This window comes from Chryseobacterium lacus (assembly GCF_003336205.1).
Lineage (GTDB): Bacteria > Bacteroidota > Bacteroidia > Flavobacteriales > Weeksellaceae > Chryseobacterium_A > Chryseobacterium_A lacus.
The window spans coordinates 1-57671 of record NZ_QPIE01000005.1 but is presented as its reverse complement, the minus strand read 5'-3'; the positions used below and the strand labels follow the sequence as shown (position 1 = coordinate 57671).

The window sequence follows — 57671 nt, the reverse complement described above, 5'->3', positions numbered from 1 at the left end:
GAACTTCGCAGAAAAAAGGAACTTCTGAAAAAGGAAATTGCCGATAAAGAAGATCTGCTCACTTTTAATAACGCAAAAAGAAGTTTGAGTGCCTTCACCAATGGTTATACCGACCAGTTCCTGAAAGAAGAACTGGATGAGCAAGGTGAAAAAAAGATCACTCTGAAAAAGAATGAAATTGTTCGCCGCATCACCGGAGAAGTCAAGAATCAAATTATAAGCAAAAGCACTTTCATGAGTATTGCGGATACCGCGATAAAAGGAGGCGTTGTAGACAACGCTTTAAAACTGTGGGCAGTCGCATTTGTAGGGAATTTCGCCAAGAATAATATCAAAAGTTCCAGCTGGAAGAAAAAGCTCATCGGCATTGCGCTGATTTATATTGCGCCATTTGCGCTCCGTTTTATCAGAAAAAAACTTGAAGAATATCAGAAAAATAAAAGTGTTTCCAGTATGGAACAACTTATTTAAAAAGCGAAACCGTTTCTGATTAGCAGAAACGGTTTTCTTATTCTGTTTAATGGTATGTTAATTCGGAATCCATTGGGTGAAGAAAGTTTTCACTTTTTCCAGATCGTAGCCATTTCCGTCTTCCAAAACAGCACTGTCCTGAGTGTGGATTAATTTTCCGTTTTTATCCAAAACAATAAATACAGGATAACCATATTTTTCGCCGGGATTTCCATATCTGTTGAATACTTTTTCGTTTTTATTTTTCGGCGAATAATTCAGATGATAATACAGATAATGATCAGCTGTCAGTTTTTTCAGTTCCGGAGTCTTTTGAACAAAATCATTAAATCGAAGACACCAGATACACCAATTTCCTCCAGCTTGTAAAATGATGTTTTTATTCTCTGCCTGCGCCTGTTTGATGAGTGATTCTATTTTTTCCTCAGCATTTTCATCTTCCCGGTAAGGTTTGTCCAATTTGGCTTTTTCCTGTTCCTGAACCTTTTTTCGCTCCGCTTTTACCGCTGCACTATCCGATTCAGATATCACAGAATCTTTGGAAACATACTGATCTGCACTGTTTTCTGTTTTTTGTGAACAGGAAATTAAAAGACTGGAGATCATTAGCGAAAACGCAAGGTGAATTTTTTTCATAATAATGCAAATTACAATAAGATTTTATGCCTGCAAAAAGTTTTCCAATCTTTTTAATATCGCTACATTTGCAACAGTTTATGGAACTCTTTTTTAGGATTATACTGTTGTTTTCGAGACTTTCGCTGAGGGTACTCTATTTATTTTCTGATATTATTTTCTTTTTCTTATTCTATATTATTGGCTATCGTAAAACTGTGGTAATGAATAATTTGAAAAATTCCTTCCCAGAAAAGACCAATTCAGAATTAAAAAAAATCAAGAAAAAATTTTATATTAATTTCTCCGATTATTTAGTGGAGACGCTTAAATCTTTCACCGTTTCCAGTACGGAACTTAAAGTAAGAGTTCAACACCTGAATCAGGATGTTTTCCGGAATGCTAAAAAAGAAGGCAAAAATGTCATCATGCTCACCGGACACGTTTTCAATTGGGAATGGTTCACCGCTTTGGCCACCAATCTTCCTCAGGAAAACAGCCATCCTGTTTACCGTAAAATGCAGAGCCAGTTTTGGGAAGAAAAACTGAAAATAATCCGAAATTCTCACGGGAATCAAGCTTTAGAAGCGAAAGAAGTGGTGAAACACATGCTGCGGTCTCCTAATGATGGCAACTCGATTTATATGTTTGTGGCAGACCAGACGCCGCACGTTTCTGAAGTGAGCTACGGACTGAAATTCCTGAACCAGAAAACACCGGTATTTGTGGGATATGATAAGCTGGCGGCCAAGATGGATTTGGTTTTCGTGTATTGCGATGTGAAGAAAGTGAAAAGAGGATACTACCAAGTCAATTATTATCGTGTAGAACCGGAAAATGAAAAGTTTGAAAAAAATGAAATTGTGAAAAAATTTCATCAGCTTCTGGAAAATTCTATCCGCAGAAGACCCGACAATTATCTCTGGAGCCACAGAAAATGGAAATACGCTCACGCTATAAAAAAATACGATGAATAAGAACCGATTGGCTATTGCAATACTGAATTGGAACGGAAAAAAATGGCTGGAGAAATTTCTTCCCATCGTCGTTCAGCATTCTCCGGAAGCAGATACTTATATCATTGACAACGCTTCCGAAGATGATTCTGTCACTTTTGTTGAGAATAATTTCCCTTCAGTAAAGGTTATTCAGAATTCCAAAAATGAAGGTTTTGCTGCGGGTTACAATTCAGGATTAAAAAACATAGATGCAGAAATTTATTGTCTTCTTAATTCTGATGTAGAAGTTACCCAGAATTGGATTCCACCGATGATCGCTCTGTTTGATTCAGACCAATCTATTGCCGCTGCACAACCTAAAATCCTCTCCTATCATAATAGAAATTTCTTTGAATACGCAGGTGCTGGAGGAGGTTTTATCGATAATTTAGGATTTCCCTACTGTCGTGGCAGAATTTTTAATTCTATCGAAGAAGATAAAGGACAATATGATGATGAAACGGAAATTTTCTGGGCTTCAGGCTGTTCACTTTTTATCCGGAGTAAAGATTTCCGGGAACAGGGCGGTTTCGATGAACGTTTTTTTGCCCATCAGGAAGAAATAGATTTGTGCTGGCGATTGAAAAATTCGGGAAAAAAAATCATGTACACGGGAAAATCTGCTGTGTATCACGTTGGCGGAGGAACGCTCAGCAATCAGAATCCTGAGAAAACTTTTTTGAATTTTAGAAATAATCTCTCGATGATGCTGAAGAATCTCCCTTTTCCAAATTTGCTTTGGCTACTTTTTTTCAGGCTCAGTTTGGATGGTATCGCAGGAATTCAGTTTGCATTCAGGCATGGTTTTTCGCATCTCTGGGCTGTAGTTCGCTCTCATATTGGGTTTTATGCACAACTTCCCGAAACTTGGCGGCGGAGACAAAAACATCAGATAAGAAAATATTATCAGGAAAAATGGCTGGTTTTTAAACATTTTTTATAAATTTTTATCCTTTGTAAAACGGTTTTAGTATTTTTATATCGTCAGGTATAAAAAATGAAAATTGATCTTTACAATATTGCCGTCATCATTATTCTGGTCACCTTATTTTTAGGATTGATTATTTATTTTTTTCAACAAAAATTTTTCTTTCATCCTGAAAAACTTCCTCCTGATTTTAAATTTGCCTACGACCAACTCACCGTTGAAGAATTGGAGGCTGAGACCGAACCTGGCGTCAAGATCAGCTACCTCCATTTCAAATCTGAGAACACGAAAGGTATTGTTTTTTATCTCAAGGGAAATACGAAAAGTATCAAGGGGTGGGGAAAATTCGCCATTGATTTTACAAGGTTGAACTATGATGTCATTATGTTGGATTACAGAGGTTTTGGGAAAAGTACCGGCAAACGAACTTCAGACGGATTGAAATATGACATTCAGTTTGTTTATAATCTTGTAAAACAGCAAGTTCCGGAGGAAAGAATTATTGTTTACGGGAGGAGTATAGGTACAGGTTTTGCTTCCATGTTGGCTGCCAATAACAATCCAAGGCTTTTGATTCTCAACTCTCCTATTTACAGCCTCGAACGTGCCGTGAACCGCTATTTGCCCTGGATTCCCGCCAAATATTTTGTTCGTTTTAATTTGCCAACCTACAAGTATTTGAGAAAGGTTCACTGTCCGATAAAAATCATCCATGGAAGCGACGACAGGCTGGTTCCCGTAAAAACGGCTATAGAACTTTCGGAAATTCAGCCGGAAAATACAAGGCTTTATATTATTTTAAAGGCCGGACATGTTGATGTTCATAAGTTTAAAGAATATCATAAAGTCTTGGATGAAATATTCGAAGATGTTGAAGAACCTGAACGTGAAATTAATTACCAGCATACGAGTTTAAATATCAACCACAGAAATTAAAAAGTTTACCGAAATAAATGGCCAAAATTTTACATTATCTCCAGGAAAAAATCGTCTTTTTGCCCGTGAAATTACCGGATGATTATGTTTTTGATTTTCCTTTAAATTTCAGGGAACATGTATTCCGGACTCCGCACAATGGAAAGATAAACGCACTACATTTCAAAGTCGAAAATCCCAAAGGTGTAATTCTCTATTATCATGGCAATGCGGATAATTTGGTGCGCTGGGGAAAGATCGCTTCTGAATTCACCAGGTTTAGGTATGATGTTTTCGTGATGGATTACCGACAATACGGAAAAAGCACAGGTCCACGACAGGAAAACTATCTTTTTTCGGATGCACAGTTTTGCTATAATTTCCTGAAAGAAATATACGGCGAAGAAAATATCATTGTTTATGGTAGAAGTTTGGGCGGAAGTTTTGCTGTGAAAATGGCCGCAGATAATGAACCACAACAGCTGATTCTGGAATCTACATTTTACAATCTGCAGGATATCGCCAGTCGTTGGCTTCCCTACTCCACGACGGAAAAAATATCGCCCAAAATGGCGTATCATTTTCTCTCCAATGAAAATATTACAGCCGTCAACTGCCCTGTTTATCAATTTCATGGCAATAAGGATTTAGTAGTTCCATTAAAATCCGGGAAGAAATTATTTGAAGTATTACAGCAAGAAAAACCTGATTTAGAGAAAAAATTTATCGAAATAAAAGGCGGCAGCCATGATGATCTGATGAAATTTAAAGAATTTAACCACGAAATACAAAGAATACTTTAATGATGGATTTTTGTGCTGTTGATTTTGAAACAGCAAATCATGACCGCAGTTCGGCTTGTGAAATGGGCATTTGTGTAGTAGAAAATGGAGAAATTGTTGAAACCAAAACCTGGTTGATAAAACCGCCTCAATTTCCGTATTTCAACAGGCATCACGTCGCTGTACATGGCATTTACCCGGAAGACGTGCAGGATGCTCCCACTTTCGATGAAATCTGGTATGAAGCCGAAAGTTTACTCTATGGTAATCTGATGATTGCTCATAATGCGGGTTTTGATGCCGGTGTTCTTCGGGGTTGTTTAGATTATTACGGACTTTTCAAGCCTAAATTAAAATACTTATGCTCTGTTCAGTTAGCTCGAAAATCGTGGAAAGGACTTCCCAGTTATGGACTGAAAAATCTGGCTACAATTCATCAGATAAATTTCAATCACCACCGGGCCGGGGATGATGCAGAAGCGTGTGCAAAGTTATCCATTCTGGCTTTCAATCAATTGATGCTCACCCGAAACGACGAAATTAATGACGTTCTGAAAAAGAATTTAAAAGAACTTTAAAATTAGTTGGATAAAACGGGAGCCAACAGATTAAATCGCGGTATATCAATTTCAAAACCCACATCATCCCCACTTGTTTTTACAAAATATTTACCGCTCATACTCCCTACACCAGAGCGCAACATGACATTAGAAAAATAGGTAAATTGCTGTCCAGGCTCTATTTCAGGCGTAAGTCCAATAATACCATTTCCACTGACTTCGGTAAACCCAAACCCAACATCGTAAATGAGCCATTTTCTTCTCAGTACGACGATAGATTCCTGGCTGAGATTCTCAATCGTAATATGATATTTAAAAACGAAGCGGTTATCAGACGGAAAACTATTCTTGATGTCGTATTCCGGAATCACTGAAACTTTAATCTGGAATGTAGTTTTCGAGAACATAGTATTTTTTTTACTCTGTATACAAAAATCCCGCCTTTTTGAGACGGGATGCATATTGTGAGTTAAATGAGATTAAAGTTCCAGAGCTTTTCTTTCATCGCCATCCATCAGAATTTCCACTGGATTGTCGATTCCTTCCTTAACTGCTACCAGAAATCCCACACTTTCTCTTCCGTCAATAATTCTGTGATCGTAAGACATGGCAACATACATCATCGGATGAATTACCACTTCACCATTCACGGCAATGGGCCTTTGGATGATATTATGCATTCCAAGGATTGCAGATTGTGGTGGATTAATAATCGGTGTAGAAAGCATGGAACCGAAAACGCCTCCGTTGGTAATGGTAAAGGTTCCGCCGGTCATTTCGTCAACGGTAATGGTTCCTTCTCTTACTTTATCGGCCAGCATTTTGATATTGGCTTCTACTCCTCTGAAAGACATGTTTTCGGCATTTCTCATCACAGGAACCATCAGTCCTTTCGGTCCGGAAACTGCGATAGAAATATCACAAAAATCATAATTTATTTTGAAATCTCCGTCTATAGAAGCATTTACGTCGGGATACATTTGCAACGCTCTCGTCACAGCTTTGGTGAAAAAGGACATAAATCCTAATCCAATACCGTGTTTAGCAGCAAATTCATCTTTGTATTGTTTTCTGATTCTGAAAATTTCAGACATATCTACCTCGTTAAAGGTCGTCAGCATCGCCGTATCGTTTTTCACTGAAACCAAACGTGTTGACAGTTTTCTACGCAGCATCGAAAGCTTAGTGGTCGTTTGTGCTCTGGATCCGCTTGTTCCGGGAGTTCCCATGGCAGGAACTGAAGCCGTTTCCGCATCTGCTTTGGTTATTCTTCCGTCTCTTCCTGTACCGGAAACCTGGGAAGTGTCCATTCCTTTTTCGTCAAGAATTTTTTTCGCAGCCGGAGACGGTGTTCCTGTAGCATAAGTAGCCTGTGTTTTCGGCTCCTCTTTTTTGGGTTCAGGTTTTGGAGTTTCGGCTGGTTTTTCATCAGATTTTGAGGCTGGCTTCTCTTCTGTTGCACCTTCTGGTTTTTTACCTTCTCTGTCGATGAGGCAAACTACCTGGCCTACCTGTACCAGTTCGCCTTCTTCTGCTTTCAGGGTGATGATTCCACTTTCTTCTGCTGGAAGTTCAAGCGTTGCTTTATCTGAATCCACTTCGGCAATCGGCTGATCTTTTTCTACATAATCTCCGTCTTTTACAAGCCAGGTGGCAATTTCGACTTCTGTAATCGATTCTCCCGGCGAAGGGACTTTCATTTCTAATACTGACATATCTGGAATTTTGCTTTTACAATACAGTTTATCGTATCACTTTTGTGAAAAATTGAAAGTGCTAATTTAAACATTTTTCCTGTTCCGTGAAAGAAGAAAGTTGGTAGAATATTAATTGAATTAATGAGTTTAGGTACTTTGTTCGGAAACAGTAATAAATATCTAAGATTATCGTTATATTTGTTACTAAATAATTGTCTGTAATGAATTTAGCCGCAGAAAAAAACGAAATTATTAAATGGATTAATTCTTTGGAAAATCCTGCCATTATTGAGGAAATCAACAAAATTCGAAAAAGGAAAGATTTTGATTTTGAAAAAGAATGGCAAAGAGGTATAACCGGAGAAGAATTGAAGAAAAGGGCGAAAGAGTATCTAAAAACCTTACCGTGGAAAGAATGATTGTTCAGTATTTGCCGGAAGTTGAAAAATATCTCAATGAATTATCTTTGATTCTCTTTGAGAAAAATTATTTCAGTTTCGTAGAAAGTTCTTTTAGATATGTGGATGATTTGATAGATTTCATCGAATACAATCTTCCTATTTTCCCTGCAAAACAAACTCCTGAAAAGCTTTCGAGCCTTGGTTCCGAATACATCTTCTATAAAGCCAATCAAAATACCACCTGGTATATTTTCTTCGAAAGATCCGACAACCGGTTTATGGTTACATTTATCACCAACAGCCATTCGGATCTGGTAAAGTTGCTTTGAAATTTTCTTTTAAATTTCATAGTTCATTCAGTTCTGGCTAATACTTACAATAAGCAGATTTATTTTTAAAAATTTTAAACAAAAAAACACGGCAAATTAAACCGTGTTTTTCTATAATCTACTATTTTTATAAACAGTTACGCTGTTACTGGTCTGCTTTCCGGTTCATCATCACAGTCAAAAACTCTGTTGATGACGCCATTCTGGATTCTTTCAAACATCTTATGGCTTCCCGGCGCCGGAGCACCACTTGGAACTGGTGCTACAACCTGAATTCCTGTGTCGCGGAAGTTTCGGAGGATATAACTCCATGCTCCCATATTTTCCGGTTCTTCCTGAGCCCAGATGATTTCTTTTCGTCCGGAATATTTGGTTAAAATTCCTTCTAAACTTTCAGCATGCAACGGATAAAGTTGTTCTATCCGCACCAAAGCGACATCCTCTGCACCCAATTTTTCTTTTTTAGCCAATAGTTCATAATATATTTTCCCTGAACATAAAACCAGTTTGCTCACTTTGGACGCATCTGCAGTTGCATCATCAATAATAGGTTGAAAACTATTTTCCGCCAAATCTTCAAAAGTAGAAATCACTTTAGGATGCCTCAGCAATGATTTTGGCGACATTACTACGAGCGGTTTTCTGAAACCAAAAGCCAACTGTCTTCTCAAAATATGGAAGAAATTGGCAGGTGTGGTACAGTTGGCCACAATCATATTTTCATTCGCACACAGTCCGAGGAATCTCTCAAGGCGCGCCGAAGAATGTTCAGCACCCTGCCCTTCCGAACCATGCGGAAGCAGCATAACGAGGCCGTTTTGAATTTTCCATTTTTCTTCGGCTGCTGCCAGATATTGATCTACAATAATCTGTGCACCGTTCACGAAATCCCCAAATTGTGCTTCCCAAATGGTAAGCGTATTAGGCGATGCCATAGCATAACCATAATCAAATCCTAAAACCCCGTATTCGGACAGGTGGGAATTGTAAATATCAAATCTGCTTTCAGAAATGTGACGCAACGGAATATATTCTTCTTCGGTATCTTCTGTTTTAACAATCGCATGACGGTGAGAAAAAGTTCCTCTTTCCACATCTTCGCCGGAAATTCTTATATTTTTGCCCTCACTCAGCAAAGACGCATACGCCAACCATTCTCCCAAAGCCCAATCTATTGTATTGGCATCGATCATTTTCAGACGCTGCTCAAAAAGGCGAGAAACTTTATTGATAAATTTCTTATCAGCCGGAAGTGTTGACATTTTCACGGCCAGTTCTTTCAATTTATTAATATCGAAACTGGTGTCCATATTTTCCTGAAGTGCTCCTTTGCTGCACAGCGGGAAATCTTTCCAATCATCGCCCATAAAAACATCCATCGTGTTTTTCTGAATCTCCTTAGAAGCATCAAAATCCTTGTCCAACAATGCTTTAAACTCAGCTTCCATTGCTTTGAGTTTATCATCGGAAACAACATTTTCTTTCTTCAGGAGATCTTTGTAGATTTCTCTTGGATTGGGGTGTTTCGAAATTATTTTATATAAATTCGGTTGGGTAAAACGAGGTTCGTCACCCTCATTATGCCCGTATTTTCTATATCCTAAAAGATCGATATAAACATCTTTGCCAAATTCTGCACGAAATTCTGCAGCAAAACGAATGGCGTGAACCACAGATTCCACATCATCGGCATTCACGTGCATAACCGGCGAACCAGTAACTTTAGCGACATCTGTACAATATACGGATGAACGGGCATCATGGAAATTGGTGGTAAATGAAACCTGATTATTGATCACGATATGAACACTTCCTCCGGTTCTGTAGCCTTCCAGATTCATCATCTGCGCTACTTCATACACAATTCCCTGTCCTGCGATAGCACCATCGCCATGAATGATAATCGGAAGAACTTTTTTGAAATCTTTATATTTATCATCCACTTTAGCCCGGCAAATTCCTTCCACCAAGGCTGCTACGGTTTCCAGATGTGAAGGATTTGGGGTAAGATTGATGGATACCTCTTCTCCGGAAGCGGTTTTTATTTTTTTAGAAGAACCTAAGTGATATTTCACATCACCTGAGAAAACATCTTCTTCAAATTCTTTTCCTTCAAACTCTGAAAAAATGGCTTTATAGGATTTCCCAAAAATATTGGTCAATACGTTCAGCCTTCCTCTGTGCGCCATTCCAAGAACTACCTCGTCCACGCCCAATTGAGAGGAACGTGTAATGAGCTGATCTAACGCCGGAATCAGGGATTCGCCCCCTTCCAGTGAAAACCGCTTCTGCCCTACAAATTTCGTATGAAGGTAATTTTCAAAAGCAACGGCCTGATTGAGTTTATGAAGGATTTCTATTTTTTCTTCTTCTGTCAGCACTGCTTGGTTTTCGCTGCTTTGAAGCCATTTTCTGATCCATATTTTCTCAGAAACATCATGAATGTGCATGTATTCTACACCAATGGATCCACAATAAACTTTTTCGAGACGGGCAATGATCTCCTTCAGAGTCGCAGCAGTTTCAATTCCTATTTCTGTAGCACTGTTGAACGTCTGGTTCAGATCTTCTTCGGTAAGTCCGAAGTTTTCAATATCCAGCGTTGGCTCATAATGTCTTCTTTCGCGAATAGGATTCGTATTGGTAAACATATGTCCTCTCGAGCGATAGGCATCGATTAGATTCAGAACTTTAAATTCTTTTTTAACATTTTCAGATATCTCTTTGCTGTTTTCAGTCTGCGCTGCATACTGAACTACAGATGCTGAAGAAGAATCCTGGTCACCATAATCTTCCTGAGCAAATTCAAATCCCTGAAAAAAAGCCTTCCACGATGGTTCTAAAGAATCCGGATATTTTTTGTATTGTTGGTATAAGTCCTCAATAAGTTGGGAATGCGCGGCATTCAGAAACGAAAATCTGTCCATTATTACAGTAAATTCTGTGTTAGTGTATTTGCTAAAAATTAAATGTCAAATTTAATAAAAAAAAGCGACAGCGACACCGCTTTCACATAAAAATACCGTCACGCTTCATAACATGACAAATATCATCTTCGGACAGGCAAAATGAGTTTCATTAAAACATCTTTTCCTTCTTGTGGAGCTTCCAGAAATACTTGGTAAATATCACCTCCGATGAGGGTGTCTTTTCTGGCTTTTTGAAGAAGCTGGTCTATAGATTTTTTCCGATTGTCGTAACTTCCTTTATAATATAATGAATAAACCTGTGAAGGGGGAATCTGCCTGTAACTGAAGTTATTGTCTGAGATGGTGATTTTTCGGGAAAGTGGCATTCCGATAAAATAGGAAACTTCTTTATCGCGAAAGTTATCCGGATCTGTAATTAAAACCGGAAAACCAAATTCATCTTCATTTCTGTCCAGATCTGTTGTGATGAAATTATACACTTTATTATGGTTCAGGACAATGTTTTTATAAAGCGCATCTTTTCTGTTGGACGCTGAAACATTAATTCCTACTAACAGTTGGGTTTCATGCTGCTCCACCACAATGCTGTCATATTTAATCCCTGTAAGAAACTGGTCTCTTTCCACTTTATTGCTCATCAGATTTTTAAGGCTTGCCATGCTTTTGTCAATATCTTCTGCAAATTTATCTTCGGACCATAAATGAGAAACCCGATTCATAACGCTTTGTTTGGGCGTGTGAATTTTCCACTGAATCTTGGTTCTATCCGGCGAAATGGCTTTGAATTTAACATCAATAAGTGTCGGATGATTGTTATTTCCTTCGAACAATTGATAGCGAATAGAATGGTTTGAGTGGTGATAACGAATCGTCAATTCACCTTGTTTCTCTGTTTTTTCATCACTAAAACTCACGGCTGCACCTTTTCCTTCGTAAGGCCTGTAATACACCAAGGAAAGGGCTTTGGACGAAAAATAATGATTCCACTTGGTGAAATCCTGAAGATTATTAAACTGAGGATATATTTTATCTATTGGATAATTAATCTCCTTTTCAATCGTGAAGGATTTGCTTTCATCCATAACAAAATACATGAAAACGGCATAAATTCCCAACAATAAAATCACGAAAAACAATCCGAACCTGAACCAACGCATTCCGCAAAAATAATGATTTTACCGAAAGAAAAACAATCAGAAAAGAAACCAACAGGATTATTTTGCGAAATGAGAAAGAATCGCACGAAACTCCACTGCAGTAAGAAATCCACTTTGCCTAAAAATCACCTGATCATCTCCGTTAATGATAACAATCGCGGGATAAAAAAGTGGGTTATCGGCAGTTCCTAATGACAGCACCAGTTCATGAACTTCGGTCTGGAATCCGGAAGGCAGAAACCGATATGATTTTCCAGAAAAAAAGATGTTTTTCTTTTCTTCCGCATTCAGAAATATGGTATAGAAATTCTGATTCAATACGTTGATAATTTCCTTTTGTTTAAAGGTAGTTTGTTTCATGTTTTCGCAATATCGGCACCAATCTGTATAAATGAAAATCACGGTATTTTTTGGTTTTTCAAGTTGTAAAACATGGCGTTCACTAAAATCATAAAGTTGTAATTGACCGAAGAAAAAGACAGGCAAAAACAATATCGAGGAAATTATAAATCTGAAACCCAATTTTCTCATTTTAATTTAATTTAAACCGAAGTCCCAAAAAAGCCCTAATTCCCTGATTGGGTGCGTACATATAAGAAGGATCAAACGTTAGCGCATAAGGATTTTCCGGCGTAGAAACTGCATTTCCTGTGGGATCGAAAATTACATTTTCATTAAAAGGATCATGGGTTCTGGCAATCAAGAAAGGAATTCGTTTTGCTGGCGTCCAGTTCAGGATGTTTTTCACACCGCCATACAGTTCAAAACTTCTGAACCCTGTGAAAGTGAACTGAATGTTCTGAATGCTCCACCAAGGCGAAAGCGGCGGCCTCGGGTCTAAATCTCCTGCCAAAGGCAAACGCATTGGCCCATAAAGATTTCCGGTATAATCGATATTGAGATTCAACGGTTTTATGGAATACGAAACCACCCAAGTTGCCGCTACTTTTTCAGTCAGCATTTGCTGTTCTGTGATTCCGTTTTCAGTAATCGTATTTTCCATGAAAGTAGCTCCTAAAATCAGTTTCAGTCCGCTCCTGAAATCCAGGTCCGCATTCAGGCTGATTCCTTTGCTGATCGCATTTCCGTGAATATTATCATACACAATACTGTTGGGAACGGAAGTATAATCCGGAACTATTCTGTTCCTAAAATACGTGTAAAAACCTGTTGCTTCCAATCCGAAATAACTTCCGGAATCCATATAGAATTTTTTAACAAAATTCAGATTAATATTATAAGATTTTTCAGGTTTCAAATCATTAATAATTTTCACATCTCTGGCTCCGGTAAGCGCAGCGTGATCTTCAGTAAATAAGTTCACTACCCGAAATCCGGTTCCTGCATTCAGCCGGAAAAGTGAAGTTTCACTCAATGGCAATTTATACGCAAATCTTGGAGTAAATATATTTCCGTGAATGTTATGATGATCATACCGAAATCCAAGAAGTAATTGATGCCGATCGAATATCTTAATTTCATCCTGAACAAAAAACCCGGGAAGCCAAACCTTTTCCGGCTGATTTCCTGCCTGCATATTCGCAGTGGCCGGAGTATTATCATCATAAAAAGTGTATCGCAGAGAAGCGCCCGCGAGCAGGTCGTGATTTCCTAATTTTTTGTCCCAAAGCAATTGCCCGAAACCAATTTGCTGCTTTGCAATATAAGATGTAGTTCCATATCGACTGTCCTGCGCATGATGAACAGCTGAAAACCCAAAATGAATTTTCTCCTGAAGCGGAAGCTGATAATTTCCGAAAAGTTCCGCTCTGTTCGTGTAAATGCTTTCGGCATAAATTCGGTTTCCGCCACGTTCTGATCTATTCCAGTTCACATCTCCGCCCCAACGGTCTTCGTATAAATACCTTGTCGCAAAACTAAAAGCACGCTGTTCTGCCCTTTCAAAATTCCACTTCTGAAAAACCGAAATTCTGTCCTGAAGCGTCACATCTGTAAAACCATCTTTATTTTCATCTATTTTATTCTGAAAGTTAAAGTAATTTATTCCGGTCAAGACATCGGTTTTATTACCCAGTTTATTTTTAAAACCAATATCCAAATTATATTCACCCCACGAAGTAGATATGAAATCAGCAGAAAATAACGGAGAATTTTGAGGTTTTCTGGTGATGACATTGATGAGTCCGCCAACGGCTTCGCTTCCATAAAGAGAAGAAGCCGGCCCTTTTACAATTTCAATTCTTTCAATCATTGAATTTGGAATTCCAGACAATCCATAAACAGTTCCCAACGAGCTTACAATCGGCATTCCGTCGATGAGAATCATGGTGTAAGGCCCTTCCAATCCGTTAATGTGAATATCTCCCGTATTGCAGATATTACAGTTCAACTGAGGCCGAACACCGTTAACCGTCTGAAACGCATCAAAAACAGAAGGCGTTGGATTTTTTTTGAAATAATTTTGGCTGTACACTTCCACGGGAACGGGACTGTCCAGCCGTTTCACCGGTTTCATGGTTCCGGAAATAACGACTTCCTCCACTTCGGAAATACGGTTTTGCTGCTGTTGAATCTTTAAAGTATCCTGAACAGGGATCTGCAAACTGTCTGTTACAACAACTTGTGAATATATAAATACTGTGCTTTTCAATAGAAATAGAAAAGCCACTTTCCTCTTAATTTTCTTCATAGGATAGGAATACGATCTGCAAATATATTAAAAAGTTAGACTATACTAACATTTATATTTAGCACTGCTAATCTCATCGACTGATTTATTTCATATTCAATATTTACAATTAAGACTATTTTATCTTAATTAAAATATTTATCTTTGCTTTATAATTATAAATATGTTGTCTAAAACCTGCGAATACGCACTCAGAGCTATGATCTATATTTCCCAGCAATCGAAGGACGGAAATATGGTGAACATCAAACAAATTTCTGAGAACATCCAATCGCCAGAGCTTTTCGTTGCCAAGATTTTACAAAATCTCAGCAGACAAGGGTTTTTGCAATCATCCAAGGGGAGATACGGGGGGTTTTACATCAATAATGAAAAAGCCAAAATTTCGCTTGCCGATATCGTTCGTGCTATAGACGGCAATAAAATGTTCGAAGGTTGTGGACTTGGATTGGCTTCCTGCTCCGAGGATAATCCCTGCCCTATTCACAATGAATACAAAGAGGCCAGAAATAAATTGTATGAGATTTACGGAAAAACGACTTTAGACCAGTTCAAATCTCCTCAGAATGAAAAATTACTCCTGAAAAGAGAATAATTTTTTTTATTTTAAATTAAGACAAATTCATCCTATTATAAACATTCATATCTAAAATTTAATAAAATGGTAACTGTACAAACCCTTAATGTCACCCAAATTGAACCACGTCACAAACATTCTACAATTTTTAAACACTTCGATGAACTGGAACCTGGCGAGAGTTTTATCATCGAAAATGATCACGATCCAAAACCACTGTATTATGAACTGATTGCAGAAAGAGGGCCGATTTTCACCTGGGAATATTTGGAAAAAGGACCGGAATTATATCTTGTTCAGATAGCGAAAAATCCGGCGGAAAATGTTTCAGAAATTAAAAAAGTAGATGTCACAAAAATAGAACCCAGACTGAAACATCCAACGGTTTTTAAACATTTTGACGAACTGAATCCGGGCGATAGTTTTATCATCGAAAACGACCACGATCCTAAACCTTTATACTATGAAATGATCGCCGAAAGAGGCAATATTTTCACTTGGGAATATCTGGAAACAGGACCCGAATGGTTTGTTGTGAAAATTGAAAAAAACCTTACTTCTGAAAGCCAGCAAAAATCAGGTATTGCAGTTCAGGATATTAAAAAAGCGGAACTTTTGAAAGAAAAAGGCATTATTTTCAGTTGTGGAGATGCAAAAGAAGCCAGTTCTGAAACCGGGGAAACACATAAAACTGCATTGGAGGAAAGCAAAAAAATCACTGCGCCTGCTTTGGATCCTGACAAATGGGAACTGAATTTTCTTCTGGATTATATCCTGAATACCCATCATCAGTACATCAAAGACAACGCTGAAATGCTGAATGATCTCGTGCAAAAAGTAGCGGAACATCACGGAGACAGCAACCCGGAACTACACCGACTGAGTACCAGCACCCATCATTTTCTTCAGGATTTGCTGGATCATATCGTGAAAGAAGAAGATGCACTGTTTCCGGCGATCAGACAAGCGATTGCTAAGAAAAATGATGCTTCCTTTGAAACGAATTATAAAGTCGGAACTTTGAATGATCCTATTTTGATTTTGAAAAAAGAACACGAAATTGCAGGAGAAGATCTGAGTTTTTTCAGAAGAATAACCAACAACTACGCTATTCCTGAAAATGCCTGCAATTCTTATCAGTATCTGTTCTCCAAAATGCAGGAATTTGAAAATGATCTTTTGACTCATTTACATCTGGAAAACAACATTCTTTTCCCGAAAGCGGTGAAACTGGATGCCGAACTCGCCAATCTGTAAAAGTTGGTTGGAGTCGAATTTAAAAAACAAAAGAAAATGAACAAACCCATCAAACGAAATGAAAACCTGATGCCTGTTTCCCGCGAGCATCACGCAACATTATTGTTCTGCTGGAAACTGAAACAAGGAGTAAAAAAAGAAGTTTCTGCGGCCAGAATGAAAAATTATATTCACTGGTTTTGGAAAAATCACATGCTGCCCCATTTTAAAACTGAAGAAGAACTGCTTTTTGTGGAAACATCGGATCCAATGGTGGCAAGAGCCCTGACTGAACATCAGCGTATTCTTTCAAAAATAAATGAAATCAGTCTTCGGAATGAGGAAAAAGTGAATGAGGCTATTCTTCAACTTTCAGATCTGGTAAATCAACATACGCGTTACGAGGAACGTGAGCTTTTTCCATATCTTGAGGAGCATTTATCTGAAGAATATTTAGCAGAAATCGGACGACAGCTTCACGGAGAAGAACATAATGCTGAGGAAAATTATCATGATGAATTTTGGGCAAAAGAAAATACACCATAATGAAAACCATTACTGAAAAAACAAAAATTTCAGAGCTTATCAAAGAAAATCCTGAAAGCATCAATGCGATTGCTTCGATTGCCAAACCACTGGAAAAGCTGAAAAACCCGATTCTCAGGAAAATCATGGCGTCAAGGGTAACGATCGCGGAAGCTGCAAAAATGGGAGGCGCAACCGTGGAAGATTTTATAAGGGTATTGTTGCCGCTCGATTTTCATTTTGAAGAAACGATTTCTGAAAAGGAAATTGCTTCAGTTGAAAACAAACCGGAATGGTTACAAAAAACGACAGAATCGGAAATTGATTTTTATGATGTTCGCCCTATCATCGATAACGGAGCGGATCCTTTGAAAGAAATTCTGCACCGTTTCAAAGAAACACCTTCGGGAAAAATCCTTTGTATTATCAATAGTTTTATTCCCACCCCTTTAATTCATCTTTTGAAGCAGGAAAAAGCCGAAGATACTTTCACAGAAAATAAAAGTGAGAAACTGTTTTACACTTATTTTTTGAAGAAAGAAAAACAGGAGAAAGTTGTGCCAACATCATCAGAAGAAAAACTACTGATGCACAATGAAGAAAGTTTTGGCGAAATTTATTCCCGATTTTCTCCGGAACAGCTGTGCGAAATTGATGTAAGAGCTTTAGAAATGCCCGGCCCGATGGAAGCCATCTTGTCGGAACTGGAACATCTTCCGGAGGATCATGCGTTGTACATTCATCACAAAAGAGTACCTGTTTATCTTTTGGAAGAACTGGCCGACAAGGAGTTTGAGGTTCATATTTATTCTGTGGACGAAGGAAATGTCAAAATGCTGATATTCAAAAAATAAATGGCAGACATCAGTATCGGAAAAGCTCCGGCCAACAGTGCCATACTCCCGTTTTACGCAACAGGAGCAGTGGTTTTCGTGATTCTCTGCACGGTGATGGTACTGAATCCTGAGGTTTTCACCGGGCATTATTTCAGTCCGCATTTGCTCACAATCGTACATTTGGCTGCCCTGGGATGGGGAACGATGATTATTTTCGGCGCAGCATATCAGCTTTTGCCGGTCATTTGCGAACAAGATCTGTACAGTGAAAGATGGGCAAGTTTCAGTTGGTACACACTCACTGCCGGAGTTGCATTGCTCACTACCACTTTCTGGAATCTCAATACCGGGTGGATAATGATTTCGGGTGGTATTTTGATCGTTTTTTCTGTACTACTGTTTATTACTAATGTTCTAAAAACAAGCAATATATGCAGCAAATATTCAATCCAAAAATTATTTATTTCCAGCTCTGCAATATGGCTTCTGATCACGGTGGTTATCGGTTTATTACTCGCCATCAATCTCAGCTTTCCTTTTTTTGAAAAAGAACATTTGCAGATTCTGAAACTTCATGCTCACGCCGGATTGGGAGGATGGTTTCTACAGTTGATAACAGGCGTAAGCACCAAACTGGTTCCGATGTTTCTTCTGGGAAAATCGACGAAAGAAAAACTACTGAAATCCGCTTTTATTTTCCAAAATTTGGGATTAATCCTTTTCCTTCTGGACGGCTATTTTTTCGGAATTTCCTACAGAAGTTTGCTGTATGCGGCATTGGTTTTCACGGGAATTCTGAGTTGGCTTTTGTATCTTTACGATGCTTTTAAAAACCGGTTGAGAAAGAAAATAGAGTTGCTGATGAAGCATTCTTTTCTGTCTTTCTTATGTCTCATTATTTCCTTGTTGATGATTCCGATGGTTTATTATTCACAAGGTTATCAATGGACGATGCTGTATGGAACGCTGCTTTTTATGGGATGGATCACCAGTATTATTTTAGGAAAAACTTTTAAAACTTTGCCTTTCATCATTTGGAACGGACATTACAAACATCTTTCCGGAAAAGTGAAGGTACCGTTGCCCAAACACCTTTACAGTGAAAAACTAACCATTTGGCAATTCCGTATTTTCATTGCAGCACTTTTGATTCTGGCCACAGGAATTATCGCGCAATATTTGCCGGTCATCCGAATCGGTTTGCTGTTGTGGCTGGCCGTTTCAGTGCTGTATTGTGTGAATGTGTTCAAATTATTATTACATAAAACAAAATAAAATGACAATAGATCCTAACGACCGAGATAACGAAAGAAAAAAAAGAGCCCGAAACGCACTGTACGAAGTATTGGATCCTGAACTGATGGTGAATGTGGTGGATTTGGGATTAATTTATGAAGTGGAATTCAATGATGAGGAAAATAAAACCGAAGTTTTGATGACGCTCACAACGCGGTTTTGTCCCATGGGAGAAGCCATACAAACGGGTGTGAAAAATGCGCTAGAAAAGGAATTCCCTGAACTGGAAACCCGAATTGAACTTACTTTCGATCCCGCATGGAATTACGATATGGTGACACCGGAAGGCATGGAACAACTTGAAAACCGAATATAAACAGAAAGGTTTTTGGAGAATTCAGGAAACTTTTTTTAGTTTAAAACCGATTGTTTTCGAATGGCTTTCAGGCTGAGTGTCGCAAAAAAACCACCCAAAAGAAAGCCTACCGCAGCTCCCATCAACACATCTGCGGGAAAGTGAACACCCAGATAAATGCGACTATAGGAAACTATTGCAGCCCAGAAAAAGAGGAAAAAAGGAAACCATCCGTACCGGCCTTTCAGCATCATCGTCATAAAAGAAGCGATAAAAAACGTATTGGATGCGTGTGCGGAATAAAAACCGAATTGTCCGCCACATTCTACAATTCGCATGGCCGGAGTTAAATCCGCATCGTGGCAAGGACGAAGCCTGGCGATACCGTATTTGAAAATTCCCGAAAGCTGGTCTGAAACCGTCACTCCCAAGGCAATGAAAATCACAATATACAGGAGTCCTTTCCAATTATAATTTTTGAAAAGCAAATAAAGAAAAATAATATACAGCGGAATCCAGATCCATTTTCCCGAAATCAACGACCAAAACGGGTCAAATTCCGGACTTCCCAAGGTATTAAGGTAAAGGAAAATTTCTCTGTCTTTTTCAATAAATTCCTGCATGATTATCGGCTTACCGGACCGGTGTGAGAATCTTTCAGTTGCTCTTCCTGTGCCTGTTTCTGTATTTTAACTTCAGCTTCGGAATTCTTTATCGTCTGTGAAAGGTCATATTCCTGAGCAGCTTCTTTTACTTTTTCGATTTCTCTTTTAATTTCGGAAACAGGATTATCCGTTTCTTTCAGAATTTCTGTTTTGATATCTTCCACGGCTCCTTTCATTTTTCGGACTCCTGAACCTAAATCTCTCGCAATCTGCGGAATTTTATCCGGTCCGAAGAGCACCACGATCACCAGCATAATGACTAAAATCTCACTAAATCCTAATTCCATAGCGCAAAATTACTCTTTTTGATCAGAAAAATAAAACTATTTCAAAACCTTCTCATGATCACACTTCAAATGTAATCTTTGAAAGAGATAATTTTAAAATAAACCTAAAAGGTTTTCGAAATATTGCGCGGAAAAGTAATTTTAATTCATCACGATTTAGTAGCTTTGATTCGTAAACTCACTCATTTTGAACTCACTGTATTTTTTAGTTTGAATGAAAAATGATAAACATTAAAACCTCATAAAGAATTAAAATATGAAAACTTTATTTTTAGTATTGTTTTGGGGGATTTTCATTCAGGCGCAACAATCCGATTTAGTGAACAACACTTGGTATTTAGAAAAATTAACCCTCAATAATGTGGACTATCCACATCCCAACACCATTGCCGGTGCCAATACCACAGCGCAATTTTCTTCCAGTACTTTGGTGACCAGTTTGTGTAATTATCTCAATGCGACTATTTCTTTTGACAACAGTATTATTACTTTTTCAAACGCCGGAACTACCTTAGGAAATTGTCCGAATACTCCACCTTATGATGATTATAATACTTTCGAAAGTAAATATTTTGGAATATTTTTTGGCACTGATACCACATCAGGGTTCTACCCAACGTATTCTTATCTTATCGAAAACATCAACACTATTTTAAGATTGACAGTTACCAATCCCAACGGTGACAAAGCCTATTTCTGGAGCAGCAATCTTTCGACAGCAGATTTTTCACTTTCAGATCTTCAAATCGTACCCAATCCTATTTCAGATTACTTCATCATAAAAACAAAAAGTTCCAACGATAAACTTTCTTTATTCATCACAGATTCTTCAGGGAAAAAAATTATGGAAGAAAGCCTTAAAAACAATCGGGAATATTCTATTGATATTTCCCATTTCTCTACAGGAATTTATTTTGTGACTATTAAAAATGACCGGCAATTCTTAATAAAAAAGATATTAAAAAAGTAAACTTAATGATGCTTTTTACCAAATATTCATTTATAGTCTGAATTATATTAAAAATAATCTTAAATCTTTCTTCGGGAATTTCTCCTAAATACCATATATACAAAGAAAGCACTCGCTGCCATCATCAGAAATCCGAGAAAGAACGGCGCTCCTGGAAAACGAAAAGGCGCCGAACCGTGGGTAAAATAATAAAAACTGTTGGTCATCAACGGTGGCCCGATGATGGAAGTAATGCTCACCACTGACGTGAGCGCACCCTGAAGATCGCCTTGTTCATTGGCCGGAACTTTGGCTGTAATCACCGATTGTAATGCTGGGCCGGCGATACCTCCAAGACAGTAAATCAGTAAGATGGCAAACATCATCCATCCCTGATTTGCAAAAGCAAAAAGCAGCATCCCGATTCCATACATTATAATTCCGTACAAAATACTGCGTTCGGCGCCAAATCTGGGGTGTACTTTTCTTATCAAATAACCCTGAACCAAAGCTGTGGCAGCACCCATCACGCCTAAGGAAATCCCTACCATTTTTTCATCCCAATTGAAAACATACATCGTGAAATACGGCCAGTTGGTCTGCACTGCATGCGCCGCAATATACACGAGAAACCAGGCAACCATCAAATAAATAATAGACGGATATTTCCTGATATTCAACAAAGTTCCGATGGGATTGGCTCTTTTAAAACTGAACTTGCGACGATGTTCCGTATCCAGACTTTCAGGAAGAACGAAAACTCCGTAAATAAAATTGACAAGACATAAAATTCCGGCTGCAATAAAGGGAACTCTGGCTCCGTACTGTCCCAAAATCCCACCGATAACGGGGCCAAGAATAAAACCGAGGCCAAATGCGGCACCGATCATTCCGAAGTTCTTTGAACGATTGCTGTCATCAGAAATATCCGCAATATAAGCACTGGCTGCAGTAATGCTCGCACCGGTAATCCCGGAGAAAATACGGCCTATGAAAAGCCACATAATAGTGGGCGCCCAGGCTTGCAGGAAAAAGTTAAGCGAGAATCCAAATAAAGAAAATAAAATAACAGGCCTTCTCCCAAACCGATCGCTGAGGTTTCCCAAAACCGGCGCAAACAGAAATTGCATGAAAGCATATAAAAACCCAAGCCAGCCGCCGTATTGTGCCGCAACAGAAAGATCGGCATTACCGATGAGCTCCTGAATAAGCTTCGGAGCTACCGGAATTACGATTCCCCATCCGGTGATATCAATAAGCAGCGTAATGAATATAAAACCAATTGCTGCCGGCTTTTGCTTTTTTTTCATGATGCAAAAATAAATAATTGCACAACTGAATCTGATTTAAAATTAAAAAATGCCCTCAAATTAGAGGACATTTCTTGTATTCATATCAACAGTGTATTACTGTTCTTCTTTTGTTTTTTCAAACTTTTGGGCAAGTTTCTTTGTCGCTTCTTCGCCGCCTTTTTTCTTGAGCAAATCATAAGTGACTGCTGAAGCAATAAACCAAGTGGAATAGGTACCAAATCCGACTCCGATGAGAAGTGCAAACATAAATCCTCTCAGGTTCTCGCCTCCTACAATGAAGATGGCAAGGATTACTAAGAAGGTTGCAAATGCCGTGTTGAAGGTTCTTCCCAATGTGCTGGAAATAGAATCATTGAAGAGACTTTCCAGAGTAAGCGATTTTTTCTCTCTCAGATATTCCCGGATTCTGTCGAAGATAATTACGGTATCATTAATGGAATATCCTAAAACTGTCAATATCGCTGCAATAAAATCCTGATTGATTTCCATACTGAAAGGCATCACATTTCTCAGGATAGAATATGCTCCCAAAATCACGATGGCATCATGCAACAGTGAGGCCACAGCACCCGTGGAAAACTGCCATCTCTTAAACCTCAATAGAATATACAGGAAAATCCCGACAAGCGAAATGATAAGGGCAAAAGCTCCACCTGTTTTAATATCGTCTGCGACGGTAGGCCCAACTTTCACAGAACTGATAATTCCATACGCTTCATCGCCAGAACTTTTGAAAGAATCAATGGTGGCATCTTTTGGCAGGAATGGTTTCAGGCCTTCAAAAAGCTTTTGTTCCACCTCCATATCTGCTTCCACACTTTCTTCGTCAATCTTATAATCGGTGGTTACTTTCAGTTGATTGTCAGATCCGAAGGTTTTCACATCCACAGCACTCTGGTCGCCGTCTTTATTCACGAACATTTTCTGCAGGCTCTCATCTGCCTTTGCAGACTGAACGGACTGATCAAAACGCACTACATAACTTCTTCCTCCGTTAAAATCAACCCCAAATTTAAATCCTTGTGTGAAAATAGATCCAAGGCTGACTAGGGTAATTACGGCAGAAATGATATAAGCATATTTTCTTTTTCCGATAAAATCGATCCAGGTATTTCTGAATAAATTCTTGGTTAAAGGTGTCCAGACAGACAGTCCTTTTCCTTTTTCCAAACGACTGAAGATCATCACTCTCGTCAAAAGCACACAAGTAAACATGGACATCACGATACCGATTCCCAAGGTTACGGCAAATCCTTTGATAGGCCCTGTCCCGAACACATAAAGTACAATTGCGGTTAGTAAGGACGTAATATTTCCGTCAATAATCGCCGAAAGCGAGAAATTGAAACCTTCTTTGTAGGCTTCTTTTATATTTTTACCGAGGAACAATTCTTCTTTGGTACGTTCATATACAATAACATTGGCGTCAATGGCCATCGCCATGGACAGTACAACCCCGGCAATACCAGGAAGCGTAAGCGTGGCATCAACAGAATCCATAATTCCCATCAGGAAAAACAGGTTGATGAGCATCGCTATCACCGCATAAATACCGGCTCCACCGTAGTAGAAAATCAAATAAACAACAATGATCAGGAAGGCGATGACGAACGACCACATTCCAGACTCGATCGATTCAGCTCCCAAAGATGGCCCTACTACTTCTGCCTGAACGATTTTTGCACCTGCAGGCAATTTTCCTGCTCCCAGAACATTTACCAGATCCTGTGCTTCTTCCTGAGAGAAATTCCCGGATATTTGTGTTCTTCCGCTTGGGATGGCTTCGTTCACATTCGGAGCAGTATAAACTACATTATCCAATGAAACGGCTACCGGTTTTCCGACATTCTTTTCAGTCATCGTTTTCCAGTCTTTCGCTCCTTTGGAATCCATTTGCATATCCACCACTACCCTTCCCAGCTGGTCATAACTGATGTTTGCTGATTCAACAGCACCATCTACAGGCGCTTTTTGGGAAGCATTTCCTCTGATGGCGTACAATACAAGATTACCCTCGTTTCCGACATCAGGTTTATATCCCCACATGAATTGGGTATGTTTGATATTCGCAGGGCGGGCATTTTTTGCAATAGGATGATTCAGAATTTTATTAACGGTAGCTGTATCTGAAAGTTTCACATTCGCTACACCTGTTGTAGCCAGCGTATTGATCTGAAGAAGCTTGAGAAAATCTGTATTTTTAGCTACACCAATTGAATCTCCTTTCAGGGAAATTACAGTAGAGAGCTGTTCAAAATAAGGGAAAATTTCCGGAGCCTGCTGCACTTCCCAGAACTGAAGTTTTGCAGAGGTCTGCAACATTTTCTTCACCCTGTCGATATCTTTTACACCCGGCATTTCCACGGAAATTCTTCCGGTTCCGGGAACCCGCTGTACATTAGGCTGGGTAACTCCCATTTTATCGATACGGGTTCTGATTACTTCATACGCCGTACCTGTGGATAGTTCTATTCTGTTTTTTACAATTCTTTTTACTTCCTCGTCGCTGGTATTGAAACGGATTTCGGAAAGATTAGGATTTCCGAAGATTTCAGGGTCTGCAAGTTTCAGGTTGGTATTTTTCTCTTTGTTTACTTCATCAAACTGAACAAAGAAATTGTCGATATAAGAACCGGTAGATTTCTTCTGAACTTCATCCGTTCTGTTCAGCGCTTCGATAAGCACCGGGTTTTCGGAATAGTTGGTCAGGTTGTTAATGAGGTCTCTCTGGTTAATTTCCAAAAGCACATTAATTCCTCCTTTCAAATCCAGACCCAGTTTCATCTCCTTTTCTTTGGCTTTGGTGTAATAAAGTTTATTAAAACCCAAATCTAAAGTGTCTTTAGAAAGCCTTTCGATTTCTTTCTGATATTTAACAGGATCCCCTGCTGAAAGTTCTGTCGCCTGTCTTTCTATCTTCCCTGAATACCAGGTAGGCAGCAGTTCATTAATACAGATCAAACCGAGAATAACCGCAATAAGCGTAATAAATCCTTTTCCTTGCATTGTAATACAGCATTTAATTATAGTCGGCAAATATAATAATTTTCCTGAAACATTTTAATAAATTTTTAACATTTCGGGGCGTTGAAACGGGAATTCTCAGAAAATCTGCCCAGGACTTCACAAACCGTGAAAAAGGTTGATTCTGTAACTTCTGCACAAAAAAAACTCCTAAATGATTTAAGAGTTTTATGCTTTCAAAAGAACGGGTATTTTTATTTAATCTTCCTGTTTCTTTTTGTCTTCCGCGTTATACGCATTGATGATTTTTCTCACCACCGGATGCCGAACAACATCTTCTTCGGTCAGGTGTACGAAACCAATTTCCTGCACCTCTTTTAGAATCCTCATGGCTTCCCGCAAACCGGATTTCTGGCGTAATGGAAGATCTACCTGACTCGGATCGCCGGTGATGATGAATTTCGCATTCATTCCCATTCTGGTGAGGAACATTTTCATCTGAGAATGGGTGGTGTTCTGGGCTTCATCCAAAATAACGAAGGCTTCATCCAACGTTCTTCCTCTCATAAAAGCAAGTGGAGCTACTTCGATAACTTTCTTCTCAATAAAATTCTCGAGTTTTTCATGAGGAATCATATCGCGGAGTGCATCGTACAAAGGCTGCAGATAAGGATCCATTTTCTCTTTCAGGTCGCCGGGAAGAAATCCGAGGCTTTCGCCGGCTTCTACAGCTGGGCGTGTCAGGATAATTCGTTTCACCTGTTTATCCCGCAATGCTCTTGCAGCCAAGGCAACCGAAGTATAGGTTTTTCCCGTTCCGGCAGGACCGATAGCAAATACCATATCTTTTTTCTCGGATTCTTTTACCAGTTTCTTCAGATTGGTGGTTTTGGCTTTTATGATTTTCCCGTTGACGCCTTTTACAATAATATCATGATCAAAAACCAACTCTTTTTCTGTTTCATCTTTAATATTAAGAATATTCTCTACGTCTTTCAGCGAAATGGTGTTGTGTCGGGAGATGAAACTCACCACATCATCCATCTTGTTTTCAAACACATCCAAAACCTCCTGATTTCCCATGGCAAAAATCAGATTGTTGCGGCCGGTGATTTTCAGCGTTGGAAAACTTGATTTTATAAGATTAAAAAATTGATTATTAACACCATAAAAAGTTTTGGGATCAATTCCTGCAAGTTCATAGTTCAGTTCAAACATTCAGTATTTTTAATAATTGTAATAATTCTTAAATTTAAAATTAATTTTGGAAACGAGAAAAAAATCTTCTCATAATCCATTTTTAATTCTATTTTTTTTGGGTTAAATTTGCATTTCTTTAAAACAATTCCCATGCCTGTGATTACCCTGACTTCCGATTTCGGAAATACCGACCACCGCATAGCTGCGATGAAAGGCAGGATAATCTCTCTGAATCCGGACATCACCATTCTGGATATCAGCCATGAAATACAGGCTTACAACCTGAAACAGACGGCTTATATCGTAAAGAATGCCTATCATCATTTCCCAAAAGGCAGCATTCATATTATTGCGGTGGACAGTTTTTACCATAAAGACAGAAAATGTATTATTTATAAGGCCGACGGACATTATTTCATCGCGGCAGACAATGGCGTGCTGAGTCTTATTTTTTTTGATATCAAACCGGAAACCGTTTATGAAATTACTTACAATACCCGTTTCGACGATATCGTTAGGTTTGCTGCTGCAGATGTTTTGGTTCCTGCGGCCGTTCATTTGCACAATGGCGGTTTGCCGGAAGTGATCGGAAGGAAATATACAACGCCCAAACAACTTTCCTTTCCCAATGCAGGATTTACAGATCACATGATTTTCGGAGAGGTATTGTATATTGATAATTTTGGCAATATTATTTCCAATATCAGCAAAGCGTATTTTGAAGAACATTACGTGATTTTTGATAGATTCACTATTAAATTCAGGAATCTGGCCCTTTCAAAAATATATTCCGGCTACACAGGACTGGTCACCGAATGGGAAAACGAAACAGAATTTCACGGCAAACCTGCAGCCATTTTCAACGAAGCCGGACTGCTGGAACTCACCATTTACAAAGGAAATATTAAGAACGGAGCCCATACTCTTTTTGGATTAAATATCGGAGAAAGAATCTACGTAGAGTTCCATAAAGACTAAAATTGCAGGATTCCCAAAAATATTGAAGATTTTTTTATCTTTGTAAAAATCAAAAAACCACATGGCAGAATACAAATTATTACTTCCATCTATGGGAGAAGGAGTGATGGAAGCTACCATCATCAGCTGGATGTACAATGAAGGTGATACCGTAAACGAGGACGATTCCGTTGTTGAAATTGCGACAGACAAGGTGGATTCTGATGTTCCGACCCCTGTTTCCGGGAAAATTGTAAAGATCCTGAAACAAAAAGATGAAGTAGCCAAAATTGGCGAAGCCATCGCCATCCTGGAAATTGCCGGCGAAGGCGAAACCGTTGCCGAACAACCTCAGGAGCCTAAATCTCACGAAGAAGTAAAAACAGAAATTCCGGCAGCCCAGGATATTGCAGAACTGGAAAAACCTTTGGAAAGAACACAACCTGCGGCAGTATATTCAGGAGATCTGTACCTGTCGCCACTGGTGAAATCCATTGTTCAGCAGGAAAACATTTCCGAAGCGGAACTCAATACCATTCAGGGGAGCGGGATGGAAGGCCGAATTACTAAAGAAGATATTCTCGCATTTATTGCCGGCAGAAGTACTGACAAAGCAACACCTCAACCATCAACCCCGACACCAATTCCGACACCGGTTGCAGCAACACCGGCTGCTTCTGTAAAAGTGGGAGAAGGAGATGAAATCATACAGATGGATAGGGTGCGTAAAATTATCGCTGATGCCATGGTGAATTCCAAACGCACTTCACCGCACGTTACTTCCTTCATCGAAACCGACGTCACCAACGTGGTGAAATGGAGAGCCAAAAACAAAGCGATTTTTGAAAAACGCGAAGGCGAAAGACTGACGTTCATGCCTATTTTTGTAAAAGCAATCGTTAAGGCCATTCAGGATTATCCGATGATCAATATTTCGGTGGATGGCGATAAAATTATTAAAAAGAAAAACATCAATATCGGAATGGCTACGGCACTTCCGGACGGCAACCTGATTGTTCCGGTCATCAAAAATGCCGACCAACTTTCACTTTCCGGATTGGCAAAAGCCATTAATGACCTTGCCGACCGCGCAAGAAATAAAAAACTGAAACCGGAAGATACTCAGGGTGCCACTTACACTATTTCCAACGTAGGAAGTTTCGGAAACCTGATGGGAACACCGATTATTCCGCAGCCTCAGGTTGCCATTATGGCCATCGGAGCCATCGTAAAAAAACCGGCAGTTCTGGAAACTCCGGACGGCGATATGATCGCCATCCGCCAATTGATGTTCATGTCGCATTCCTACGATCACCGTGTTGTAGACGGCTCTTTAGGTGGTATGTTTCTGAAGCACGTTCACGATTATCTTGAAAACTGGGATCTGAATACAGAGATCTAAAAAGAAGTGATCAACATTACTACAACCTTCGGATTTTTCCGGAGGTTTTTTTGTAACTGTATTCAGGGGGTTATTCAATCTTCCACAATTCAATAAAAAAATAAAAATATTGGTAAAATTGTAAGCCATAAGAGTTCCAAACAAATCATTACATTTGGAGTTGACTAACAGTTCCAGTCCATTGCTTTATGAAAACAGAATTATTTTTTCTATTTTTATTACAGTCATTACTCTGCTTTTCGCAAGAAAGAAGGATTGATGGAATATTTGAAAACAGTTCGAAGAATATTGTTATTTTATTGAACCGGCAATTGACCAAAGACACTCTCAGCAGCGATATTCAACATTATTCGAAATTTGAAATTAAAGTTAATGATAAAAAGTATCTCACCATCAGTTTAATTCATGATATTGATTCCACAAAGATTGAAAGAACCTATAAATACACCGTAGAAAACAATTCATATTTATTAAAAAACAAAAACACCAAGCCACTCTTAATTCCTTATATTTTCGGATCATTAGACACAAAAAAACTCTATCTGTCCATAGATGCAGATAATAATCTTATTATTAATACTGTTGAAAGCCGAAGTGGTGCAGTTTTACTGATTGGGTTTCTGGACTGGAAAACTACTCAAAAAAAATATGTTTATAACCGAATTAAATAGGAATTTCGTTCAAAAAGATAATATTCCTGATAAAGAGATGGAGGTATTTCGTCAGCTTCAATTCATGAATAAGCCCGGAAAATAAAAATGATTCTTAAATAAACAGAATATTGAAAAAATTCATCTTCATTGTGGTAATCCTTACGATCATCTGGAGATGTTCATTTTTGATGTTGTTTCCCGATAGCATTTTTATGGACGAAAAAATAAAGTATTCACATGAAATAGACCAACTCAAATCCAAAAAGTTGTCGGTATTTTATAGCTTTAGAAAAGGAACTGAATCTGCTAATACTGATTTTTATTTGAATGAAAAACCAGATAATAATGATGAGGTATTTTTCACATTTTATTCTCAACTTGCTAAAAGACCAATCCCACTTCAATTTCTGACATTCAATCTATCTACCGGCTACAACGGTGTGAACGTAGAAATTTATAAAATCGGAAACCGTTTCAGAACAGAAGTTAACAATTTTACTGATAATGCATCCGACACAAATTCCACCAAATATAAAATTCTCCATACGAAATTAACCTTGACAAAAGCGATTACAAAACAGGAGACAGTATTTTTGGAAAAATAAAGTTAGAAATTGAGGAAACAGGAACTGATCAATCCGTGAGAAAATATCTATCGCAAGGTGTATTTAAAAGCACAGTTCAATGAACATTGAATGCAGATAATAATTAAGTTTGATAAATGCGAAACCTGTGACCGACTATAATCTCCCCTCCATCCACCCGCTGCGCAAAGTCTGACTTCGTCGAATCTTCGATTTCCTGACTTTGAGCCAATCCATCTGGCTCTCAAACATATAAAAATCATTATCATTGATAAAATTCAACCCATGAAAGCCGGTTATTTGCTGATTGCTGGTTAATCGGTTAATTGTTTAAGGGTTTAATCGTTTAAGGGTTAGTTGTTTATAAAAAGTGAATTTGCGAATTTGCTGATTGATTAATCGTTTACTCGTTTAGAAAAAGTAAATGTTCTCCCTCCGGTACAAAAGTGGCTGAAATATTCCCCTCCTCCGGAGGGGTGGCGTCCGACGACAGGAGGATGACGGGGTGGTTTTTGCAGGTAAAATCGTTTACAAGCCATTTCACAGGAACAAATTTTCTTTTACCCCGGCCCTAAAGGGTGAGAAAATCTGTTCCTTTGCTGCGGTCGGTGCTATGAGGGTTTATAATCGATAACGGGTTAATCGCTAGAGGAGCAGATTTGCTTATTCGCTTATTTGCCCATTAGCTATCTGCAGCAATGAAAAATCCCGGAACAGCTCCTTTTTGGGCGGGGTAAAATGTTTCGGGATTTTGGTGTGGATTTGCGCATTTGCTGATTTGCGAATTCGCTTATATACAAATTTGCTGATCGCTGGTTAATAGGGAGATGCGGGAGTAGCTCAAAATCAGGAGACTTGCGCAGCGGGGGAATTGTTTTAAACCAATTTATGCTTATTTTTGAAAAAAGGCTCAGATTATAAAATCCAAGCCCCAACTTTTCAACTTACACACTTTAAGGGATAGTGTCTCCTACTCCCGCCAGAACGTTTCGCTATCGAAGTATTCTTCTACCTGCTCCAGATTTTTTACGTTTTTCAGGAGGTACAGAAAGGCATTAAGGTATTTTTCCTGACTGTATTTTATGATTTTCTGGTGTTCGTTGTTATGCTCTAGTAACTCTATCTGTGGCTCAGTAAGTACATCCGGCAGTTCAGACAGCTTATTCCCGTACATATTCATGAACAGCCACGCATCCCTGAAAATGATCTGCAGGTTCATATTCAGGTTTTCTCTGGTTTCAGTCGCTTCTTTATTGAGTTCTTCCACAATACCTTCCTCTTTCAATTTCTTTAAGGTCTTCATGGTATGGAGATGGCGTTTGAGCGGATCTATAAAATCTCTTTCCAATTTTTCGGTAATCCTGCGTACTTTTTTGTAAATATTATAGACGTCACCCAGTACCGGATCTTTTTGGTTGTCCGACTCAATTTTTAGAAAAAACTCTATCATTCGGCTCTCCATTATTTCGTTGTACATGATGCCGTAATGCTTGCGATAGAACTCCAGAACTGCCTCTATCTGGCTTGCAGCGATTTCCTTGCGGGTACCCTTCGCGGACGTTTTTCCGGGGAAGAATCTGGAAGGGTTCATGTCAAAATCCTCCGCCAGAATTCTTACGACATCAAAAGAAGGCTTCGTATTCCCCGCTTCCAGCTGTGTCAGTGCACTTCTGCTGATGGAAAGACGTTCCGCAAACTCGTTCTGCGTCAATCCGTGTTTGGTTCTTATTCCTTTAATAATTTCACCTGTATCCATGATTTTTTAAATAACATGTGTTTTTTATAGTACATTTGTTTTTTATTAAAAACAATTTTGTATATTTGTATCGACAAAGATACATAATATAGTTTGGATTAGCAAAAACATTAACATTAAATAAGCAAAAAATGATATAGACATCAACGAACCGACCACCATTCCAGGTTCACTCAAGAGAACAGATCACCCCGGCTGAATGGTAAAGCCCGGACATCACAAAGATTATTTTGATTTAAAAATTAAGTTATGCACAACTTAGGAATTTCACGAACCGACCAACATTACAGGTTCACACAACAAACTGCGCCACCGCTGAATGGTCAAGCCTGGCAGCCACTCAATTTTAATTTTAAATATTTTAAAAAGATTTATTATGATTACTTTTAAAGCCGTCGAAAGACGAAACCCTTTGTTACCGGATGATCCCAAGAAGTATTATCCGCTGGTGAAAAGCACAGGAACCATCGATGTACGAACCATTTCCGACGAGCTGTCGGATGCTTCCACGCTGAACAGTGTGGACATCCGTGCCGTGCTTTTCGGCCTGGAAAAATCACTGCTGAAGTATCTGCAGGAAGGATACATCGTGAAATTCGGAGATCTGGGAACCTTCCGCCCTTCACTGAGCGGAACAGGAACCGATACTGCTGAAGAGCTGACTGCGTCACACGTGACCAAGAAGCGCATTATCTTCTCGCCTTCTCCGTTGTTGAAACGTACGGTGGCCATAGCCCCGGTAAAAAAAGTTCAGGACGTGTAGCCGCACGACCTGAATGCTTGATTGTGAGTCCCGGCTTTTTAAGTCGGGCTCTTTTGTGCCGTAAAGTTACGTTTTTCAGACCAAATTTTGTACATATGGATTTATTTTTCGTCCTTATAGACTTTTTTTTCGTCTTTACATTATTTTTTTTCGTCCTTACGAACCCAAATTTTCTTGCATACAACCATTTTTCACTCTCTTGGCGAACTATTTTCACCCAAAAACACCGTCATTTTTTGTCAGAACCTCTGATTCCCCCACCTTTTATTAAACTTTTTCTGCTTTTTTTGTACCGAATTCCTCCCTAAAAACTTGTTTTTCAACCAAAAAACCTACCATTATTACCTTTTTCTGATGGAAAATCTGTTTTTTTTGATCCATTTTTTGTTCCGATTCAAAGGTGAACAGCATGAAGCCACCTTCCTGAAAGGGTAAGAACTCGGGTATTACTTCACGATTCTGCCGGGATTTCCGACCACGGTGGTGCCATCCGGAACATCGTGGATGATGACCGCTCCGGCACCGATGGTGCACCATTGGCCGATGGTGATGCCCTGAATAACACAGGCTCCGATGCCAATATGGGTGCCTTCGCCTACAGTGACATTTCCTGCCAGTGCTGCATTCGGGGAAATATGAACATAGTCTGCCAGCTCACAGTCGTGCTCTACGACGGCCGCCGTGTTGATGATGCAGTGCTGCCCGATCTGCGCTCCGGGATTGATGACGGCATAGGCCATGACTACGGTACCATCGCCTACCTTTGAAAAGGGCGATACCGTTGCGGCCGGATGAACCGCGCTCATATAGTGCAACGGATACTTCAAAGCGAATTTTTTCCGGGTTGTATTGCTGCCAATGGCAATGACGGCCTCGGATTCTTCAGGGTACACTTCAACACAGCGTTCAACCGGAATGCCGAAAATCTCCTCCACCGGAGGAGCATCATCAACGATTTTCTCTACCTCCCTTTTGTTTGCGAGCAAAATATCCAGGATGACTTTTGCGTGTCCACTGGCTCCAAATATAATCATATCGCATTTCCTTTAAAACGTTCGGTAGTGGCCTGCCCATCCGTGTTGATTCCTTCACTGATGACCACTTTTTTCAGGGTGAGGAAAAGAATGCGCAGATCCAGAGTAAAACTCAGGTGATCTACATACCAGACATCATACTCAAATTTCTGCTGCCAACTGATGGCGTTTCTGCCGTTTACCTGTGCCCAGCCGGTAATCCCGGGACGCACTTCATGCCGGCGGTACTGTTCAGGCGAATAAAGCGGCAGGTATTCCGGAAGCAGCGGCCGGGGACCGATTAATGACATCTCCCCTTTCAGGACATTGATCAGCTGCGGGATTTCATCCAAAGATGTTTTGCGCACAAAATTCCCTATTTTGGTTAATCTCTGCGCATCGGGCAGCAACTGTCCCTGCGCATCCTTTTTATCATTCATGGTTTTGAACTTGATGATGCGGAACAGCCTGGCATTCTTTCCCGGGCGGGTCTGGAAGAAAAAAGGTTTCCCGTTATTAGCGAAATACAAGCCAACCGTTACCAGCACAAATACGGGGCTTAAAATGAGCAAGCCTGTGAAAGCGGCCAAAAAATCGAAGAAGCGTTTTAATCCATTTTTGTACATGGAAGGGAGTTCATGGTTTAGAGGGCTAAAATAAGGAAAAATGGTTAAACATTAATCGGTTAATGGCTTGGATTTGATTGTACTGGAACCGATTTTTCTTTTCCCCCAACCCTAAAGGGTGAGAAAAATCTATTCCCTTACCTGTTGGTGAGATAAAAAATCACGGCACAGCTCCCTTTAGATCCGAAGTAAAATGTGCCGGGATTTAAAGGGTGAGAAGGCTTCGTCAGGCTCAGCCTGAAAGAGGGTACCCGATCATAACCACCAATTATGGAGTGGAATTATTTCTTATGAAACCATTTCATAATAATATCATAAGACCGGCGGGTATGATATTCGCTCTCCAACAGGTTTTTACAGGGCTGTCTGTACTGAGCAAGATCCACATCCATCAACAAGTCCACTACTGTCACCATCCGTTCTCTGTCACCGGCAGGCACTTTGTATCCACATCTGTGTTTTTCAATGATATCGCCTATGTCAGTGTTCGGGTCTGTAGCAGCGATCACGGGCATCTGCATTTCCAGATAAGAGAGTAACCGGGACGGAAAATTCGGGATCGTAAAATTCCTGTCTAAAAAAATCAACCCAATATCGCAGGAAGAAAGCAGCATATCATAATCTTCTTTGGGCAGTTTTCTTAATAGTTTCGCATTGACAGGTCTATTATTCTCCATCCATTGCTGGATGCGGTTGTACTCCGTCCCTTCACCAACAATTAAAAAGAAGGCCTGTTCAAAAGAAACTGCGGTAATGGTTTCCAGTAAAAAATCCAGGCCCTGTGGCCTGCCTAAATTTCCCCCGTAAACCAATAGCCGTTTATCCGTTGGCAGGTCATACTTTTGTCTAATTCGCTTTTTCTCTTCTTCGGTGTAGCTCAGATACAACGGTACAATAGAGTTAGGATTCACTTCAATTTTCGAAGCATCTAAATACGGATGATTCCGTGCAACGAATTCGGCGTTTGCGGGAGACATGGTGCCTATGGCATCTGAAACCTCGTATAACTTTCTCTCTTTCTTCTGAAATTGACGGTGGATCAAACCATTTTCGGCTATCATTTTCATATCCACCGCATTCTGAGGAAAGATATCCTTCAACAACAGGTAGGCGAATGCACCGTCTCTTTTCTTAATATATTCTACCACCTTTACCAAAGTAATCGGAGGCGTGGAGTACAGCACCAAATCAAACTTTTCTTTTATCAGATACTTCTTCACAGCTCTGAGATACTGATACTCCAAAGCCAGCGTACCGATTCCTTTTTCTACAATATTGGTCTTCTGTATATTCAATGTCTGCACCTGAAGCAGGGTAATCCCCTCTTTTACAGTCAGGTTTGTTTTGATGCTTCTCCGCCGTTCGACAGGACTTACAATGGTGATGCTGTGGCCTTCATCCCTGAACTTTCGCAGTAAGTCCTGATAAATTCCACGTTCTTCTACAGAATTAATTTCTACCAATGTCAGAAAAAGTACATTCATCTTATATTTTTTCAGACCAAACAGTTCTTTTCACATAATCCGTGTACGACAGGATAATTCTCACCACTTTTTCCGATACATTCGGCATCGAGTAATCGGCTACCGGCCTGAAGTTGCGGGTGTCACCGACTTCCTGGCACAGCACCTGCACGAGACCCTGAAGGATTCTTTCCGGTGAGAGGCCGACCATCATGACCGATGCTTCTTCCATGGCTTCCGGCCTTTCGTGCGCCTGGCGAATGTTCAAGGCTCTGAAGTTCAGAATTGAGGATTCTTCAGAAATGGTGCCGGAGTCGGACAATACGGCGTAGGAGTGCATTTGCAGTGCATTATAGTCGTGGAAACCGAGGGGTTTCAGCAATTGGATTTCGGGCCGCATTTCGATCTGCATTTTATTGATCATGTTCTGGGTTCGCGGATGCGTGGAAACAATCACCGGATATCCGTACTTTTCAGCGATCGCATTCAGGGAGCCCATCAACCCACGAAAGTTCTTCTCCGAATTGATGTTTTCTTCCCTGTGCGAAGAAATCACAAAATATTTTCCTTTTTCCAGGTTCAGTTTCTTTAACACGTCCGAAGCTTTGATTTGAGGCAAATAATGGTTCAGCACTTCAAACATGGGCGAACCGGTCTTGATGATGCGGTCGGCGGGAAGGCCTTCTCTCAATAGATATTCTCGCGCTATATCGGAATAGGTGAGGTTAATGTCAGAGACGTGATCCACAATTTTGCGGTTGGTTTCCTCAGGAACCCGCTGATCAAAACATCTATTACCTGCTTCCATGTGGAAAATCGGGATGTGACGCTTTTTGGCAGGAATCGCACACAGACACGAATTGGTATCGCCCAAAACCAGAAAAGCATCGGGTTGTAGTTCTTCCAACAGTGGGTCGATTTTAATCAGGATGTTCCCGACGGTTTCTGTGGCAGTTTTCCCTGCGGCTTCCAAAAAATAATCGGGTTTGCGTAGGCCTAAATCTTCAAAGAAGATCTGGTTCAGTTCGTAATCGTAGTTCTGGCCGGTGTGGACTATGGTGTGTTCGATGGCTTCGGATTGGTCGAGCGCCATAAGGACTCTTGATAAACGAATGATCTCGGGTCGGGTACCGACGACGGTCATGACTTTAAGTTTTTTCATAGTGGGTTCTCGCTGATTGTTTTCTTTCAAGGTGTTTTTCACGCAGATTTTCGCAGATTTATTGATGCAAATTTATGATGATTTTGATTTTTGCATATTTTGGTTTCTCCTATGTTTCATGTTTTTTTTCACGCAGATTCACGCAGATTTATTTATCCAAATTTATGCGGATTTCGATTTTCGCAGATTTTAGTTTTCCCAATGATTCATGTTTTTTTTCACGCAGATTTTCGCAGATTTATTGATGCAAATTTATAATGATTTCGATTTTCGCAGATTTTCGTTTCTCCTATGATTCTTGTTTTTTATTTCACGCAGATTTTCGCAGATTTATTGATGCAAATTTATGATGATTCCGATCTTCGCTAATTTTCGTTCCCAATGATTCATGTTTTTTATTTCACGCAGATTTTCGCAGCGTTATTGATGCAAATTAAGCTTATTACATTTACATGATTATAATTTATTGGCCACTCTTTTAATGGACTCATTAATTTCTGCAGTATTAAAATTAACTAAAATTCCTAATTTTAAACCTGACAATTTCAAATAAGTAGTCAATTGCTTAAAATGAACTTCTGCCAGTTCCTCTACCGATTTAACTTCGATGAGCACTTTGTTTTCTACCAGAATATCGACTCTGTAACCTACATCCAAAGATATTGATTCATATTGAAAGGGTAATACTACCTGCGTTTGAACTTGTAAACCTGCCTTTTGTAACTCGTAAGCAAGAGCTGTCTCATAGGCAGATTCTAATAATCCCGGGCCTACTGCATTGTAGACCTTAAATATACATCCTCTGATCAGGTAAGATATATTATTTTCCTCCATAGTGTCTGGATTCTGGTTTTTTATTTTGATGCTTTTGTTTCACGCAGATTTGCGTGAATTATTTATGCTGATTTTTTGCAGATAAAGATTCATTCTGGTTTTTTGTTTCATGCTGGTTTTTTGTTTCTCGGAGATTTTCGTTCTCCTAATGATTCATTTTAGTTTTTTTGTTTCAAGTTAATTTTAATTCACGCACATTCATGCTGATTGTTATTTTAGGCATCTGCATGATGCTTTTAAGATCTGCGGCAATCTGCGCGTTTAAATCTGCGTACATCTGCGTGAAACAAAACATTTCTACTGAGAACCTTTCCAAATCTGCGAGAACCCCTCTACACTTCCAGCAAGTACGTATCCGCATCGGCGGGATCGTAGGGTTCATTGATCCAGAAGATGGTGTACAATTCTTCATCGCCGATGTTTTTAATGTTGTGGGTGTACCAGATGGGCATATCTACATAAGCGGGTTCGTTGCCGTCGAGGTGGAAATTGAGGACTTCATCGGTATCTATTTTACGAAGTTGGATCAGAGCTTTTCCTTTGATGACTGCGAATCTTTCGATTTTCCGGGTATGATAATGATTTCCTCTCGTGATTCCCGGCACTGTGGTCGAGAAAGAGCATTGCCCTCCTATTCCTAATCGAATGACTTCCACAAATGCGCCTCTGGGATCGGTGTGCTGTGTGAACTTCACCGGAAAATGGGTTGCATAATCCATATACGAGCGAAAGGTATTGAACAGGTTGTGTTCGAACGTATTATTGATGACGGGAATTTCGCCTCCGTCAAAATATTTAGTTTTGTATTCCGTTAATAAAGATAATACTTCCGATACCTTTTTGGTGGCTGTCGGTTCTATATATAATTCCGGACTTGAATTTCCATTTCTGATTTCCTCAATGATTCGATCCACCAGTTCTTGCACATAAATGAGCTTTACTTCGCCGTCGTTGGCAATCGTTGGCGTTTCACCATGTGTTAATTGATGACAAAAAGTGGCAATGAAAGAATTATAAAATGGTTTTCCAAAAGCGCCAAAAACATTGGGAATGATGAGGCCTGAGATTTTACCTCCGCTTTGTTTTGCCCACTTCACCAAAGCTTCTCTACACTCACGTTTTGATTTTCCGTAAAGATTATCTCTTTCTTCCTGGGTTGAGGATGAAATGAGCACATGGGCTTTTGATGCTGTTCGTTTCAGTGAATCTACTAATTGATTTGCCAACGCAACGTTGGTATCATAAATCACTTGTTCAGAATCGTGACGGTTCATCGCTGCCAGGTGAACAATCACATCACATTGGGAAACAAAGGCGTCGAGTTTTTCTTCGGATTCAAAGAAGTTGCGTTCAAACGGAATTTGTTCAAATTCTTCAGGATATAATCCAAGGGTGTTGTATAAATGTTTTCCGACAAATCCTTCCTGGCCGGTAATTCCTATTTTTTTCATGGGGTTTGGCTTTTATTCTATTGACAAAGGTAAAAGGTAAAAGGGTTCGCATGGTTAAGTTTATTTTTTTCTTTCACGTGGTTCTAACAGATCGCAAAGAGATATAAGATTCTTTTTACTTTTTACTTTTTACTTTTTACTTTTTACTTTTTCCTTTTACTTTTAACTTTTAACTTCTACCTTTTTCTTTTTCCTGTCAGGCTAAGCCTGTCGAAGCCCTTCTTACTGAAAATAATCCAGCGGGTATCGGTATTCGTCCTGTACTTCGCCGACGCCATAATCTGCCAGTACTAATAATTTGCTGCTTTCCTCCAGAGCACGGATTGCTGTAATGCATCCGCCCGGAATATGTAGGAAATCCAATCGCTCCGCGGTCAGTATATATTTATTCTGAGATAAATCTTTGGAGGGATTATCAAAATCATCCACCTTGATCACCCGAATTTCAAAACTTCCGCTCATGGCGGCGAACCATCGTTGTTCTATTTGATGTCCCTGCCAGCCCCGGATAAAATCCGGAGAATGATTCTCTATGGTGTAAATCCGCTTAATTTGTGAAGCATCGAAATCATTGTTGTAAGTGATAATGCCGCGGTGGTCTTTGTGTTTATTTCCTGGTAAAAGCATTGATGGTTACTGTTTCTGAATGATTATTGACAAAGGTAAAAGGTAAAAGTAAAAAGGCAAAAGTTTCGTGTAGTTAAGCTTATTTTTTATTTCACGCCGATTGAAGGGCAAAAGGCAAGAAAAGGGTTAATGGTTTAATCGGTTAATGGTTTATGAAGCTTTTTTGCTTTTTTGCTTATTTGCTTTTTTGCTTATTTCACGCCGATTTTATTTTCGCAGATCAATTCGGTGATGTTTTTTAATTTAAATCTGCGTTCATCTGCGCTTTTAAATCTGCGTTCATCTGCGTGAAACTACTACTCCGCATACTGTTGCACGTCCTCACCAAAGACTTCCTTACGGATAAGTGGCAAGGTGGAGATGAGTTTTTTCAGGCCTTCCACATCCTGCTGTTCGGTGTTATGGGAATGGTAGTCTTCAATTTTGGAAATATCCCGTTCTCCTTCGGAGAAATATTTGGCGTAATTAAGATCGCGGTTGTCGGCCGGAATTCGGTAGAAATCGCCCATGTCTTCGGCATACAGCATTTCTTCGCGGGTGCAGAGGGTTTCGTAGAGTTTTTCTCCGTGTCGGGTTCCGATAATCTTTACCGGAACTTCCTTGCCGGTAAGTTCTATGAGGGCCTGCGCCAGATCCCCTATTTTTCCAGCCGGTGCTTTATTGACGAACAAGTCTCCCGGATTGGCATTTTCAAACGCAAATAAAACCAAATCTACCGCATCTTCCAGCGACATGAAAAACCGGGACATGTTGGGATCGGTGATGGTGATCTTCTCCCCTTTTTTAATCTGGTTCAGAAACAGAGGGATGACGGAACCTCTGGAAGCCATTACATTCCCATAACGGGTCAGACAAACGACCGTGTCCGTAAGGCTTCGAGACTCAGCTACGGCTACTTTTTCCATCATGGCTTTGGAGATGCCCATCGCATTAATGGGATACGCAGCCTTGTCTGTACTTAAGCAGATGACTTTTTTCACTTTATTGTACGCCGCAGCGCGGATGACATTCTGGGTTCCTTCCACATTGGTTTTCACCGCCTGCATCGGGAAAAACTCGCAGGAGGGCACCTGTTTGAGCGCAGCGGCATGGAATATATAATCCACTCCGCGGGTGGCGGGTTCCACGCTCGAATAATCGCGCACATCGCCGATGTAATATTTGATTTTATCATTTTTATAGAGGACCCGCATATCGTCCTGCTTCTTCTCGTCGCGCGAAAAAATGCGGATTTCTTTGAAATGATCGGTGTGCAGAAACCGATTCAATACGGCTGTACCAAAAGAGCCGGTGCCACCGGTGATGAGAAGGGTTTTATTCTGGATTTTCATATTTACTGTTTTGCGTAATATAACTGTTTATAGGTTTCGGTCCAAACAGATATCTGGGTCTCTATATTAAATTTTTCATTTACCAAGGTTGCAGCATTCTGGCAGTACTCATCATATTCGGCACTGTCTATCGCGATCATGCGGTCAATATACAGAGCCAAATTTTCGGGAACATTGGACGTGTGGAAGCCACAGCGGTAACTTTCCAAAATGGACCAGGGGGTTCCCAAAGAAGCTAAAACAGGCGTCCTTTGATTCAGCGCTTCCACCACCACATTGCCAAAATTTTCACTTTCGCTGGGCAGCACTAAGAACCAAGATTCTGCATATTTGCTTTCTTTTTCATCTCCGGTAATGTGTCCTGAAAACTTCACCTTGTGATCCAGGTTAAGGTCAGTAATAAGTTTTTTCAATTCCTGAAAATAGTCCTCATGTCTTTCTTCGTGTGAACCTGCAATATCGAAAACAAAGTCTGAATTCTTAAACAATTTACTTAAAGCCAACGCTTTAATAAATTTATGAAGGGCTTTTATTTCATGAATTCTGCCCATAAATAAAAACTGCTTTTTTTTGGGTTTATCCACAAAATCGGCAGGATGCATCAGATTGGGAACCTGCAGCACCTTACTGCCTTTAAAAAATGCAGTTATATCTTCTCTCTCTTTATCGGACGTAGCATGAAAAAGAATTCTTTTGTAAAGTAACCGGTACAGCAAGAGAGTTGGCTGTTTTTTCAGACGGCTGAAGCGGAGTGCATCTGGACTCAGCTCGCCATGCACGCTGCAAACCACAGGTTTTCTTGGAAACAGAAGCGATCTCATCAGCAAGCTGATGGTGGAGGGAATGTTGAACATTCCACTTAGATGAATAAGGTCTGCTTTTTTTATCTGCTCATAAACAGAACGCAAACTCTTTAAACTGAAGGTATTATTCGAATAGTAAACGCTACCGTAGTCTGTGGGAATAATTTGATCACTCACGACCTCACTCTTGTCTATTCCGTACATCGTTGTAAATACATCACACGCAATATCTTTCTGACCCAATGCCGAAACATGCCAGTACACTGCGCTGGCCTGGCCACCGATCTGGCAAGGGAAGAATGCGCCTATGGGGAAAATTATTTTCATACGTTTGTAATAAATATATTTATAAAAATGTTTGCACTATTTCACTTTCGTGGTACTATTTGTAACAGCATCCTGCTTTGTTAAATAATAATTAATAAATCCATAGATGAACAACATGTATATAAAGGCTGACGAACCGATTCCGACAAAATAGTCCTCACCCAGATTCATAAGAGCATACACCACAAGATACCCTGCCAAAATAAGCGGAACCTTGTGTTTTTGTGTAAATGATGTAATGATGGATAAGAAATACATAAGGAGGGAGAGCACTGTAAAAACTATACCCATATTCAATACAAACCGAATATAGCAGTTGTGCATGTTCCCAGTACCAGCGATCACTTCGTTTGCATCCATTCCATTGCCCCACCACATATTATTATTTATTGCAAAATAGGCACCCTTCCATATGTCTTTTCTTCCTGAATCCGCTGCTGCTCCTGACAAATTCTCAAAACGCCCCAAAACGAATGATAAATCTAAAAAATAAGAAACAATAGTAAATAGTAAAATCAATAAAACTATGCTACGTATGAAAGATTTTAACTTATTAAAGTACTCCAAAATGAAGATCAGCAAGACTCCTACCATCGCATTCCGAGAACCAGCAAACAGCATTGTTAAAAAAATAGCAACGCCTATAATATAAAACCATCTTTTATTAACCGACTGAGATTGATTTACCAAAAACAGAATTACAAGCCAGAATACCGTAGAAATGCCATAAGCATTAGAATTATTGACAAAGCCCGAAAACCTATGGCCACTTAGCACTAAATGACCATTTAATAAAACTGAAAGAAAAATAAAGAATGCAATACAGTAAATGAAAAATTTTGTAATACTGCGATTTCGCATTATTGCATATCCTATAATTGGAGGAAGAAGCAAACTTAAAACGCTTAAAGAAAAGAAACGAATATAATCAACCCCTTCAACCAACGCATAACAAAATTGTACAAAATAAAATAATGATATGAAATATACAGGTGTAGTGATCCTAAACCCCTTCTTTGTATTAAGGTATAAAATAGACACTCCAGCTAAGATGCAAAATATAATCCACCGCATTACAGAGGCAATAGTTAAAGTGATTGGAGGTAATGTTCGTATAGTAAGCATCTCTGTCATCTCTGAATTGGAAATGGACATGACAAAAGGTGCTAAAGCAAACAGCATAATCACCAAACACTGAACTAAATTTAGATGATTAAGCTTAAGCATTCAATAATTGCATTAAGCTTGCTACATGGATCTCTGGGCTAATAACGTTCGATAAACCTCTGCTTCGCTCACTAAATTTAATAAGTTCAGTATTATCCATATTTATTATTTTTTCAAGCTTCATTTTCAAATCCATTACTGAGTTATCCTTAATATGGTAACCGTTGTAATTACTAATAACAAAATGTGATGCTGCACCGCACGTTTCTGTACATAATATAGGCAGGCCCGCAGCGGCAGCCTCATGTATTACAATTGCCCAAGTCTCTTTTAATGATGGAAGAACAAAACAACCTGCAGTCTGTAGCTGTAAAACAAGTTCTTCCTGAGACATAAAATTTTTTACAATGAAATCAGCAGTCAACAATTTTTCTCTCAACAGACCTTCACCCACAACCGTAAAACTCCACCCCTTTTTATCTTCTATAGATGACCAAGCTGCTATAAGGTTTTCTAACCCCTTAACTGGTAAGAAAGTTCCAATAAATAAAAAGTTACGAGGATAGTCTTTTCTTTTTTCTACAATTGAAACTTTATAAAAGTTGTTTATATTTGCTGATAACGAATTAAAAAGAATTTTCTGGTTTGTAAATCCCAATTTCCGAGCGTAATCATATTGTCTGATTCCTGCGACCCACAAATGCGTGAATGCTTTTTTTATATGAAAAGGAGCTATTGCGGTGTTTATTTTTTGCTTCCATGTACCGTACCAAGGCGTGTCGGACATTGCCACAATCGGGATAGCACTTCTTTTTTTTAAATGTTTACAGATCCAATTGTATTCAGGAATCATCCAGCCTGCAGTCACCACAATATCAGGTTGGAAAATTATAATTTTCTCTAAGATATCCTCTTTTTTTAAATCCTTGTAATAGAAGTTCGTAAAATTTTTGAATAAGGGAACTTTTTTTATAAATCTCCCTACATTAAAAGAAAGTATGTTCGCATCATACAATTCAATGAAAGATGAAATTGAATTTACCTGATGAGGAACATAATCAATAATTAAAAAAACTATCTTAAAATCTTTTCCCATTTCTTTTCATCTGTATTGTATTTCTTAATAATTTTAGCTGGATTGCCACCTACTATACTGTATGGAGGAACATCTTTTGTAACGACAGATCCAGCAGCGATTACTGCTTTATTTCCTATAATAACTCCAGGAAGAATAATACTTCCAATCCCGATCCAGACTCCATCATCTATTTTTATTTTCCTACAGATATCTTTTCCTGCCATTCGGATGTTCTCTGGCTCCATTTCATGTGTACCAGACGTTATAGTTACATTATGAGAAATGTCACAATTTTTACCAATTTCAATAGTACATCTACCTCCTGTAATATATGTATTTTCGCCAATAAAGGTATTATCTCCAATAATTATCTGACCAGCTGTTGAAATTCTAATATTCATAAGTTTAGTATTCTTGCCAATTTGTACACCACATTTGGAATATAGAAACCTCCTTAAACCGAAAAATCTTGATGAAGGTAGGCATTTTACAAAATGGTTTGTTAGATACAGCAAAAACGTATTCATAGATTTACTATTTTTATTGATATTTTCTTGAGATCAACTGAATTGAATAACTTGGAAGCGTTAGCTGAAAACTTTTCATAATCGCTGGAAATAACTTCTAATGCATTTTTAACACTTTCTAGTTTCTGCGTATCTGCACAGATACCGGCATCGTTAGATTCAATCGTGTATTTAAGCCCAGGAATATCGTTTCCTAACATCGGCTTACTAAAAGCTGCGAACTCCCAAATCTTATTGGGTGCGCAAAATATATTATTAAGATCAATATAATTGTAAGAGACAACACCAATGTCTGCCATCTTTGTAATATGTAGATGATTCGGTGCATTGACATTCCCAATGTATAGAACCTGATCAGTTCCGCCCATTTCGATCAATTTATCAGCATAATTATAATCCGGTCCCATAAGAACGACACAATGATCTTCCTTTAGAATTTCTACCGCTTTTACCGCATTCTCAATATTACGATAGCTGGTAATGAGACCCTGGTAAAGAACAATTTTTCTGCCTTTAGCAAACTGGGTAATTTTCTCTTTGAGCTGAATAATATGTTCGCTCTCATCCGGAAGCTCAATGATGTACGGTTTGTTTGGTAAAACCACAGGCAATTCGGCCAAGTGATACCATGTTTTTAGAATGGCTGCACGGTTAAATTCCGGTACAACAACTTTAGCAGCCAATGGGAGAATTTTTTTTAAAAAAAATCTGGTGTAAGAACTTGCAGAATCGTAAAGTTCCAAAACAGAAATGATAAACTTATTCTTTTTCATATGGTTGCCATATAGTGCAATTGCTGTATCTAAAGTAGCATACCAGACTGTTGTATTATAATCAAGATTTTGAAAGGCAACTATTCGGAATTTCCTCCATTTATTAAGTTTATTCTCCTTATGAAGTTGAAAGTCAATAATTTCAAGTCTATCGTATCCATGATTCATTAAGAACACCTTTGTATCATTATGTACCTCTCCAACATATAATTTTACAGTATATCCAGCATTCACCAAAGCTAACGCTGAATTATAGACCGGAGGAATATATGTTATATTTCCTTTGCAGAAAATAGAAATTATTTTCATCTCTGTAATAAATTAATTTAAAAAATTTGTTGCATATAATTTACAATTCTCTTACACGCCTTCCCATCTCCATACGGATTTTGTAATTCCGCCATTTTAGCATACCTTTTTTTATTTTTAAGTAATTCAGTAACTTCATTTACGATCTTCTTTTTGTCCGTTCCTACTAAAATTACGGTACCTGCTTGTACTGCTTCTGGTCTTTCTGTAGTATCCCTTAACACTAAAACCGGCTTTCCTAAACTTGGTGCTTCTTCTTGCACTCCGCCTGAATCTGTTATTATTATATAGCATTCTTTCATCATCCAGACAAATGCAGGATAAGATAAAGGCAAAATTAAAAAGATATTTTTTATCTCTGATAGTATCTCATATACTGGTTTTCTCACATGCGGGTTTAAATGCACGGGATAAACAATTTGCACATCAGGAAACTCAAGAGCTATTTGTTTTAATGCTTCACAGATATTGATAAAACCTTCACCATGATTCTCCCTTCGATGACCTGTGACAAGAATTGTTTTTTTATCTGAGTTCAGTAAATTTTTAAGACTATTAATTTCCTTGCTGTTTAAGTTAGCAACCCTCTCTTTACTAATGAGTAATGCATCAATCACTGTATTTCCAGTAATAATAATGTCATCCTTAGAAATTCCTTCGTTCAATAGATTTTGTCTAGATATTTCTGTAGGAGCAAAATGATAATCTGCTATTCTACTAGTTATTTGTCTATTAATTTCTTCTGGAAAAGGAGACAATTTATTATTTGTGCGTAGACCAGCTTCTATATGACAAACCTTGGAACCCGAATAGAAAGCTGCAATACTAGCTGCCATTGAGGTAGTGGTATCTCCATGAACATATACAAAATTAGGAACAAAATCCTCAAGTACTGTTTTTAACTGAGTGATAATATCAGCTGTTAAGCTATAAAGATTTTGATTAGGCCTCATAAGATTCAAATCATAATCAGGTTTTAAATCAAAAAAATCTAATACTTGATCAAGCATTTCTCTATGTTGTGCTGTTACACAAACTTTAGTTTGGAAATCAGGGTGATTATTAAATTCTTTAATAAGAGGAGCCATTTTAATAGCCTCAGGTCTTGTTCCAAAAATAATGAGATTTTTACGCATTTTTAATATATGAAATTAATTTACTTAAAGAAACACTTAATTTAAATTTTGCAAACTTTGATTCCTGTATATCATTGGAACAAAGATTATTTTTTGTTAATCGTTCTATAAACTTAGTCTGTACAGCTTCTATATCATGATTCCTCCTGAAATATTCATAACAGAGGGAGCCATGATTCTTGACCTGCCCGTAAATTATATCATTTATTACATCATCAAAAGAATGTTTGTAAATATTAGATGGATCATATTTCTCTCCTACAGAATAGCCCTGCAATTCATAAACATACTTAAATTTATTAGAGGTTGGAATTGGTGAATATGAAAAATCTACTGCAACAGTTGCTAAACTTAAACTGCTGCATTCTAATATGGAAGTTCCCATAGCAAAGACTAAATCTATATTTTCTATAAGATAATTATACAATGATGCACCAGTTAACGTTCCCAACAAAATAACATTTAACCTTTCTTCCTTTCTTGTTTTTTCAATAAGTTTTTTATCATCTCCGTCTCCGATGATATGCAAAGTAATATGAATTTCCGGATATTTAATTAAATATAAATTACAATGCTCAATAACATTCATTAAAGCATTGGTTTTTTCAGTACATAATCTTCCCAACCACCCAACATTAATTTTATTATTCTCAATTTGTTTGTATTTTTTTTTTAAGCTAGTTTCCGGCACAAAGATGGGAAGATATTCCTCAGTAGTATTTTTAAGATTAAAAAGATTACGTTGATAATCTCTATTAGGCAAATCCATAAAGTATAGGCCTCCTTTCCTAATCATTAAATCTAATTCTTCTCCAAATTCTGAATTTTTATACTTTCTGAGTGATCTTCTCTGAACAGCAATAATTCTACTTTCCAAAGCAGTGGGGTGTATAGACCAAAGAAAAATCCTGAAATTTCCTTTCAAATGAAAAATAACTTCAAATAAATAAGACAAAGGACAAACTAATACAGTATCCTTAAGATGAATTTTACTGATTTTCTTAAATATAATTACATGAATACGATTGTTTCTTTTTCTAATTTCATTGGCTATAAACCCATCTTTGAAATCAATATAATTTACATTCAAATGTTCAAATTTTGATAATGCTACTGCTAATCTATAAAATAACAATTCAGCTCCACCAACAACTTTGCTAGGATAAAAAAAAGTTACAGATTGTGAATTTTTATGGTCTTTCATATTGATAGGGTTTAAAAGTAATCTTTATATTGACGATAAAAGACATTTTATAAAATTTTTATACATCGATATTTTTTTCATTTTTCCTAAACTTAGATTGAATACTTTGAACTAAATTCATAGACTTATTCATTTCATAGAATGAAAATCCTCCACTTATGAAAATTAAAAAACTCCCTAATATATACATCCACAATCCTTGCAAGCAGTAATATACAAAAAAGCAAATAATTCCTAGTGGAAGCTGCATTAAAAAAATTATTGCCATTTTTTTATTATAGGAAAAATTGTACTTAAATTTAATAAAAAAATAAATCTGAAGGAAATAAAGCAAATAACCTATTAAAAAACTTAATCCTAAACCTCTCAATCCATCCCAATAATAACCCGCACAATTGAACATAAGAAGATACAAATTTGCCACTAATTCATTCCAAAAAAAAGCCTTAGAATCACCTTTAGCTAAAATCAGAAACGCCATAGACCAACTGAGTGCTTTAAAATAGATTCCTAATATAGCATAATGCACCATTTCGGTGATGGGCAAAAACTGATTTGAATATAAGAGGATAATAGCCCAATTGATAAAAATCAGAAACACACAGATAAGGGGCGACAATATTAAAAAAGCCGTTTCACTTTGTTGGTTTATGAGTTCATTATATTTTTCCATTTCCATATTCACAGCCGAGAGTCTTGGAAAATAATCTGTACTCATAGCGGTAAATACCATACCTACATATACTGTTATTATAGAAAATCCTGCGTTATACAGTCCCGCTTCAGAAAGGTTGCCGTACCGAACTATAAATACGCGAACAAGATAAGATGATGCTACAACAATAATCCCACTTAAACTGAGCATAAATCCCAATTTTAACATCGGCTTGCCTAACCGGATAGCTTTTCTGTAAGGCAGCCAATAGGTGCTGATGTTCACTTTTTTTACATAGAAAAACTGTACAGAGAAAATAACACCAGAGGTTAGCAGCAAAGCCGGAACAATTCCTTTGATAGAGAAAAAATAATAAAAAGGTAAAGTAATCAGCAAGCCGAGTGCAGATGAGTAAATGCTTGCCTTTGCCATCAATTGTATTCGTCGTAAACCTTGGAGGATAGCAGTTTGTGCAGCTGCAAGCTGAGAAACTAATAAGGTAATGGAAAGAACTCTGAATGCCCACGTAAACTCCTCATTTCCGAAAGTTATTTGGCTGAGCCAGGGTGACAACACTAAAGTAACCAACATTCCAAGTATACCTGTACCCAAGGCCAGCATTCGGAAAACTGAGAGTATTTCTTTTACTTTATCTTGATCTCCAGAAGCGTGTTGTGCTGAAATATCACGTACTGCACTGGTTCCTAATCCAAAATTAGTCGCGGCTCCTATAAGTGCGACAGTAGTTTGTAGTAATCCCAAAATTCCTATTCCTGTAGGCCCTAATAATACTGCTACAACTTTAGAACGGATAATCTGAATAAGTATATTAAATACCTGAACACCTCCAAATATAGAGGTGGCCTTCATAATTTGACGGTATGAAGATTGGTTTTCTGACACTTAGTAGTTGTTTAATGCACTAATGACGGCACTCACCTCATCCTCACTCATCACCGGACTTATCGGCAAACTCAATACTTCGTCATGAATTTTTTCTGTAATGGGAAATGATAAATCATTCCATTCTTTATAGGCTTCTTGTTTGTGCGGTGGAATTGGATAATGAATCAAGGTTTGTACCCCATTTTCGGTTAAATAATTCTGTAGCTTTTCACGGTTTTCTGTTCTGATGATGAAGATATGCCAAACGTGTTCTGCAGTGTCGCAAGGATTTTCTGGTAAAATAACATTTGGATTTTTTATTTCTGCAATATAACGTGCTGCAATTTCTTTTCGGCGGTTGTTTTCTGCATCAATATAATTCAATTTCACATCTAAAACGGCCGCTTGGATTTCATCTAAACGGGAATTCAAACCTTGGTAAATGTTCACGTATTTTTGGTTGGAACCATAATTGGCAAGAGCTCTGATATTTTTTGCCAATGTTTCATCGTTGGTGGTTACGCCACCTGCATCACCTAATGCGCCGAGATTTTTCCCGGGATAAAAACTAAAACCAGCGGCATCTCCTAAATTTCCGGTTTTAATTCCCTTCCATGCTGCTCCAATGGCTTGTGCGTTGTCTTCGATTATTTTCAGCTGATGCTTTTCAGCAATTTCTTTTAATCTTTCCGAAAAAACAACTCTTCCGTATAGATGAACAATTAAAATTCCTTTGGTTTTAGACGTGATTTTTTCTTCTATGTTTGTAACATCAATGTTGTAATCATAAAGGGAAGGCTCCACGAGAACGGGAACTAATCCATTATCAGAAATCGCTAAAATAGAAGCGATATAAGTATTGGCCGGAACGATGATTTCATCACCTTTCTGCATTACTCCCATTTCAATATAAGCCCTTAAAATAAGACGCAGCGCATCCAGCCCGTTGGCCACACCAATGGCGTGTTTAGCTCCGATATAGGAAGCAAGATGTTCTTCAAAAGTTTTTACTTCGTTTCCCAAAAGATACCATCCTGAGCGGAAAGTATTTAAAAGCCTTTCTTCAATTTCTGCTTGATGAGAAAGGTTTATTTTTTGCAGGTCAAGGAATTTAATCATTTCTTTATATTTCTAATTTTTTTTGCAGGATTTCCAACCCATAATTCATTTGGCGGAACATTTTTGGTCACCACACTTCCTGCACCAATTAAGGCATTTTCGCCAATGGTAGTCCCGCCCAAAATGGTTGCATTTGCGCCAATACTTGCTCCTGTCTTAATGATGGTTTGTTGAAATTCTTCCGGATATTGCTTGGAACGCGGATAACGATCGTTGGTAAAAGTTACGTTTGGGCCAATAAAAACTTTGTCTTCGATTCGAATTCCATCCCAGATCTGAACTCCGGGTTTTATCGTAACATTATTTCCAATGATTACATCGTTTTCAATGAAAACCTGACAATTGATATTGCAATTATTACCAATGACTGCGTCTTTCAAAATAACGCAGAACTGCCACACGTAAGTATCAACTCCTATATTTGCAGTCTGTACATCAGACAAGGGATGAATTTTACTCATTGATATAATTTTTAAAATCTTGGTAATCCCTAATATAGTCCGCTTCATTATAACAATGAGATGCTAAAACCAAACAAATTGCTCCCGAAGAAAAATTAACTTCTGAAGCCCAAACTCCAGGCGGTATATGCAAACCTAAATTGGGTCGATTCAAAAAAACTTGTCTTTTGTACGTTCCATCGTCCAATTCAACTTCAAAGCTTCCACTAGCTGCAATAAGAAATTGGTGACATTCTTTGTGCGCATGCGCTCCTCTGCTTTCGCCCCCTGCAATATCATATAAGTAAAAAACCCGCTTTACATCAAAGGGAAATAGCGAATTATTTTCAATAACCGTAAGATTTCCTTCGGGAAAACTGATTTTCCCCAAATCTATTACCGAACATTCAAAAACCGATTTTTGATCCATTTCTCAAGTTTTTAAATTCTTTAAAATCCCGTATATAATCATTTGCATCATACCCTCTGTCTGAAACAATCAGTGCTAACGAATTGGTAGAAAAATTCTCTAATCGTCTCCAATACATTTTGGGGACATACAGGCCGTAATTAGACCTGTTTAAAGAAAATCGCTCTTCTTTTTCCCCATCATGAAGCACCACATCAAAACTACCGGACAAGGCCACAATAAATTCTTGTTGCTCTTTAAACGCATGGCTTCCGCGGGTTTCTCCACCCGGGACGTCATAGATCCAATAGGTTCTGGCAATTTCAAAAGGAAGTTGCTTCGGGTTTTCAAAAAACGAGAGATTTCCTCTTTTGTCAATGATTTTCGGTAGCTGAATTATTTTTGGTTCCATAATTACAATCTTGCAGTCGGTTCATCTAACACTCCTTTCACATCATAAACCACAGCATTCTTTTTCTTCAGAGGTTCTAAATCCATACTTTTAAATTCATCATGAGCTACGCCTAATACGATCGCATCAAATTTATATTCGCTACTATTTAAATCTTTTGTATGCTGTATAGAGTCTAAACAATACTGACTGTTCACCGTTTCCGGATTAGCCCAAGGGTCAAACAATGTTACCTTCGCACTGTAACTTTCAAATGCTTTCGCAACATCAACAATTTTTGTATTGCTCACATCCGAACAATTTTCTTTGAAGGTAACACCTAATATAAGGATTTCAGCACCATTTATTCTGATATCACTTTTAATCATCAGTTTTATCACCTGAGAGGCAACAAATCCTCCCATGGAATCATTGACCCTTCGGGCAGTCAGGATCAGTTCAGAATAGTATCCGATTTCCTGCGCCTTCTGTGCGAGGTAAAAGGGATCTATTCCGATACAATGTCCGCCCACCAAGCCTGGTTTGAACGGCAAGAAATTCCATTTGGTGCCGGCGGCTTTGAGCACCTCGTGGGTATCAATATCCATCAGAGAGAAGATTTTGGCCAGTTCGTTTACAAAAGCGATGTTAATGTCTCTTTGCGCGTTTTCTATGACTTTGGAGGCCTCCGCTACTTTAATACTTGGCGCTAAATGGGTTCCGGCTGTGATGACTGATTTGTATAAATCATCCACAATCTCTCCGATTTCGGGTGTGGAACCGGAAGTCACTTTGAGAATTTTTTCTACGGTCTTTTCTTTATCACCTGGATTAATGCGTTCCGGCGAATACCCACAGAAGAAATCTTCATTAAATTTTAAACCAGAAACTCTTTCCAGGACCGGCACGCACTCTTCTTCCGTAACGCCAGGATAGACGGTTGATTCATAAATCACGATGTCTCCTTTTTTCAGCACCTTGCCTACGGTTTCGCTGGCTTTGTAGAGCGGCGTTAAATCGGGCCGGTTGTTCTTGTCAACGGGAGTAGGCACCGTTACAATGTAAATATTGGCACTTTTGATATCGTCTGTATCAGCGGAACAATACAATCCTTTTGAAGGGTTAACTGATGAATCGCTTACCTGTTGAGATGGGGATTGTTCTGTAAAAGGGTTTTCACTGACAAGAACGGCTTTCAGGATGTCATCTTCCACTTCCAAAGTCGAATCGGTGCCGGAGTTCAGTTCGGCAATCCTCTCTTGATGAATATCAAAGCCGACCACCGGAAATTTGGTGGCCATGAGCCTTGCTAAAGGAAGCCCCACGTAGCCTAAGCCAATGATTGCAATTTGATGGGTCATTGTTTTTTTGTTTAGTTGTTTAATCGATTAATCGTTTAATCGTTTAATCCATTAACCCGTTAGGGTTTAGGGTTTAGCGTTTCATTTTTGTTTTCAGGGTTTGAGTGTTGTTATAAAGCGAATTTGCTGATTTGCGAATTTGCTGATAAAGGTTCATTAATCGTTACTCGCTTAGGGTTTATTCATTTTGCAAATTAGCTTTTTTGCTTATCGGCAAATTAGCTTATTAGCTCATTTACTCTTCAATTCTTCCCAAACTTATTGTATAAGCTGTTCAGCATATTGGATATTTCTTCTAAATCTGCTCTCAGCCTGACATATACTTCTTCGCCTATCCATTCCAGATCATGGGCAATAACGAGTAAACTGATTACTTCCATTGCTGACCCAAACGCAAGGGCTATAAATCTTGCTTTATCTTTTTCAGTGGGTCTCGAGATCCCTTCCGCAATGTTGGCGACAATACTTATTGAGGCTCTTCGTATTTGAGATGTCATTCCGAATTTCTCTTCGGAGGGAAAGCTTGCGGTCATCCGATACATTTCAGTGGTCAGTTTTCTTGACTTTTGCCACACCTCCAGTTTTTCAAAATAAAATAGTTTCATGGTTTAGTTATTTGTTAATTAATCTGCGAATTTGCAAATTTGCTTATTAGCTTTTTCGCTTTTTCGCTTATCAGCAAATTCGCTCATCATATTTTCATCCGTGACAGCCACGATTTCTTGTTGGTGCGGGATTCGGTGTAGTAGCCGTAGCCGTATTTGTTGCCGTAGCTGAGGTGCATGTCCTGAACGTCGTTGAGGACGATGCCCATTTTGCCTTTGGCCTTGTCGTGCATCAATTGATCGGCGAACTCCAGCATTTCTTTATCGGTGTGTTCGGCGCGCATCACGAAGAGGAGGAGATCGGCATATTCCATGAGGCTGTAGCTGTCGCTCACCATCATCACCGGTGCGGTATCGATGACGATATAATCGTACTGGGTTTTCAGTTCCTCGAGCATGGTGCCGAATTTCGGGCTGTCTAACAGTTCGGTCGGGTTCGGCGGAATGGTGCCACTGTGGAGGATGTCCAGTTTTTCAGAGAATGGCGACACGGCGATCACCTGCTGCACAGTCATGGACGCATCTGCCAGGAAATCGGACAACCCGATGCGGGTCACTTCCATGAAACGCTTCAGCTGCGGATTCCGGATATCGGCCCCAATGAGGAGTACTTTGCGGTTCTGTGCCAGCGTGAGCGCAGTATTGACACTGATCGTGGTTTTCCCTTCCCCTTTCACCGAGGAGGTGACGAGGATGACGGGCGCCTGGCCCTGAGGCACTTTTTTCAGCATGAACTTCATGTTGGTGAACATGATCCGGAAAGCTTCGGCAAAAGAAGAGAAATCGTTGTATTTGATGAGCGCATCGCTGTCCTTCCCGGCATTGGGAATTTCCCCGAGGATGACGGCATCAGGAATCGCCTGGCGGATCTGCTTGCGGTTATGCACATAGGTATCCAGTGCAAAACGGGTGTAGAGTATCGCTCCGGGTATCAATAACCCCAGCAATAACGCCGCAAGATAGACGATATTCTTTTTCGGGGCTACAGGCGCACCCTGAGTATAGGCCGGATTCACCACTTTGGCTTTCGGCGCCGTGACAGCCATCGCCAGCGAGGTTTCCTCTCTTTTCTGAAGGAGGTAGAGAAAGAGGGCTTCCTTCAGGTTCTGCTGTCTTTCAATGTTTCTGAACATTCTTTCCTGCTGGGGAAAGCGGCTGAGATCGCCCGAAGATTTGCTGATCTGCCCCTGGATCTGGCCAATGGCCTGTTGGAGGCCGGCTTTGGATTTTCTGAGGTTGTCGCGGATGAGATCTCTCATAGAAGCGATGTCCTTGTTGAACTGCTGAATGGAAGGGTTGGCACCGGTGGCCTGCTTGGCCGTCCGGTTGCGGGTGATGACCAACTGGTTGTATTCATTGATGATGGGATCCAATCCTGAAGGCATGCCTACATTGGTGGGCAGCAACTGTTCTCCTGATGAAGAATTGGCGGCCTGCAAAACGGCATCCACCATGGCCAGCTGGGTGCTGAGATCCATCATTTTTTTGGTATTCTCGCTGGCGTTCTGCAGGCTGAGCTGTGCCTGCGTCTGAAGGTCAGCAATGCGGTTGGCCTCTTTAAAGTTTTCCTTCTGGGATTCGATGCCGCCCAGCTCCTGAGTGATGAGATCCAGCCTTTCGTCGACGAACTGCGCTGTGGCAACGGCTTCTGCATTCCGGTCGCGGATGCCTTCGGCATTGTATTGCGCCATGATTTCATTGAGGATATCTTCTGAACGGACCTGATCTGCGCCAACCCTGGAAAGTTCGAGGATGCTGGATTTCTTTTGTGGAATGACTACGCTAATGGAAGCCTCTACGCGGTCTGCGACGATGCGGGGATTGGTGACGACCATTTTCACCGGTTCGTTGAATGCAGTACCCGAAATGCGGTGCAGGATAAAAGATCCGAACTCGTCTTTTACCGGCGTACCGTAATACCCTGAGATTTCTTTTTTGCCGTCGCTGAGTTTAAAAGCATTGCCCTTCAACGGAGTGAGCGTGTATTCTTTGGAACCGAAGTTTCGAGGGTTTTTCAATTCCAGTAACGAACCTTTCACTGGGGCTCCCACATACCAGTCCACTTCCCGAATGTTACCCTCCTTTACCAGTTTGACCTCCAGATTCAGTTTTTTGACGACGTTCAGCATGAGCGGCTTGCTCTGGATGATGGAAATTTCATTATCCACCTCATTGGTTCCGAAGCCTGAAGGCAGTGCCATGGCCTGCATATCGGAAAGACCGGTGAAATCTCCTTTTTTTCCTCCTGTGGTCGTCTGAACATAAAGGGATGATTTGGATAGATACTGGGGAGTAGAATACCTCAGGTAAATATAAGCGATCGTAAGCGCCACAAGAACGGTGCCCAGAAACCAGGGCCAGTAGCGCAGGTAGCGCTGAATCTGTCTTTTGAGGTCGCCTGCGTTTTTTTCCTGTGCCGGGATTGCATCTAAATATTCCATGGAGTTTTTATCGGGTCAGGGTGATGATTAAAGTTGCGACACTGATGGCGATGCCTCCGATCTGGAAATACAGGTTCCGGTTGGGATCCACATTGGCAGACCGTTTTTTAATTTCATCGGGCTGCACATAAAGGACATCGTTCTGTCTTAGATAATAGTAGGGAGAAGACACCAGGTTTTTATCGGTGAAATCAAGAACATGGGTCTGCTCTACCCCGTCTTCATTACGGATGAGGGTGACTTTGGTTCTTTCTGCGAAATCGGTCATGTCGCCTGCCAGACCTATGGCCTGAAAGAGGGTTACTTTTTCGGTGGGGCTGGTATATTGTCCCGGCTGCTTCACCTCACCCAATACGGTCACGTTAAAATTCAGCTGACGGATGGTAACGAGGGGATCGGTCAGGTATTGCAGCAACCGTTTTTCGAGGTCGGCCCGAAGCTGTTCCTTGGTCATGCCTTTCACGAAAATGGTTCCAATCACGGGAAACACAATATTTCCGTCCCGGTCCACCAAATACCCCTGCGGGGCAGTTTGCGCTGCCTGGTTGTTGATGGCGTTGCCGGAGCTGGTGGCCATGTTCATGGAGTGTAAGTTGAAGGGGCGGACGGCATATTCGTCATAAGCGGTAACTTTGATATCGAGGAGGTCGCCTTCCTGAAGGCGGGAACCCTGATACACAGCCTGTTGTACCTGTTGCTCGTACTGCTGGCGCTGGTGCTCTAGATACACCATGTTTTCCTTAGGCTTGCATGAAAACAGGAGTAAAGCCGATGAAAAGGCTATAACAAAGAGTGAGATGTAGTGTTTCATAGTTAATTTGTGCAAATATAGAGAATTTATTT

56 protein-coding genes (1 of these 56 running past the window's edge) are annotated in these 57671 nt (G+C 39.3%); 19 read left to right on the top strand and 37 right to left on the bottom strand.

Translation table 11 applies throughout. The features are described from left to right. Nucleotides 1–471, top strand: the 3' portion of a protein-coding gene (locus tag DQ356_RS07390) for a phosphoribosyl-ATP pyrophosphatase (protein ID WP_114303852.1). Its footprint begins 27 nt before the window's first position; the window shows 471 of its 498 coding nt (coding positions 28–498); its start codon lies beyond the left edge, outside the window; its stop codon occupies nucleotides 469–471. Between the two features lie 57 nt (nucleotides 472–528). On the opposite strand, the gene DQ356_RS07385 is transcribed toward DQ356_RS07390, so the two are convergent. Next, nucleotides 529–1107 (bottom strand): thioredoxin family protein, encoded by a 579-nt coding sequence (locus DQ356_RS07385; RefSeq protein WP_114303851.1) that lies wholly within the window; start codon nucleotides 1105–1107, stop codon nucleotides 529–531. A gap of 80 nt (nucleotides 1108–1187) precedes the next feature. Between DQ356_RS07385 and DQ356_RS07380 the strand changes: the two genes are divergently transcribed. The 5 genes from DQ356_RS07380 to DQ356_RS07360 are packed head-to-tail and all read left to right on the top strand — an operon-like array spanning nucleotide 1188 to nucleotide 5287. Next, nucleotides 1188–2063 (top strand): lysophospholipid acyltransferase family protein, encoded by an 876-nt coding sequence (locus DQ356_RS07380; protein ID WP_114303850.1) that lies wholly within the window; start codon nucleotides 1188–1190, stop codon nucleotides 2061–2063. After that, nucleotides 2056–3027, top strand: coding sequence for a glycosyltransferase family 2 protein (locus DQ356_RS07375; RefSeq protein WP_114303849.1), 972 nt, complete (start codon nucleotides 2056–2058; stop codon nucleotides 3025–3027). The genes DQ356_RS07380 and DQ356_RS07375 overlap by 8 nt, the downstream gene beginning before the upstream one ends. Before the next feature lie 54 nt (nucleotides 3028–3081). After that, on the top strand, nucleotides 3082–3948 hold the full coding sequence (locus DQ356_RS07370) for an alpha/beta hydrolase (protein WP_114303848.1): 867 nt from the start codon (nucleotides 3082–3084) through the stop codon (nucleotides 3946–3948). 17 nt (nucleotides 3949–3965) lie between these two features. Beyond that, nucleotides 3966–4730, top strand: a complete 765-nt coding sequence (locus DQ356_RS07365; protein WP_114303847.1) for an alpha/beta hydrolase — start codon at nucleotides 3966–3968, stop codon at nucleotides 4728–4730. After that, nucleotides 4730–5287 (top strand): 3'-5' exonuclease, encoded by a 558-nt coding sequence (locus DQ356_RS07360; RefSeq protein ID WP_228420684.1) that lies wholly within the window; start codon nucleotides 4730–4732, stop codon nucleotides 5285–5287. Before DQ356_RS07365 ends, DQ356_RS07360 begins: the two co-directional genes overlap by 1 nt. 2 nt (nucleotides 5288–5289) lie before the next feature. Here the strand turns inward: DQ356_RS07360 and apaG are convergent, their stop codons facing one another. Together apaG and odhB are read right to left on the bottom strand one after the other, a co-directional pair. Beyond that, nucleotides 5290–5676, bottom strand: a complete 387-nt coding sequence (gene apaG, locus DQ356_RS07355) for a Co2+/Mg2+ efflux protein ApaG (RefSeq protein ID WP_114303846.1) — start codon at nucleotides 5674–5676, stop codon at nucleotides 5290–5292. Nucleotides 5677–5748: 72 nt separating this feature from the next. Next, nucleotides 5749–6984: a 2-oxoglutarate dehydrogenase complex dihydrolipoyllysine-residue succinyltransferase gene (gene odhB / locus DQ356_RS07350; protein ID WP_114303845.1), complete on the bottom strand. Its 1236-nt coding sequence runs from the start codon at nucleotides 6982–6984 to the stop codon at nucleotides 5749–5751. Nucleotides 6985–7306: 322 nt separating this feature from the next. On the opposite strand from odhB, the gene DQ356_RS07340 reads away from it, so the two are divergent. After that, nucleotides 7307–7696, top strand: coding sequence for a hypothetical protein (locus tag DQ356_RS07340; RefSeq protein WP_126723254.1), 390 nt, complete (start codon nucleotides 7307–7309; stop codon nucleotides 7694–7696). Between the two features lie 137 nt (nucleotides 7697–7833). Here the strand turns inward: DQ356_RS07340 and DQ356_RS07335 are convergent, their stop codons facing one another. The 4 genes from DQ356_RS07335 to DQ356_RS07320 all read right to left on the bottom strand — a co-directional run bounded on the left by DQ356_RS07335 (nucleotide 7834) and on the right by DQ356_RS07320 (nucleotide 14433). Then, nucleotides 7834–10623 (bottom strand): 2-oxoglutarate dehydrogenase E1 component, encoded by a 2790-nt coding sequence (locus DQ356_RS07335; protein WP_114303842.1) that lies wholly within the window; start codon nucleotides 10621–10623, stop codon nucleotides 7834–7836. 122 nt (nucleotides 10624–10745) lie between these two features. Beyond that, complete coding sequence (locus tag DQ356_RS07330; protein ID WP_114303841.1) at nucleotides 10746–11783, bottom strand: polyketide cyclase; 1038 nt, start codon at nucleotides 11781–11783, stop codon at nucleotides 10746–10748. A 57-nt stretch (nucleotides 11784–11840) separates the two neighbouring features. Further along, the gene (locus DQ356_RS07325; protein ID WP_114303840.1) at nucleotides 11841–12314 is read right to left on the bottom strand and encodes a thioredoxin family protein; all 474 of its coding nucleotides are present in this window, start codon (nucleotides 12312–12314) and stop codon (nucleotides 11841–11843) included. A 1-nt stretch (nucleotide 12315) separates the two neighbouring features. Further along, nucleotides 12316–14433, bottom strand: coding sequence for a TonB-dependent receptor plug domain-containing protein (locus tag DQ356_RS07320; protein WP_114303839.1), 2118 nt, complete (start codon nucleotides 14431–14433; stop codon nucleotides 12316–12318). Between the two features lie 163 nt (nucleotides 14434–14596). Here DQ356_RS07320 and DQ356_RS07315 point away from each other — a divergent pair, with 163 nt between their 5' ends. The 6 genes from DQ356_RS07315 to DQ356_RS07290 all read left to right on the top strand — a co-directional run bounded on the left by DQ356_RS07315 (nucleotide 14597) and on the right by DQ356_RS07290 (nucleotide 19219). Then, the gene (locus DQ356_RS07315; protein WP_114303838.1) at nucleotides 14597–15028 is read left to right on the top strand and encodes an RrF2 family transcriptional regulator; all 432 of its coding nucleotides are present in this window, start codon (nucleotides 14597–14599) and stop codon (nucleotides 15026–15028) included. 66 nt (nucleotides 15029–15094) lie between these two features. Then, nucleotides 15095–16267, top strand: a complete 1173-nt coding sequence (locus DQ356_RS07310; protein ID WP_228420683.1) for a DUF2249 domain-containing protein — start codon at nucleotides 15095–15097, stop codon at nucleotides 16265–16267. Nucleotides 16268–16303: 36 nt separating this feature from the next. After that, on the top strand, nucleotides 16304–16792 hold the full coding sequence (locus DQ356_RS07305; RefSeq protein WP_114303837.1) for a hemerythrin domain-containing protein: 489 nt from the start codon (nucleotides 16304–16306) through the stop codon (nucleotides 16790–16792). Continuing rightward, nucleotides 16792–17625: a DUF2249 domain-containing protein gene (locus tag DQ356_RS07300; protein ID WP_114303836.1), complete on the top strand. Its 834-nt coding sequence runs from the start codon at nucleotides 16792–16794 to the stop codon at nucleotides 17623–17625. Before DQ356_RS07305 ends, DQ356_RS07300 begins: the two co-directional genes overlap by 1 nt. Then, a complete protein-coding gene (locus tag DQ356_RS07295) occupies nucleotides 17626–18882 on the top strand; it encodes a hypothetical protein (protein ID WP_114303835.1) in 1257 nt (418 codons plus the stop codon). Nucleotide 18883: 1 nt separating this feature from the next. Continuing rightward, nucleotides 18884–19219, top strand: a complete 336-nt coding sequence (locus tag DQ356_RS07290; RefSeq protein WP_114304046.1) for a metal-sulfur cluster assembly factor — start codon at nucleotides 18884–18886, stop codon at nucleotides 19217–19219. 35 nt (nucleotides 19220–19254) lie between these two features. Here the strand turns inward: DQ356_RS07290 and DQ356_RS07285 are convergent, their stop codons facing one another. Together DQ356_RS07285 and DQ356_RS07280 are read right to left on the bottom strand one after the other, a co-directional pair. Next, nucleotides 19255–19821 (bottom strand): phosphatase PAP2 family protein, encoded by a 567-nt coding sequence (locus DQ356_RS07285; protein WP_114303834.1) that lies wholly within the window; start codon nucleotides 19819–19821, stop codon nucleotides 19255–19257. A 2-nt stretch (nucleotides 19822–19823) separates the two neighbouring features. Then, nucleotides 19824–20150, bottom strand: coding sequence for a Sec-independent protein translocase subunit TatA/TatB (locus DQ356_RS07280; RefSeq protein ID WP_114303833.1), 327 nt, complete (start codon nucleotides 20148–20150; stop codon nucleotides 19824–19826). 256 nt (nucleotides 20151–20406) lie between these two features. Between DQ356_RS07280 and DQ356_RS07275 the strand changes: the two genes are divergently transcribed. Further along, nucleotides 20407–21120 (top strand): T9SS type A sorting domain-containing protein, encoded by a 714-nt coding sequence (locus DQ356_RS07275; RefSeq protein WP_114303832.1) that lies wholly within the window; start codon nucleotides 20407–20409, stop codon nucleotides 21118–21120. A 59-nt stretch (nucleotides 21121–21179) separates the two neighbouring features. Here DQ356_RS07275 and DQ356_RS07270 read toward each other — a convergent pair whose 3' ends face one another. The 3 genes from DQ356_RS07270 to DQ356_RS07260 form a co-directional block, all read right to left on the bottom strand. Continuing rightward, nucleotides 21180–22409 carry a TCR/Tet family MFS transporter gene (locus DQ356_RS07270; protein WP_114303831.1) on the bottom strand — a complete coding sequence of 410 codons (1230 nt, stop codon included), beginning with the start codon at nucleotides 22407–22409 and terminating at the stop codon, nucleotides 21180–21182. A 96-nt stretch (nucleotides 22410–22505) separates the two neighbouring features. Continuing rightward, a complete protein-coding gene (secD, locus tag DQ356_RS07265; protein ID WP_114303830.1) occupies nucleotides 22506–25418 on the bottom strand; it encodes a protein translocase subunit SecD in 2913 nt (970 codons plus the stop codon). A gap of 216 nt (nucleotides 25419–25634) precedes the next feature. After that, on the bottom strand, nucleotides 25635–26594 hold the full coding sequence (locus tag DQ356_RS07260) for a PhoH family protein (protein ID WP_114303829.1): 960 nt from the start codon (nucleotides 26592–26594) through the stop codon (nucleotides 25635–25637). A gap of 132 nt (nucleotides 26595–26726) precedes the next feature. On the opposite strand from DQ356_RS07260, the gene DQ356_RS07255 reads away from it, so the two are divergent. The 4 genes from DQ356_RS07255 (at nucleotide 26727) to DQ356_RS07240 (ending at nucleotide 30193) form a co-directional block, all read left to right on the top strand. After that, nucleotides 26727–27554, top strand: a complete 828-nt coding sequence (locus DQ356_RS07255) for an SAM hydrolase/SAM-dependent halogenase family protein (RefSeq protein WP_114303828.1) — start codon at nucleotides 26727–26729, stop codon at nucleotides 27552–27554. A gap of 61 nt (nucleotides 27555–27615) precedes the next feature. Continuing rightward, nucleotides 27616–28935, top strand: a complete 1320-nt coding sequence (locus DQ356_RS07250; protein ID WP_114303827.1) for a dihydrolipoamide acetyltransferase family protein — start codon at nucleotides 27616–27618, stop codon at nucleotides 28933–28935. A gap of 311 nt (nucleotides 28936–29246) precedes the next feature. Beyond that, nucleotides 29247–29606: a hypothetical protein gene (locus tag DQ356_RS07245; protein WP_126723252.1), complete on the top strand. Its 360-nt coding sequence runs from the start codon at nucleotides 29247–29249 to the stop codon at nucleotides 29604–29606. Nucleotides 29607–29716: 110 nt separating this feature from the next. Further along, complete coding sequence (locus DQ356_RS07240) at nucleotides 29717–30193, top strand: hypothetical protein (protein ID WP_126723250.1); 477 nt, start codon at nucleotides 29717–29719, stop codon at nucleotides 30191–30193. Between the two features lie 949 nt (nucleotides 30194–31142). Here the strand turns inward: DQ356_RS07240 and DQ356_RS07235 are convergent. Further along, on the bottom strand, nucleotides 31143–31928 hold the full coding sequence (locus tag DQ356_RS07235) for a helix-turn-helix domain-containing protein (protein ID WP_114303824.1): 786 nt from the start codon (nucleotides 31926–31928) through the stop codon (nucleotides 31143–31145). Between the two features lie 376 nt (nucleotides 31929–32304). On the opposite strand from DQ356_RS07235, the gene DQ356_RS07230 reads away from it, so the two are divergent. Then, nucleotides 32305–32691: an HU family DNA-binding protein gene (locus DQ356_RS07230; protein WP_166413079.1), complete on the top strand. Its 387-nt coding sequence runs from the start codon at nucleotides 32305–32307 to the stop codon at nucleotides 32689–32691. A 446-nt stretch (nucleotides 32692–33137) separates the two neighbouring features. Here the strand turns inward: DQ356_RS07230 and DQ356_RS07225 are convergent, their stop codons facing one another. From DQ356_RS07225 to DQ356_RS07110, 24 genes are all read right to left on the bottom strand, one after another. Continuing rightward, nucleotides 33138–33725 carry an acetyltransferase gene (locus DQ356_RS07225; protein WP_114303822.1) on the bottom strand — a complete coding sequence of 196 codons (588 nt, stop codon included), beginning with the start codon at nucleotides 33723–33725 and terminating at the stop codon, nucleotides 33138–33140. Next, complete coding sequence (locus DQ356_RS07220; protein ID WP_114303821.1) at nucleotides 33722–34330, bottom strand: sugar transferase; 609 nt, start codon at nucleotides 34328–34330, stop codon at nucleotides 33722–33724. The genes DQ356_RS07225 and DQ356_RS07220 overlap by 4 nt, the downstream gene beginning before the upstream one ends. A gap of 281 nt (nucleotides 34331–34611) precedes the next feature. Next, nucleotides 34612–35814 carry a glycosyltransferase family 4 protein gene (locus tag DQ356_RS07215; protein ID WP_114303820.1) on the bottom strand — a complete coding sequence of 401 codons (1203 nt, stop codon included), beginning with the start codon at nucleotides 35812–35814 and terminating at the stop codon, nucleotides 34612–34614. A gap of 1 nt (nucleotide 35815) precedes the next feature. Then, a complete protein-coding gene (gene wecB / locus DQ356_RS07210; RefSeq protein WP_114304045.1) occupies nucleotides 35816–36955 on the bottom strand; it encodes a non-hydrolyzing UDP-N-acetylglucosamine 2-epimerase in 1140 nt (379 codons plus the stop codon). Nucleotides 36956–37411: 456 nt separating this feature from the next. Further along, the gene (locus DQ356_RS07205) at nucleotides 37412–37789 is read right to left on the bottom strand and encodes a GxxExxY protein (protein ID WP_114303819.1); all 378 of its coding nucleotides are present in this window, start codon (nucleotides 37787–37789) and stop codon (nucleotides 37412–37414) included. A 332-nt stretch (nucleotides 37790–38121) separates the two neighbouring features. Continuing rightward, nucleotides 38122–39240 (bottom strand): polysaccharide biosynthesis C-terminal domain-containing protein, encoded by a 1119-nt coding sequence (locus tag DQ356_RS07200; RefSeq protein ID WP_114303818.1) that lies wholly within the window; start codon nucleotides 39238–39240, stop codon nucleotides 38122–38124. 222 nt (nucleotides 39241–39462) lie between these two features. Next, entirely contained in the window at nucleotides 39463–39867 is a 405-nt protein-coding gene (locus DQ356_RS07195) for a WxcM-like domain-containing protein (RefSeq protein WP_114303817.1), read from the bottom strand. A gap of 296 nt (nucleotides 39868–40163) precedes the next feature. Then, the gene (locus DQ356_RS07190; protein WP_114303816.1) at nucleotides 40164–41198 is read right to left on the bottom strand and encodes a polysaccharide biosynthesis protein; all 1035 of its coding nucleotides are present in this window, start codon (nucleotides 41196–41198) and stop codon (nucleotides 40164–40166) included. 2 nt (nucleotides 41199–41200) lie between these two features. Then, complete coding sequence (locus DQ356_RS07185; RefSeq protein WP_114303815.1) at nucleotides 41201–42328, bottom strand: glycosyltransferase; 1128 nt, start codon at nucleotides 42326–42328, stop codon at nucleotides 41201–41203. 36 nt (nucleotides 42329–42364) lie between these two features. Then, nucleotides 42365–43555: an O-antigen ligase family protein gene (locus DQ356_RS07180; protein WP_114303814.1), complete on the bottom strand. Its 1191-nt coding sequence runs from the start codon at nucleotides 43553–43555 to the stop codon at nucleotides 42365–42367. Next, nucleotides 43548–44591: a glycosyltransferase gene (locus DQ356_RS07175; protein WP_114303813.1), complete on the bottom strand. Its 1044-nt coding sequence runs from the start codon at nucleotides 44589–44591 to the stop codon at nucleotides 43548–43550. Before DQ356_RS07175 ends, DQ356_RS07180 begins: the two co-directional genes overlap by 8 nt. Next, the gene (locus DQ356_RS07170) at nucleotides 44570–44974 is read right to left on the bottom strand and encodes an acyltransferase (protein WP_166413077.1); all 405 of its coding nucleotides are present in this window, start codon (nucleotides 44972–44974) and stop codon (nucleotides 44570–44572) included. The genes DQ356_RS07175 and DQ356_RS07170 overlap by 22 nt, the downstream gene beginning before the upstream one ends. A gap of 122 nt (nucleotides 44975–45096) precedes the next feature. Beyond that, nucleotides 45097–46182, bottom strand: coding sequence for a glycosyltransferase (locus DQ356_RS07165; RefSeq protein ID WP_114303811.1), 1086 nt, complete (start codon nucleotides 46180–46182; stop codon nucleotides 45097–45099). A 17-nt stretch (nucleotides 46183–46199) separates the two neighbouring features. Further along, a complete protein-coding gene (wecB, locus tag DQ356_RS07160; RefSeq protein ID WP_114303810.1) occupies nucleotides 46200–47318 on the bottom strand; it encodes a non-hydrolyzing UDP-N-acetylglucosamine 2-epimerase in 1119 nt (372 codons plus the stop codon). Continuing rightward, on the bottom strand, nucleotides 47311–48522 hold the full coding sequence (locus DQ356_RS07155) for a glycosyltransferase family protein (RefSeq protein WP_114303809.1): 1212 nt from the start codon (nucleotides 48520–48522) through the stop codon (nucleotides 47311–47313). Before DQ356_RS07155 ends, wecB (DQ356_RS07160) begins: the two co-directional genes overlap by 8 nt. A gap of 58 nt (nucleotides 48523–48580) precedes the next feature. Then, nucleotides 48581–50047, bottom strand: coding sequence for an O-antigen translocase (locus tag DQ356_RS07150; RefSeq protein ID WP_228420682.1), 1467 nt, complete (start codon nucleotides 50045–50047; stop codon nucleotides 48581–48583). Between the two features lie 33 nt (nucleotides 50048–50080). Next, complete coding sequence (locus DQ356_RS07145; protein ID WP_114303807.1) at nucleotides 50081–51181, bottom strand: DegT/DnrJ/EryC1/StrS family aminotransferase; 1101 nt, start codon at nucleotides 51179–51181, stop codon at nucleotides 50081–50083. Beyond that, nucleotides 51178–51642, bottom strand: a complete 465-nt coding sequence (locus tag DQ356_RS07140) for an acyltransferase (protein ID WP_114303806.1) — start codon at nucleotides 51640–51642, stop codon at nucleotides 51178–51180. The genes DQ356_RS07145 and DQ356_RS07140 overlap by 4 nt, the downstream gene beginning before the upstream one ends. Next, entirely contained in the window at nucleotides 51635–52051 is a 417-nt protein-coding gene (locus tag DQ356_RS07135) for a sugar 3,4-ketoisomerase (RefSeq protein ID WP_114303805.1), read from the bottom strand. Before DQ356_RS07135 ends, DQ356_RS07140 begins: the two co-directional genes overlap by 8 nt. After that, a complete protein-coding gene (locus tag DQ356_RS07130) occupies nucleotides 52029–52442 on the bottom strand; it encodes a sugar 3,4-ketoisomerase (RefSeq protein WP_166413075.1) in 414 nt (137 codons plus the stop codon). The genes DQ356_RS07135 and DQ356_RS07130 overlap by 23 nt, the downstream gene beginning before the upstream one ends. 2 nt (nucleotides 52443–52444) lie before the next feature. Further along, nucleotides 52445–53782: a nucleotide sugar dehydrogenase gene (locus DQ356_RS07125; protein WP_114303803.1), complete on the bottom strand. Its 1338-nt coding sequence runs from the start codon at nucleotides 53780–53782 to the stop codon at nucleotides 52445–52447. Nucleotides 53783–54024: 242 nt separating this feature from the next. Then, a complete protein-coding gene (locus DQ356_RS07120; RefSeq protein WP_114303802.1) occupies nucleotides 54025–54387 on the bottom strand; it encodes a four helix bundle protein in 363 nt (120 codons plus the stop codon). Nucleotides 54388–54473: 86 nt separating this feature from the next. Beyond that, nucleotides 54474–56828, bottom strand: coding sequence for a GumC family protein (locus DQ356_RS07115; RefSeq protein ID WP_114303801.1), 2355 nt, complete (start codon nucleotides 56826–56828; stop codon nucleotides 54474–54476). Between the two features lie 7 nt (nucleotides 56829–56835). Continuing rightward, nucleotides 56836–57561 carry a polysaccharide biosynthesis/export family protein gene (locus tag DQ356_RS07110; RefSeq protein ID WP_228420692.1) on the bottom strand — a complete coding sequence of 242 codons (726 nt, stop codon included), beginning with the start codon at nucleotides 57559–57561 and terminating at the stop codon, nucleotides 56836–56838. Between the last annotated feature and the right edge of the window lie 110 nt (nucleotides 57562–57671).

Excerpts from the sequence above, each read along its gene's own strand:
- DQ356_RS07385 (WP_114303851.1), bottom strand. The coding sequence starts at position 1,107 with ATGAAAAAAATTCACCTTGCGTTTTCGCTAATGATCTCCAGTCTTTTA.
- DQ356_RS07380 (WP_114303850.1), top strand. The coding sequence starts at position 1,188 with ATGGAACTCTTTTTTAGGATTATACTGTTGTTTTCGAGACTTTCGCTG.
- DQ356_RS07375 (WP_114303849.1), top strand. The coding sequence starts at position 2,056 with ATGAATAAGAACCGATTGGCTATTGCAATACTGAATTGGAACGGAAAA.
- DQ356_RS07370 (WP_114303848.1), top strand. The coding sequence starts at position 3,082 with ATGAAAATTGATCTTTACAATATTGCCGTCATCATTATTCTGGTCACC.
- DQ356_RS07365 (WP_114303847.1), top strand. The coding sequence starts at position 3,966 with ATGGCCAAAATTTTACATTATCTCCAGGAAAAAATCGTCTTTTTGCCC.
- DQ356_RS07360 (WP_228420684.1), top strand. The coding sequence starts at position 4,730 with ATGATGGATTTTTGTGCTGTTGATTTTGAAACAGCAAATCATGACCGC.
- apaG (WP_114303846.1), bottom strand. The coding sequence starts at position 5,676 with ATGTTCTCGAAAACTACATTCCAGATTAAAGTTTCAGTGATTCCGGAA.
- odhB (WP_114303845.1), bottom strand. The coding sequence starts at position 6,984 with ATGTCAGTATTAGAAATGAAAGTCCCTTCGCCGGGAGAATCGATTACA.
- DQ356_RS07340 (WP_126723254.1), top strand. The coding sequence starts at position 7,307 with ATGGCAAAGAGGTATAACCGGAGAAGAATTGAAGAAAAGGGCGAAAGA.
- DQ356_RS07335 (WP_114303842.1), bottom strand. The coding sequence starts at position 10,623 with ATGGACAGATTTTCGTTTCTGAATGCCGCGCATTCCCAACTTATTGAG.
- DQ356_RS07330 (WP_114303841.1), bottom strand. The coding sequence starts at position 11,783 with ATGCGTTGGTTCAGGTTCGGATTGTTTTTCGTGATTTTATTGTTGGGA.
- DQ356_RS07325 (WP_114303840.1), bottom strand. The coding sequence starts at position 12,314 with ATGAGAAAATTGGGTTTCAGATTTATAATTTCCTCGATATTGTTTTTG.
- DQ356_RS07320 (WP_114303839.1), bottom strand. The coding sequence starts at position 14,433 with ATGAAGAAAATTAAGAGGAAAGTGGCTTTTCTATTTCTATTGAAAAGC.
- DQ356_RS07315 (WP_114303838.1), top strand. The coding sequence starts at position 14,597 with ATGTTGTCTAAAACCTGCGAATACGCACTCAGAGCTATGATCTATATT.
- DQ356_RS07310 (WP_228420683.1), top strand. The coding sequence starts at position 15,095 with ATGGTAACTGTACAAACCCTTAATGTCACCCAAATTGAACCACGTCAC.
- DQ356_RS07305 (WP_114303837.1), top strand. The coding sequence starts at position 16,304 with ATGAACAAACCCATCAAACGAAATGAAAACCTGATGCCTGTTTCCCGC.
- DQ356_RS07300 (WP_114303836.1), top strand. The coding sequence starts at position 16,792 with ATGAAAACCATTACTGAAAAAACAAAAATTTCAGAGCTTATCAAAGAA.
- DQ356_RS07295 (WP_114303835.1), top strand. The coding sequence starts at position 17,626 with ATGGCAGACATCAGTATCGGAAAAGCTCCGGCCAACAGTGCCATACTC.
- DQ356_RS07290 (WP_114304046.1), top strand. The coding sequence starts at position 18,884 with ATGACAATAGATCCTAACGACCGAGATAACGAAAGAAAAAAAAGAGCC.
- DQ356_RS07285 (WP_114303834.1), bottom strand. The coding sequence starts at position 19,821 with ATGCAGGAATTTATTGAAAAAGACAGAGAAATTTTCCTTTACCTTAAT.
- DQ356_RS07280 (WP_114303833.1), bottom strand. The coding sequence starts at position 20,150 with ATGGAATTAGGATTTAGTGAGATTTTAGTCATTATGCTGGTGATCGTG.
- DQ356_RS07275 (WP_114303832.1), top strand. The coding sequence starts at position 20,407 with ATGAAAACTTTATTTTTAGTATTGTTTTGGGGGATTTTCATTCAGGCG.
- DQ356_RS07270 (WP_114303831.1), bottom strand. The coding sequence starts at position 22,409 with ATGAAAAAAAAGCAAAAGCCGGCAGCAATTGGTTTTATATTCATTACG.
- secD (WP_114303830.1), bottom strand. The coding sequence starts at position 25,418 with ATGCAAGGAAAAGGATTTATTACGCTTATTGCGGTTATTCTCGGTTTG.
- DQ356_RS07260 (WP_114303829.1), bottom strand. The coding sequence starts at position 26,594 with ATGTTTGAACTGAACTATGAACTTGCAGGAATTGATCCCAAAACTTTT.
- DQ356_RS07255 (WP_114303828.1), top strand. The coding sequence starts at position 26,727 with ATGCCTGTGATTACCCTGACTTCCGATTTCGGAAATACCGACCACCGC.
- DQ356_RS07250 (WP_114303827.1), top strand. The coding sequence starts at position 27,616 with ATGGCAGAATACAAATTATTACTTCCATCTATGGGAGAAGGAGTGATG.
- DQ356_RS07235 (WP_114303824.1), bottom strand. The coding sequence starts at position 31,928 with ATGGATACAGGTGAAATTATTAAAGGAATAAGAACCAAACACGGATTG.
- DQ356_RS07230 (WP_166413079.1), top strand. The coding sequence starts at position 32,305 with ATGATTACTTTTAAAGCCGTCGAAAGACGAAACCCTTTGTTACCGGAT.
- DQ356_RS07225 (WP_114303822.1), bottom strand. The coding sequence starts at position 33,725 with ATGATTATATTTGGAGCCAGTGGACACGCAAAAGTCATCCTGGATATT.
- DQ356_RS07220 (WP_114303821.1), bottom strand. The coding sequence starts at position 34,330 with ATGTACAAAAATGGATTAAAACGCTTCTTCGATTTTTTGGCCGCTTTC.
- DQ356_RS07215 (WP_114303820.1), bottom strand. The coding sequence starts at position 35,814 with ATGAATGTACTTTTTCTGACATTGGTAGAAATTAATTCTGTAGAAGAA.
- wecB (WP_114304045.1), bottom strand. The coding sequence starts at position 36,955 with ATGAAAAAACTTAAAGTCATGACCGTCGTCGGTACCCGACCCGAGATC.
- DQ356_RS07205 (WP_114303819.1), bottom strand. The coding sequence starts at position 37,789 with ATGGAGGAAAATAATATATCTTACCTGATCAGAGGATGTATATTTAAG.
- DQ356_RS07200 (WP_114303818.1), bottom strand. The coding sequence starts at position 39,240 with ATGAAAAAAATAGGAATTACCGGCCAGGAAGGATTTGTCGGAAAACAT.
- DQ356_RS07195 (WP_114303817.1), bottom strand. The coding sequence starts at position 39,867 with ATGCTTTTACCAGGAAATAAACACAAAGACCACCGCGGCATTATCACT.
- DQ356_RS07190 (WP_114303816.1), bottom strand. The coding sequence starts at position 41,198 with ATGAAAATCCAGAATAAAACCCTTCTCATCACCGGTGGCACCGGCTCT.
- DQ356_RS07185 (WP_114303815.1), bottom strand. The coding sequence starts at position 42,328 with ATGAAAATAATTTTCCCCATAGGCGCATTCTTCCCTTGCCAGATCGGT.
- DQ356_RS07180 (WP_114303814.1), bottom strand. The coding sequence starts at position 43,555 with ATGCTTAAGCTTAATCATCTAAATTTAGTTCAGTGTTTGGTGATTATG.
- DQ356_RS07175 (WP_114303813.1), bottom strand. The coding sequence starts at position 44,591 with ATGGGAAAAGATTTTAAGATAGTTTTTTTAATTATTGATTATGTTCCT.
- DQ356_RS07170 (WP_166413077.1), bottom strand. The coding sequence starts at position 44,974 with ATGAATATTAGAATTTCAACAGCTGGTCAGATAATTATTGGAGATAAT.
- DQ356_RS07165 (WP_114303811.1), bottom strand. The coding sequence starts at position 46,182 with ATGAAAATAATTTCTATTTTCTGCAAAGGAAATATAACATATATTCCT.
- wecB (WP_114303810.1), bottom strand. The coding sequence starts at position 47,318 with ATGCGTAAAAATCTCATTATTTTTGGAACAAGACCTGAGGCTATTAAA.
- DQ356_RS07155 (WP_114303809.1), bottom strand. The coding sequence starts at position 48,522 with ATGAAAGACCATAAAAATTCACAATCTGTAACTTTTTTTTATCCTAGC.
- DQ356_RS07150 (WP_228420682.1), bottom strand. The coding sequence starts at position 50,047 with ATGAAGGCCACCTCTATATTTGGAGGTGTTCAGGTATTTAATATACTT.
- DQ356_RS07145 (WP_114303807.1), bottom strand. The coding sequence starts at position 51,181 with ATGATTAAATTCCTTGACCTGCAAAAAATAAACCTTTCTCATCAAGCA.
- DQ356_RS07140 (WP_114303806.1), bottom strand. The coding sequence starts at position 51,642 with ATGAGTAAAATTCATCCCTTGTCTGATGTACAGACTGCAAATATAGGA.
- DQ356_RS07135 (WP_114303805.1), bottom strand. The coding sequence starts at position 52,051 with ATGGATCAAAAATCGGTTTTTGAATGTTCGGTAATAGATTTGGGGAAA.
- DQ356_RS07130 (WP_166413075.1), bottom strand. The coding sequence starts at position 52,442 with ATGGAACCAAAAATAATTCAGCTACCGAAAATCATTGACAAAAGAGGA.
- DQ356_RS07125 (WP_114303803.1), bottom strand. The coding sequence starts at position 53,782 with ATGACCCATCAAATTGCAATCATTGGCTTAGGCTACGTGGGGCTTCCT.
- DQ356_RS07120 (WP_114303802.1), bottom strand. The coding sequence starts at position 54,387 with ATGAAACTATTTTATTTTGAAAAACTGGAGGTGTGGCAAAAGTCAAGA.
- DQ356_RS07115 (WP_114303801.1), bottom strand. The coding sequence starts at position 56,828 with ATGGAATATTTAGATGCAATCCCGGCACAGGAAAAAAACGCAGGCGAC.
- DQ356_RS07110 (WP_228420692.1), bottom strand. The coding sequence starts at position 57,561 with ATGGTGTATCTAGAGCACCAGCGCCAGCAGTACGAGCAACAGGTACAA.